40 protein-coding genes and 3 pseudogenes are annotated in these 47,611 nt (G+C 61.3%); 18 read left to right on the top strand and 25 right to left on the bottom strand.

What is annotated here, in order from left to right:
• From QZ294_RS09805 to QZ294_RS09795, 3 genes are all read left to right on the top strand, one after another.
• Positions 1-1,901, top strand: a 1,901-nt coding sequence (locus QZ294_RS09805; RefSeq protein WP_304392036.1) for a type ISP restriction/modification enzyme, incomplete at its 5' end; no start/stop codon positions are given.
• 13 nt (positions 1,902-1,914) lie between these two features.
• Complete coding sequence (locus tag QZ294_RS09800) at positions 1,915-3,951, top strand: hypothetical protein (RefSeq protein WP_297049627.1); 2,037 nt, start codon at positions 1,915-1,917, stop codon at positions 3,949-3,951.
• A gap of 115 nt (positions 3,952-4,066) precedes the next feature.
• On the top strand, positions 4,067-5,089 hold the full coding sequence (locus tag QZ294_RS09795; RefSeq protein ID WP_297049624.1) for a virulence RhuM family protein: 1,023 nt from the start codon (positions 4,067-4,069) through the stop codon (positions 5,087-5,089).
• 341 nt (positions 5,090-5,430) lie between these two features.
• Here QZ294_RS09795 and QZ294_RS11025 read toward each other — a convergent pair whose 3' ends face one another.
• The 4 genes and pseudogenes from QZ294_RS11025 to QZ294_RS09780 form a co-directional block, all read right to left on the bottom strand.
• Positions 5,431-5,601 (bottom strand): NUDIX domain-containing protein, encoded by a 171-nt coding sequence (locus QZ294_RS11025; protein ID WP_300288435.1) that lies wholly within the window; start codon positions 5,599-5,601, stop codon positions 5,431-5,433.
• Positions 5,602-5,960: 359 nt separating this feature from the next.
• The gene (locus QZ294_RS09790; RefSeq protein WP_297049621.1) at positions 5,961-6,263 is read right to left on the bottom strand and encodes an addiction module antidote protein; all 303 of its coding nucleotides are present in this window, start codon (positions 6,261-6,263) and stop codon (positions 5,961-5,963) included.
• Positions 6,256-6,549 (bottom strand): type II toxin-antitoxin system RelE/ParE family toxin, encoded by a 294-nt coding sequence (locus tag QZ294_RS09785; protein ID WP_297049618.1) that lies wholly within the window; start codon positions 6,547-6,549, stop codon positions 6,256-6,258. The genes QZ294_RS09790 and QZ294_RS09785 overlap by 8 nt, the downstream gene beginning before the upstream one ends.
• A gap of 279 nt (positions 6,550-6,828) precedes the next feature.
• Positions 6,829-6,912: pseudogene (locus QZ294_RS09780) on the bottom strand (transposase); the annotation flags it as partial.
• Between the two features lie 183 nt (positions 6,913-7,095).
• On the opposite strand from QZ294_RS09780, the gene QZ294_RS09775 reads away from it, so the two are divergent.
• Positions 7,096-8,295, top strand: coding sequence for a hypothetical protein (locus tag QZ294_RS09775; protein WP_297049614.1), 1,200 nt, complete (start codon positions 7,096-7,098; stop codon positions 8,293-8,295).
• Positions 8,296-8,491: 196 nt separating this feature from the next.
• The gene (locus QZ294_RS09770; protein ID WP_297049611.1) at positions 8,492-9,568 is read left to right on the top strand and encodes a sulfotransferase domain-containing protein; all 1,077 of its coding nucleotides are present in this window, start codon (positions 8,492-8,494) and stop codon (positions 9,566-9,568) included.
• Positions 9,569-9,576: 8 nt separating this feature from the next.
• Here QZ294_RS09770 and QZ294_RS09765 read toward each other — a convergent pair.
• Positions 9,577-9,716, bottom strand: a pseudogene (locus tag QZ294_RS09765) (IS5/IS1182 family transposase); the annotation flags it as partial.
• A 460-nt stretch (positions 9,717-10,176) separates the two neighbouring features.
• Between QZ294_RS09765 and QZ294_RS09760 the strand changes: the two are divergent.
• Positions 10,177-10,845 (top strand): amino acid ABC transporter permease, encoded by a 669-nt coding sequence (locus tag QZ294_RS09760; RefSeq protein WP_297049608.1) that lies wholly within the window; start codon positions 10,177-10,179, stop codon positions 10,843-10,845.
• A 531-nt stretch (positions 10,846-11,376) separates the two neighbouring features.
• On the opposite strand, the gene QZ294_RS09755 is transcribed toward QZ294_RS09760, so the two are convergent.
• From QZ294_RS09755 to QZ294_RS09675, 17 genes are all read right to left on the bottom strand, one after another.
• Positions 11,377-11,580, bottom strand: coding sequence for a dual CXXC motif small (seleno)protein (locus QZ294_RS09755; RefSeq protein ID WP_297049605.1), 204 nt, complete (start codon positions 11,578-11,580; stop codon positions 11,377-11,379).
• 231 nt (positions 11,581-11,811) lie between these two features.
• Complete coding sequence (ftsZ, locus tag QZ294_RS09750) at positions 11,812-13,137, bottom strand: cell division protein FtsZ (protein WP_297049602.1); 1,326 nt, start codon at positions 13,135-13,137, stop codon at positions 11,812-11,814.
• 102 nt (positions 13,138-13,239) lie between these two features.
• A complete protein-coding gene (ftsA, locus tag QZ294_RS09745; protein WP_297049599.1) occupies positions 13,240-14,478 on the bottom strand; it encodes a cell division protein FtsA in 1,239 nt (412 codons plus the stop codon).
• Positions 14,479-14,520: 42 nt separating this feature from the next.
• Positions 14,521-15,429, bottom strand: a complete 909-nt coding sequence (locus QZ294_RS09740; RefSeq protein WP_297049597.1) for an FtsQ-type POTRA domain-containing protein — start codon at positions 15,427-15,429, stop codon at positions 14,521-14,523.
• Entirely contained in the window at positions 15,414-16,316 is a 903-nt protein-coding gene (gene murB / locus QZ294_RS09735) for a UDP-N-acetylmuramate dehydrogenase (RefSeq protein WP_297049594.1), read from the bottom strand. Before murB ends, QZ294_RS09740 begins: the two co-directional genes overlap by 16 nt.
• On the bottom strand, positions 16,309-17,682 hold the full coding sequence (gene murC / locus QZ294_RS09730) for a UDP-N-acetylmuramate--L-alanine ligase (RefSeq protein ID WP_297049592.1): 1,374 nt from the start codon (positions 17,680-17,682) through the stop codon (positions 16,309-16,311). The genes murB and murC overlap by 8 nt, the downstream gene beginning before the upstream one ends.
• Positions 17,683-17,731: 49 nt before the next feature.
• Entirely contained in the window at positions 17,732-18,802 is a 1,071-nt protein-coding gene (gene murG, locus QZ294_RS09725) for an undecaprenyldiphospho-muramoylpentapeptide beta-N-acetylglucosaminyltransferase (protein WP_297049589.1), read from the bottom strand.
• A complete protein-coding gene (ftsW, locus tag QZ294_RS09720) occupies positions 18,784-19,953 on the bottom strand; it encodes a putative lipid II flippase FtsW (RefSeq protein WP_297049586.1) in 1,170 nt (389 codons plus the stop codon). The genes murG and ftsW overlap by 19 nt, the downstream gene beginning before the upstream one ends.
• On the bottom strand, positions 19,950-21,272 hold the full coding sequence (gene murD, locus QZ294_RS09715) for a UDP-N-acetylmuramoyl-L-alanine--D-glutamate ligase (RefSeq protein ID WP_297049583.1): 1,323 nt from the start codon (positions 21,270-21,272) through the stop codon (positions 19,950-19,952). The genes ftsW and murD overlap by 4 nt, the downstream gene beginning before the upstream one ends.
• 10 nt (positions 21,273-21,282) lie before the next feature.
• Positions 21,283-22,359, bottom strand: coding sequence for a phospho-N-acetylmuramoyl-pentapeptide-transferase (gene mraY, locus QZ294_RS09710; RefSeq protein WP_297049580.1), 1,077 nt, complete (start codon positions 22,357-22,359; stop codon positions 21,283-21,285).
• Complete coding sequence (gene murF, locus QZ294_RS09705) at positions 22,349-23,773, bottom strand: UDP-N-acetylmuramoyl-tripeptide--D-alanyl-D-alanine ligase (RefSeq protein WP_297049577.1); 1,425 nt, start codon at positions 23,771-23,773, stop codon at positions 22,349-22,351. Before murF ends, mraY begins: the two co-directional genes overlap by 11 nt.
• Positions 23,770-25,218 (bottom strand): UDP-N-acetylmuramoyl-L-alanyl-D-glutamate--2,6-diaminopimelate ligase, encoded by a 1,449-nt coding sequence (locus QZ294_RS09700; protein ID WP_297049574.1) that lies wholly within the window; start codon positions 25,216-25,218, stop codon positions 23,770-23,772. The genes murF and QZ294_RS09700 overlap by 4 nt, the downstream gene beginning before the upstream one ends.
• A gap of 2 nt (positions 25,219-25,220) precedes the next feature.
• Positions 25,221-27,407, bottom strand: coding sequence for a penicillin-binding protein (locus QZ294_RS09695; protein WP_297049571.1), 2,187 nt, complete (start codon positions 27,405-27,407; stop codon positions 25,221-25,223).
• 88 nt (positions 27,408-27,495) lie between these two features.
• Positions 27,496-27,804 carry a hypothetical protein gene (locus QZ294_RS09690; RefSeq protein WP_297049568.1) on the bottom strand — a complete coding sequence of 103 codons (309 nt, stop codon included), beginning with the start codon at positions 27,802-27,804 and terminating at the stop codon, positions 27,496-27,498.
• Positions 27,801-28,790 carry a 16S rRNA (cytosine(1402)-N(4))-methyltransferase RsmH gene (gene rsmH / locus QZ294_RS09685; protein WP_297049565.1) on the bottom strand — a complete coding sequence of 330 codons (990 nt, stop codon included), beginning with the start codon at positions 28,788-28,790 and terminating at the stop codon, positions 27,801-27,803. Before rsmH ends, QZ294_RS09690 begins: the two co-directional genes overlap by 4 nt.
• Positions 28,791-28,807: 17 nt before the next feature.
• Positions 28,808-29,278, bottom strand: a complete 471-nt coding sequence (locus QZ294_RS09680) for a division/cell wall cluster transcriptional repressor MraZ (protein ID WP_297049563.1) — start codon at positions 29,276-29,278, stop codon at positions 28,808-28,810.
• Positions 29,279-29,658: 380 nt separating this feature from the next.
• Positions 29,659-32,097 (bottom strand): lipopolysaccharide assembly protein LapB, encoded by a 2,439-nt coding sequence (locus tag QZ294_RS09675; protein ID WP_297049560.1) that lies wholly within the window; start codon positions 32,095-32,097, stop codon positions 29,659-29,661.
• Between the two features lie 246 nt (positions 32,098-32,343).
• On the opposite strand from QZ294_RS09675, the gene QZ294_RS09670 reads away from it, so the two are divergent.
• Together QZ294_RS09670 and QZ294_RS09665 are read left to right on the top strand one after the other, a co-directional pair.
• On the top strand, positions 32,344-32,766 hold the full coding sequence (locus tag QZ294_RS09670; protein WP_297049557.1) for a peptidylprolyl isomerase: 423 nt from the start codon (positions 32,344-32,346) through the stop codon (positions 32,764-32,766).
• Positions 32,767-33,063: 297 nt separating this feature from the next.
• Positions 33,064-35,256, top strand: coding sequence for a glutamine synthetase III (locus tag QZ294_RS09665; RefSeq protein ID WP_297049554.1), 2,193 nt, complete (start codon positions 33,064-33,066; stop codon positions 35,254-35,256).
• Between the two features lie 81 nt (positions 35,257-35,337).
• On the opposite strand, the gene QZ294_RS09660 is transcribed toward QZ294_RS09665, so the two are convergent.
• Positions 35,338-36,396, bottom strand: coding sequence for a tellurite resistance/C4-dicarboxylate transporter family protein (locus QZ294_RS09660; RefSeq protein WP_297049552.1), 1,059 nt, complete (start codon positions 36,394-36,396; stop codon positions 35,338-35,340).
• Between the two features lie 209 nt (positions 36,397-36,605).
• On the opposite strand from QZ294_RS09660, the gene QZ294_RS09655 reads away from it, so the two are divergent.
• A complete protein-coding gene (locus tag QZ294_RS09655; RefSeq protein WP_297049550.1) occupies positions 36,606-37,058 on the top strand; it encodes a YkgJ family cysteine cluster protein in 453 nt (150 codons plus the stop codon).
• Between the two features lie 33 nt (positions 37,059-37,091).
• Complete coding sequence (locus QZ294_RS09650; protein ID WP_297049547.1) at positions 37,092-38,045, top strand: J domain-containing protein; 954 nt, start codon at positions 37,092-37,094, stop codon at positions 38,043-38,045.
• A 181-nt stretch (positions 38,046-38,226) separates the two neighbouring features.
• On the opposite strand, the gene groL is transcribed toward QZ294_RS09650, so the two are convergent.
• Positions 38,227-39,873: a chaperonin GroEL gene (gene groL, locus QZ294_RS09645; RefSeq protein ID WP_297049544.1), complete on the bottom strand. Its 1,647-nt coding sequence runs from the start codon at positions 39,871-39,873 to the stop codon at positions 38,227-38,229.
• Between the two features lie 66 nt (positions 39,874-39,939).
• Entirely contained in the window at positions 39,940-40,227 is a 288-nt protein-coding gene (groES, locus tag QZ294_RS09640) for a co-chaperone GroES (protein WP_297049541.1), read from the bottom strand.
• Positions 40,228-40,688: 461 nt separating this feature from the next.
• On the opposite strand from groES, the gene glmU reads away from it, so the two are divergent.
• From glmU to QZ294_RS09605, 8 genes and pseudogenes are all read left to right on the top strand, one after another.
• Complete coding sequence (gene glmU, locus QZ294_RS09635) at positions 40,689-42,056, top strand: bifunctional UDP-N-acetylglucosamine diphosphorylase/glucosamine-1-phosphate N-acetyltransferase GlmU (RefSeq protein ID WP_297049538.1); 1,368 nt, start codon at positions 40,689-40,691, stop codon at positions 42,054-42,056.
• A gap of 135 nt (positions 42,057-42,191) precedes the next feature.
• The gene (locus tag QZ294_RS09630) at positions 42,192-43,118 is read left to right on the top strand and encodes a Tim44 domain-containing protein (RefSeq protein WP_297049533.1); all 927 of its coding nucleotides are present in this window, start codon (positions 42,192-42,194) and stop codon (positions 43,116-43,118) included.
• A gap of 90 nt (positions 43,119-43,208) precedes the next feature.
• The gene (locus QZ294_RS09625) at positions 43,209-43,631 is read left to right on the top strand and encodes a PaaI family thioesterase (RefSeq protein WP_297049529.1); all 423 of its coding nucleotides are present in this window, start codon (positions 43,209-43,211) and stop codon (positions 43,629-43,631) included.
• A 54-nt stretch (positions 43,632-43,685) separates the two neighbouring features.
• Positions 43,686-44,276, top strand: coding sequence for a hypothetical protein (locus tag QZ294_RS09620; RefSeq protein WP_297049525.1), 591 nt, complete (start codon positions 43,686-43,688; stop codon positions 44,274-44,276).
• Positions 44,277-44,643: 367 nt separating this feature from the next.
• Positions 44,644-45,297, top strand: a complete 654-nt coding sequence (locus QZ294_RS09615) for an IS1595 family transposase (protein WP_297049522.1) — start codon at positions 44,644-44,646, stop codon at positions 45,295-45,297.
• A 366-nt stretch (positions 45,298-45,663) separates the two neighbouring features.
• Positions 45,664-45,981, top strand: a pseudogene (locus tag QZ294_RS11020) (helix-turn-helix domain-containing protein); the annotation flags it as partial.
• 458 nt (positions 45,982-46,439) lie between these two features.
• Positions 46,440-46,931 (top strand): hypothetical protein, encoded by a 492-nt coding sequence (locus tag QZ294_RS09610; protein WP_297049519.1) that lies wholly within the window; start codon positions 46,440-46,442, stop codon positions 46,929-46,931.
• A gap of 147 nt (positions 46,932-47,078) precedes the next feature.
• On the top strand, positions 47,079-47,611 hold a 533-nt coding region (locus QZ294_RS09605; protein WP_297049516.1), incomplete at its 3' end, for a DotG/IcmE/VirB10 family protein.

Genomic DNA, 47,611 nt, shown 5'->3' with positions numbered 1-47,611 from the left:
CCGTTATTAACTATTATGATATTGGTGATTATCTGAGTCGAGAAGAAAAACTTTCTATTATTGCCCAAAAGCGCAGTATCCTCAATCCCACCATGCAATGGCAGCAACTCCATCCCGATGCGCATGGAGACTGGCTTAATCAGCGCAACGACATTTTCGGCACATTCATCCCGCTGGGAGACAAGGACAACAAGGACAATAAACAGACTTTTTTTGCGCCGTATTATTCGAGAGGACTAGCAACTGGTCGTGACGCATGGTGCTACAATTTTTCACAAACAAATTTGCAGCAAAATATTCAGTCTACCATTGACTATTATAATGATGCTGTAAAATCAGGCGATGAAAAGCTGTTAATTGACTCCACTAAAATAAGCTGTACACGTGCATTTCAGAATGATTTTCAGAAGAAACGAACGAAGAATTTTGACGTGTCCGCAGTTATGCAGGCACTATACCGTCCTTTCTGTAAGCAGAATGTCTATTTTTCTGCTGCATTGAATGAAATGCAGTATCAAATGCCAAAACTCTTTCCCGCGACAGAAACTAAAAATCTTATTATTTGCGTAACAGGACCAGGTGGAAAAAGAGCAGACTTTAGTCAAATTATTCTAAAAAATATCTCTGATCTTCATTTACAGAGCGATGGAAGTCAGTGTTTTCCTCTTTACTATTATGAAAAAAAATCAATCTACCATCCCACATTGTTTGATAAAGATACAAACGCACAATACACGCGCAAGGATGGCATAACAAACTTCATTCTGGAACGCTGCTGGGAAAGCTACGGGCCGAAGGTCAGTAAGGAAGACATTTTCTATTATGTCTATGGCCTGCTGCATTCGCCGAATTACCATCGGACATTTGCGGCGGACTTGAAGAAGATGCTGCCGCGCTTGCCACTAGTGGAGAAGCCGTCGGATTTTTGGAGCTTCAGCAAAGCCGGGCGTGCGCTGGCGGAACTGCATCTGAACTATGAGACACAGCCCGCCTGCCCGGATGTAGAGGTTAAAGGAGCAGAAAGCTGCAAGTTCCATGTGGAGAAGATGCGCTTCGGTAAAACAGCCGTAGGCGCGGTGGATAAAAGTATCATTGAGTATAATCCGTGGATAAGGCTCTCTAACATTCCACTGGAAGCCTATGATTATGTGGTTAATGGCCGTTCAGCCATTGAATGGATTATGGAACGCTACCAAATCAAAACCGACAAGGCCAGCGGCATTATCAACGACCCCAACGATTGGGCCGAGGAGCATGGAAAGCCAAGGTATATCTTGGATCTGCTGCTGAGTCTTGTCACGGTTAGTCTGGAAACATTGAGGATTGTGCGGGCGCTACCCGCTCTTTCGTTTGTGGAGCAAGCCGCAACGGCTACAGCGGTAGATGCTGCCGCCACCAGATCCAAATTACATCCGCAACGATTCCCCCATCCTGGCCGCGAAGCGGCAATTCGTCAGCTGCTACCCTACATTCTTCAAGCACAACCTGGAATGGCGCGCGACAAAGCCTTTCAGCGGGCTTGGCTGGCTACCTTCCCCGAAGCCTGCGCCACCTTGCTTGGGGACAAAGCTCCGGCTTTCAAGGCGGCTTTTTCCCAGTCGGGATTGGGACAATTCGTTTTCGCTCCAGATGATCCTGTTCGCGTGAACAATCTTTGGAAGTCATGGCAGAAAAACTTGGGAGTTTTTGTAAATGCCAGCGCAGAGTGTTTTTTCTCCGGTAATATTCAATATCCTATTCAGAAAATCGAAGCCGTTATCCCTTTCATTCTGGAAGCAGGAGATATTTACGATCAAGGCATTGAGCAGCTTTTGACACAGGAGCGTTTCCGGAATGTCAGGCCAAAGCTGCAAGACTGTTTTACCAGGCTTGCGGAAGCCAAAGAAGCCATAGCCGCATGATGAGGAGGCAAACTTGCAATTTGATTCTTCTTCCACGCCGAAGCTTTGGTTCAAACGAATCGTCCTTTTCAAGGCGCTGAACCCCATTGAGGTTATACGCGAAATTGGCCTGCATCGTGGTTTAAATATCATTGTGGGGAAAGCCTCCTGTGATCCGGCTCTAGGAAATAACCCAATGGCTATGGCCGGTCATTCTGTTGGCAAGACAACCTTTTGCCGCCTTTTGCGCTACTGCCTTGGGGAACAGCATTTTTCTACAGTAAGCGGAGAACAGCATCTCCGGGAAAGCCTTCCGCATTCTTGGATTGGTGCAGAACTGGAGGTCATGGGAACTCCTTGGGCCGTCCTTCGTCCTTTAGGCGCACAAAAAATTCCATCTGTGGCCGGGAAAAATGCTTCCATTGAAGAATTGGTTACTGTAAAGGAGAATGATTTCAGCTATTTTGAGTTCCGCCAGGGACTGGACAAACTGTTGCCTCCTGACATCCATCACCCGGAATTTACTTATAAATGGGAACATCTGTTGTCATGGATGACGCGGGATCAGGAGTGCCGACTCAGAAAATTTGAAGTCTGGCGGGATAGTGATAGTTGCTCCGCGGTGCCGGTTTTTCGCAAACCAAAAGAATACCCGGTATACTTGGTTCGCGGGATGCTCGACCTGCTGGTTCCAGAAGAATCCGTATGGAGTCATACTTTGTCGGATCTTGTAAAAGAGCAATCAAGGTTGAAAGAAGAACAACAGAGGGCATTACTGGATGCTGACTATTTTTATCGGGATGCAAGCAAACGTCTTGCCGAGTTTATAGGGAAATTTCCTGATACAAGATCAGATTCTGTAGTACGCCTAGATGGTCCTGTCATGCAAGCAGAAAACTATAAGTATAAACTCAACGAAGAATATAAAAATCTTGAAAAGCGATTTGAGGAAGAAGATTATAATTTTCGCTACTGGAAACGTTATGTTGATAACGCGATAGAAAGCAAAAAACAGATTGAAGCTTTAATGATGGCTACTCCACATATGCCGGTAGCACCATCGTTAAATACAAAAATCCCGACAGAGTATGAGCAAAAACAGAGAGAATTGGCGAGCATTACGCATGAAATAAAGAATGGTACGGAGTGCCTCTTTGTTAATCAAATGCTCTTGGCTCAATGTAGTTATGTTATGGAGTATATAGAAAATTTGAAAAAATTTAAACCTGTTCTCTGTTTGTCGAAGGAGCGTCAGAAACTGGCTATCGCGGATATGGAACCGGAACAAAGCGAAAAAATTCGGGCTATCATCAAACAACAGGAACGCATCCAGGCTGCTTTGGATGAAGCCGAACGACAAGCTAAAGTTTATGACAGTGAGCGAAAAAAAATTCTAAAGGAACTCTCCTCGCTTGAAAAAGAAATGGAGCTGCTGGATCGGGCGATACAGGCATTTCAACGGGCGGAAAGCCTTTGCTCGGGAAGGGTGCAGGATACTGAAATTCAGCAGTTCAAGGAACGCCTGGAAAAAATTGATTCGGATATTTATCACGCAAAGAATCAGTTGGATTTTTTTCGAGGACAGTCCGCCAAAAGAGACCAGGGGCTTCAAAAACTTTTTGATGGACTTGTGCGTAGGATTCTTAAGGCGGATTATTCCGGTTCAATTGTAACATCTGCTGAAAATTTCACGCCCCAAATACGGCAAGGCAGTGCTATTGCTGGAGCGGCTGTGGAAAGTTTGAGTTTTGTTTTAATGGATATTGCCGCCATGTTGGCAGCTTCAAAAGGAATCGGCCATCATCCAGGATTTTTGGTACATGACAGCCCACGTGAAGCTGATCTTGATATTGATCCTTATCATAGCCTCTTTATCGAACTAGCTGCACTTACAGAAGAAAATGGTGGTAAAGATGGCGCGCCATTCCAATACATCATCACTACGACGACCGAACCGCCTGTGAAATTGAAGGATTTAATACGTCTGTCACTTGCGGCGCATCCAGAAGAAATGATGCTTTTCCGCAAGCAGTTGAAAAACAAGGGACCCTTGATGAGCGAAGCTGAATAGATATTATGCTATTTTATAGGGTTGAACAGCGTATCTACATTTATGAAAATATAAATTTATTTTGGCTCGCTTGTGGTCTTAGAGAGAAGTCCGCACTCAAAAGCAGGATAAAAATGTGCAAAATTTCCCACAACAAAGCCAATTTCTGATTTATCAAACCGAAGACGGCCGAATAAAAATTGATGTCCGTTTTGAGGATGAATCCGTCTGGCTCACTCAGCAGATGATGGCGGATTTGTTCCAGACGTCTAAACAAAATATAAGCCACCATATTAAAAGTATTTTTGAGGAAAGAGAGCTTTCTTCTGAGGCAACTGTCAAAAAATTTTTGACAGTTCAGCAGGAGGGAGTTCGTCAGGTTCAGCGCCAGTTGGAATACTATAATCTGGACATGATTATCTCTGTGGGATATCGGATCAAAAGCCATATTGCCACGCGCTTCCGCATATGGGCCACGCAGCAGCTTCGGGAGTTCATCGTCAAAGGTTTCGTGCTCGATGACGAACGGCTGAAGAATCCGGATCAGCCTTTTGACTATTTTGAAGAACTGCTCCGTCGCATTCAGGACATTCGAACCTCGGAGCGCCGTTTCTATCAAAAGATTACAGACATTTACGCCACCAGTATTGATTACGATCCCACAACCGAGGAAAGCCTCACCTTTTTCAAAACAGTTCAAAACAAGCTGCACTGGGCTATAACCGGCATGACGGCGGCGGAAATTATTCATAGCCGTGCGGACAGCAGCAAGCCATATATGGGCTTGACCACATGGCGCGGCGCAAAGCTTCGCAAGCAGGATGTGGGAATTGCCAAAAACTATCTGAGCGAAAAAGAACTTCTGGCGCTCAACAATCTGGTGGAGCAATATCTGCTCTTTGCCGAAAGGCAGGCCCGCTTACGCAAGCCCATGCACATGACCGACTGGATTGCCAGACTGGACGCCTTTCTTACACTCAACGATGGAGACATCCTCACACATGCCGGAAGTATTTCTCATGAGCTGGCTGTTGCCCATGCGGAACAGGAGTATGACAAGTTTTACCGGCAGCGACAGCTTGAGGCCGGGAAAAAGGAAAGTGACTTTGATAAAGCCGTAAAGGCGTTAACTAACGAAAAAAATGAAGCAAACAGGTAATTGTCCAGCCACGTTTCAAAAAGAATTTTAAGAAACTTTAATTTTTGAGGTATTTTTGTAGGTGTCAGAGAGAGTAAATATATAAAAATATAACAAATTCAATTTATTATGCTTTAATTTTTATCCCGTTGGTGACGCCAGCTTTCCGGGTTCCGCGATTTGAGCATGTGCAAATTTATGTGCAAATCGCCTTTTTCAGAGGAGCGAAGGGTACGATCTTCGCTCCTTCCTTTTTGGTGAACGCCGCTTCTATTTTATCTGCCTGAATACCCAGGGACTTGATGTAGCGGGCCGTTGTCGTCGGTGACTGATGCCGGAGCATGGCCTACACAGTGGGAAGATCAAGACCGGCGTAGGCCAGAATCGTCGCGGCAAGATTCCCAGTCGCCGAAATACCCCGCTTCTTCCACGGCCTCGCGGGCCATGCAGTCCAGCAAGGTTTCTCCGGGTTCCAGCTTGCCGCCCATGCCGTTGAGCTTTCCGGCCTGAAATTCCGGGTGATCGCGGCGCAGGAGATAGACGTGTTCCAGATCAATCGAAAAGTTCTCCCAGAGATGAGGCGCGGAGGGACAGCATCATGCCACCTCCGCAAGCGCGGCGCGCGGCGTAGAGTTTTTCGCGCAGCGCTTCGCGCTGATCCCGCAGGTTCTGGTTTTCTTTGTCCCGACTGTCGATTGTGGAATATGCTACGTACTGCGGTTCCCGTGCCCGGAGTGCGGGTAATTCGCGGTTGCACGTGAACGCGCTTTTCGGCTGCCGGGGCCGGGCGCGGAGCCGCGCTTCCCGGTGATACGACACACGGAAAACGGAACACGGCGCGGATTTTCCGCGCCGTGCCCTTACCGCGTAGCGGTCGAAATTTTTTGAGTTTTTACGCGGCGGTCTTTTTTCTCATGACCAGAGCATAACCAAGAGCCTCCGCAACTTTCCACAGGGTATGGAAGCCAGGATTGCCCTTTTCGGAAAGGGATTGATACAGGCTTTCCCTGGGGATTCCCGTCTCTCTGGCAAGTTTTGACATGCCCTTGGCACGGGCAATGGTATTCAATGCCTGCAAAAAAGCCTGCGGATCATTCTCGCTACTGACTTCATCAAGATATTCCTGAATGTCAGCCTCATTTTTCAAATAATCCGCTGCGTCAAACCTGGAAACTGTCAAGAGTTCGCTATCCATGTATCTGCCTCCATATTTCAAGGGCAAGACGTATATCCGTCTGCTGTGAAGATTTGTCGCCACCACACAAAAGCAGGTAAACAGTTTCGCCTTTCTTTGCGTAATACAGGCGGTAGCCTGGGCCGTAGTCAATGCGCATTTCCCAAACAGGACCATCCACATTTTTATGGTCGCCGAAGTTCCCTTGTTCGGCCTGCTCGATTCTGCGCACGATTTTCATTCTGGCTTTTCCGTCGCGCAGAGATGTCAGCCATTTGTCAAAATATCCTGTCTTCAGCATTTCCATGGGAAAAATGTAAGATATATATTACGAACGGTCAAGAGAACTTTTTGCGAGGCAGGTGCTTTTATGCTATCGGCAGGCGGTGCTTTGCCGTTTCAAGTTCTGGCTGCTTTGCTGGCAGGCGGCACGTGGGGTAATGCAACGAACGGCGGTTCCCGTGCCCGGAATGCGAATAATTCGCAGTTGAACGTGAACGCGAATATCGGCTGCCAGGGCCAGGCGCGGATACGGGGGCGAAGCCACTCCGGCTGAACGGCACGGCCATGTCCCGCATACCGTGGGGCACAAGCCCACCACACGCATGCCGGCTTCGGCCTGACGCAAGATTCCGATGATTTGCTCTTCGCTGAATCGACTCCGTTTCATGGCTGTGCTCCTATGCCAGGAACACTACCTTTTCAATGGATCAGTTTTTGGGGGAGGGGTCACAGTACACTAACCTATCACTGGTGTCGTGAATGGGAGTGGAGCACATAGCCGGACAGTAATGGGGTATATCTTTCATACATTAGGAGAGGATCTTATCCCCAATATTTTATGGAGCGGAGAATGTCAAAATTACCCATATTATTAAAGAAAACAGCAAAACATATTCTTCCAAAATATGTTATTCACCTTATTCGTGCTAGCAAAAGGTATTTTTCCAATATTCCTGCTGAATCGCCCCAAATTTCCCAATCCCAAGGTGTACCTTCCCCCGATTTTTATTTGCTCTGCGGGCGTGGTAGCCGAACTAATTCTTTGATCTATTATCTCAATTTAATGGGATTTCCTACGACATCGCCGATACGCGGAGAATACAAAACTGGCAGACACATAAATTCGTTATATCCTCACCCAAAAAGTAAATATAGCTTTGGATATGGAATAACACTTGACCGGACTTTATTAAAAGATAAGCCACTCTCCTATGGCACTCGTGGTCAAAATGTCATTCAACTTATACGTGACCCAATTGATGCCTTGGTCGCTTGGATTAATTGGCACGTTGCGTGCGCGATATTCCCACATCCAAACTACGCTGTTGAACTTTCAGTCTTTAATGATGTTATGATTCCGAAATTTGTTGATGAGTGGGTAGATTGGATATGTAAATTTACATCCTTACGTGCTTCCATTGATACAAGGACAAAAGAAACATTTTTTGTAGACCATAAAGATCTTGCACCTGATTTCTGCCTTGCTACATTGGGATACATACATGCTTCTCTTTCATCTCTCCCGTTTATCCCCTCCGAAGAATTAAAACAAAGCTGCCAAATAGATTTTGACAATATTGAGAACCTTACATGGCATTATCAACCGTTTAAAGGTGTGGGCCAGAATCTAATTTTCCCTGCGATTACGCAAATATCTGTCATTCCCTTGCCATTGCATGATTTTTTTCGCAATACATGGGAAGAAGCCCATTGTCTGGATATAGTGGAGTATAATAATTTAAACTATATGATATCAGTTCCTAAAAACTATTTCTTGGACTCTTTTAATTCACGCGAGAAAAAATTATGGAACCGGAAGCACAGAGAAGCTCTCAAAGAAGTGCTTGAAATACATTTGGCCCACAGAAATCTTTCTATGGACTTATATAACGAAATTCACTATACACCTGAAAGGCTGATTAAAATTCTTAAGGCGAGACCGCATACCCATAAAAAGTTTATGGATGTTATGGATGCGGAAATTCGCTTACCATTAAAAATAGTTCCACATAAAATCGAAAGGTGGAAGAATTTCCACAAACTCTACTGAATATACAACGCTGAATGCGTTCTGGAGTTCCATAGAATTTATAAACGCGGACCTTTCATGTAATCGCCCCCCTTCACGATATCAAGGATAAGTTAGAACTCCCTGTCAGGATTGAGCGTGATGGAGCACGGGTGGTAAGGAGCTTGGCAGGAAGTGAGTCAAATCTGCTCATGCAGCATATTATGTAGAGGTATCAATGATAAAAATCAGAAAAATGTGCAAGGGCTTTTCGCCAGATTTTTATTATCTGTGTGGACATGGTACAGGGGCTGCTTCGTTAGTGTATTTTTTTAATCTTCTTGGATTCCCGGTAACTTTATGGACAGGATTTGATGACGGTAAAGCTCTGTCGGTGAAATATCCTGCAACTTTGCACGATGGATCAGGTCTCAAGGGGCTTACAGTTGACCGGGTAATAAAGGGGACGCGCTTAAGCTACGGAGATAATTCTCAAAAAGTTATTCAGTCTATTCGCGATCCTATTGATACTATCGTTTCAAGTATGAATTATTATTTTGGCGTTTCATGCTGTCAATTTAATGGATTTACTACGGATTTGAGCTGTTTTAATACGGAATTATTATTTAACCATATAAAAGAATGGCTAAATTTCTCGTGTTGTTTTACTTCTACATATAATGGGATTCAAGTTAATCATAACAAAATCTTTTATATGGAATTTAATGATATTCTTGCTGATACGTTGCACGCATCATTAGTCGATTTATGCAAGTTTCTTGAAGTATCTTCACCCACCCTAAGTACGGATGAGTTCAAGGAAAAGTGCAAGTATAAGTATAATTCCTTTATTAATAGGTTATGGCTCTATCAAAAATCCTGTTTTTGCGGAAATCCACAGAAAGGAATGATTTTGGCCGATATAGAGATAACTCCCAAATTTTTATACGAATATGGAAGAAATACATGGTTTACAAGTACTATCATTGATGAAGTTAAGCATAATGATATTGAATATGTACTATCAATCAGGAATGATTTGGGGGGATCTTCAAACGCTAAGTCCTGGAATAAGCAAAAAAGAGAATGTATAAAAAAAATTATAGACATCCGTTTAAAAAAATTTGAATTATCATTGGAGCTTTATAAAAAATACGCAATGACTTCTGAAAAATTGATTGAGCTTCTTCGTACAAGGCAAAAATTCTATGATAATCTTCGGAAAAAGTTGGAATATGAAATTAGCATGCCCCTAAAATACGTTCCGAAAAAAGTGCAACGATGGAAAAATTTTCATTCCATGTACAGTTGTTGATAGCGTCGTCATTTGATTTCAGCCCAAATGGCGATGCATCTGGTATGGACTGCCACCAGGAATGAAGCAGTATTTTTGACATATCGTGTGGCAATTCCGCACCAACGCTTCAATTCCCAAGCATATTCGCGAGATGACGGAGACGATAGGTGACCGTCCCCCCTTCACGATACCAAGGATAAGGTAGTTATCCCTGTCAGGTTTGAGGGTTGATGGGGCGCCCGGTACGTCTCAGGGCATTGCCACCCAAGAGCGCTGTGGGGGCGGTTGCAGTTATACTCCTGCCGCCGTTCCTCTGCCAGTTCCCGCAGGCGTCGGCGGAGGTCCGCATCCCGGGCCGGGAGCCAGCACCGCGCGGTTCCCGGCGTATTGTATGAAAAAAATCTCCCGTCCGGGCGGTTCGGATACTTTCATTGCCAAACCGCTCGAAAAAATACGGCTTCCCGCCATTCCGGGGCTGCCCGTGCCCCGGCCGGCGGGAAGTTCTTTTTTGTTGCGCGACGGGGAGGAATCCCCTACCGTAACAGCTTGCGCCACACACCGGAGCCAGCCTGCCGCCGCGCGGGCGCGGCCCCGTGGACTCCCTGACCGCAGGATCGCAGGCCGTCATGCTGGATACGGTTTTTTTCACCAACGAGCTTTTGCCCGCCCTCAACAAGGGGCTTCTTGTCTCGCTGGCGCTCATCATTCCGGCGGCGAGCCTCGGCTTTGCGGGCGGCGTGGCCCTGGGCTGTGCCCGCGCCTTCGGCCCGCGCTGGCTGCGCCGCCTCGGCGACGGCTATACCGCTCTTCTGCGCGGGGTGCCGCTGGCTATCCAGCTGATGATGATCTACTACGCCCTGCCCAAGCTCGGCATCTATTTCGCGCCCTATGGCGCGGCGCTCACGGCCTTCATCCTCTGCACGTCCGCCTATCAGTCGGAATATGTGCGTGGCGCGCTGCTCTCCATCCGCCGGGGGCAGATCCTGGCCGCCCAGGCCCTGGGCTTCACCCCCTGGCAGACCGTGTTCTGGATCGTGGTGCCCCAGGCCGCGCGCCGGGCGCTCCCCGGCTGCGGCAACGAGATCGTCTATCTCATCAAGTACAGTTCCCTCGCCTATCTCGTCACCTGCATGGAACTCATGGGCGAAGGCAAGGTGGTGGCCTCGGACACATTCCGCTTCACCGAGGTTTTTCTCACGGTGGGCGCCTACTACCTCATCATGGTCACGCTGGCGAGCTGGCTTTTGCACTGGCTTGAGCGGCGCGCCCACATCCCCGGCTTCGGCACGCTCTGAGGCACCGGCGGCGCGGCATTTGCGGCCACAGGGCCAGCGATGACGCGGAACCAGCAGTATTTTCCCGGAAAAACAGTTCATTGAAAGAACCGTTACAAACTCTTTTTCCCTCCACAGAAACTGCACAACGTCATCCCGTCGAGCAACGACGCCACAGCCAGGCGGTACGCGCACGGCGCGTCGCTGCTTTTCCCACAGCAAAATGCTCTGCGGACCAGTGACCGTGCCGCGCCTGCGCGGCAGATGCCCTTGCAGGCGGGCCGGTCCAGTACCTGCGCCCTTTGCCGCCAGCAAACGATATATCCGCGTCCGGTGCCGGATCTCAGCTGTCAACAGGGCAAGGACAGTCCGGATATGGATTTTTTATATCAGTTATTCCCCACACCCGTGGGGATGACCAAGCCTGGCAGAGGGGCACGGCTACGTCCAAGGCATGCCCCATCCATGAGTAGCGGCGCACGCGCGAAGTCCGCACAAGGCTCTCCCGCCGGCATGCTGCCCCCGGGGCGCTTCCGGCGGCGACCAGCGGCGCTAGATCCGGTCGCAATAGACGTTTTCGAGGAAACGCTCCATGGCGTCATCGGCGTTGCCGATGAAGTCTTTCAGGGGGAATTGCGTGCCGCACGCGGGGCAACGCATGCGGACTTCATGGCAGGAACGTTCGATATGCAGCGGCGCGCCGCAAGCGGGACAGGGCAGCGAGGTTTCAGCGTCTCTGGGTCCGAAAAAGGACATGGCAGCCTCGATCTTCTGAAAAAATACCGCACTGGGAGCCCCCCAATGGGGCTCCCGGCGGGCATTTCAGGGCCGAAGAGGCAAGCCCTGAAAAGTTATCATCCTGGAAAGCGGGCGGATTCCCGGCCGGCAGTGCGCGAAGAAACGGCCTTCTCACGCTTTTCCGCCGCAGTACGAAGCGGACGTCCGCTCCCGCGCCCGCCAGTTGGATCCTTTCCTTGCCAAACCGCTCTAATTGGGCTGGCTCCTGATGAAGGTCGGGATCTCGAAATCATCTTCATCATAGATGAAGTCATCGTGTCCCGGACGATGCGGGCGGCGCGGCTGCTGCCCCAGGGTCTCCCGCTTGAGCAGGTAGGGAGGCCGCGTGCTTTTCTCCTCGTACCAGCGTTCCACCTCGGCGCGGCGCGAGGGACGCGGCGCGCGTTCCTCGCCGTCAGCCTCGGCGGTGCGCACCAGGCTCCCCTGCTGGAGACGCCGGGGACGCGCCGGAGTCGCCATGGCGTCCGGCCCGGGCTGGCGGAAATCCGTCACCTTGGCCTGGCCTTCCGCCGCGGCTTCAGGCGCGGCCTGGGCCTGCACAGGCTCAATGCCCGTGGCAATGACCGTCAGGTGCAACTCGTCGCCGATGCTCTCGTCGAACACGACGCCAAAGATGATATTGGCTTCCTCGGGGGCGGCCTCGCCGATCAAGGTGCCGATCTCTTCGATCTCCTCGGCGGTGATGTCCATGGGCGCGGTGATGTTGTAAAGGATGGCCTTGGCGCTCTCCAGCGAGACATCATCAAGGAGCGGGCTGCTGATGGCCCGCTGCGCCGCCTCGCGGGCGCGGTTTTCACCGGAGGCCATGCCCGTGCCCATGAGGGCGGGTCCTGCTTCGCTCATGGTGGTGCGGACGTCGGCAAAATCGAGATTGATCAGGCCCTCGCTGACAATGACATCGGAAATGCCCTTGACCGCATAATACAGCACATCGTTGGCGCGCTGGAGCATTTCCGTGAACGGCACCTTGGACATCTTGGGCGCGCCGGTCCGCAGCCGGTCATTGGGGATGGTGATCAGGCAATCCACATGCTTGCGGAATTCCTCAAGCCCGGACTCTGCCGCGCGCTTGCGCTTGACGCCCTCCCAGCTGAACGGCGTGGTGACGACGCCCACGGTCAGCGCCCCCAGCTCCTTGGCGGCCTGCGCCACCACCGGCGCGGCGCCCGTGCCGGTGCCGCCGCCCATGCCGGCCGTGACAAAGACCATGTCCGCATCGCCGATGGCCTCGCGGATGGCATTGACGCTTTCCACGGCTGCCTCACGCCCGATGGCGGGATTGGCGCCGGCGCCAAGCCCCTTGGTGAGCTTTTCGCCAAGCTGCACCTTGAGCGCCCTGTCGTTCTTGTTCAACGCCTGAAGGTCGGTATTGGCGCAGACGAACTGCACACCACGCAGGCCGGAATCGATCATGTGACGCACGGCATTGCCCCCGCCGCCACCGACACCGATGACCTTGATTTTCGCGTTCCCGGACATGGTGGTGTCGATATCGTCAACAATGGACTGCGTCATCTCCCCTCTCCTTGGTTGCTGTCCCCGTTTTGCCCGCCTGTGGCGCCGTTGGCGCGGCGCCTGGTGTCCAGAGCGTTTTCGCAATGAAATTGCGGGAATGCTCTAGGAAATATCCGAAAACCATTTTTTCATGCGCGCGAGGACACCGTCGAAAATGCCCGTCTCGTTGCGCACGCTGAATTTTTTCTGGCCCGAAAGCTCCCGTTCCGCCCCGTAGCGCAAGAGGCCCACGGCCGTGGAAAACTTGGGGCTGTTGACCACGTCCTTGAGTCCCGTCACATTGCGCGGATAGCCGATGCGCGTGGGCAGCCCGAAAATCTGTTCGCCAAGTTCCTGGCAGCCGTCCATGAGGGCGGTGCCGCCGGTCAGCACGACCCCCGCGCCGATGAGCTTCTTGTAGCCGGAGCGTTCCAGCGACTGATCCACAAGGTAGAGGATCTCCTCCATGCGAGGCTCGCAGATCTCCGTCAGCAGGCGGCGCGAAAGGCGCTGCGGCTCCCGGCCGCCCACGCTGGGCACCTCGATCAGCTCGTCCCCCGGACCCAGCAGGTCAGTCAGGGCGCAGCCGTACTTGACCTTGATCTTTTCCGCCGCGGCGACCGGCGTACGCAGGCCGAACGCGATGTCATTGGAAAGATTCTGCCCGCCCAGGGCAAGCACCGCCGTGTGCTTGATGGCATCGTTGGCAAAAATGGCGATGTCCGTGGTGCCGCCGCCCAGGTCCACCAGGGCCACGCCGATCTCGCGCTCCTCCTCGGTGAGGACGGCCTTGGCCGACGCGAGCGACTCCAGGGCGATGTCGGAAACCTCAAGCTGGCTGCGGTGACAGGAACGCACGATGTTCTGCGCGGACGACACGGCGCCGGTGACGATATGCACGTCCACCTCAAGGCGCACGCCCGCCATGCCGAGCGGGTCGGCGATGCCCCGCTGGCTGTCGACGATATATTCCTGCGGCAGGATGTGGATGACCTCTCTGTCCAGAGGGATCGCCACCGCCCGCGCGGCATCCAGGGCGCGGTCCACATCACGCTGGGTCACCTCGCCGCCCTTGACGGCGATGATGCCGTGGCTGTTGATGCCCATGATATGGCTGCCGGCAATGCCCACATAGACCGAATGGATCTGGCAGCCGGCCATGAGTTCCGCGTCTTCCACCGCCTTGCGGATGGACTGGACGGTCTGCTCGATGTTGACCACCACGCCCTTTCGCAACCCCGTGGAGACGCTGGTGCCGATGCCGACCACATCCACCTGGCCCGTATCGGTCAGTTCGCCCACCACGGCGCAGATTTTCGTCGTTCCGATGTCAAGGCCGACGATGAGCGCGGATTTGTTCATCTCCCTCTCCTCAGAAGCCCGGGACGCCGCAAGGCGCCGTGTTCACTGCCGCGCGGGCTGGTTGCGGATCACCCAGACATTTCCGTCCACGGCGCGCGCTTCGCGCACCCCGCCAAGTTCGTGCCGTCGCGCCAGGTCTCCCAGGGCCATGCCCAACCGGGCAAGGTTGCCCTCCCAGTCGTCGGTGGCGATGGAAAGGCGCATTTCCCGGTCTTCGAGATACAGCTCCACGCCGCGCGCCGGACTCAGCGTCACCTGGGCAATGGCGCCCGCCTCTATGGGCAGGCCGCCCCCCTGCACATCCTTGAGCAATCGCGCGAGGTAGGGCGTCGCCTCCTCGGCTCCGGGTTCGATGCGCAGGGTCGGCAGGGAAAGAAAATTCTTGCTCTCCACCGGGGCGATGATGCCGCCGCGCTCATTGGCGTAATACAGCACGCCATCCTTGTGCACCCAGAACGAAGGCATCCGTTCCTTGAGCTTGATGACGAACCTGTCCGGCAGCAGCCGCTTGACCGAAGCCTCTTCCACCCACGGGGTATCGCGCAGGTTGCGTTCCACTTCGGCGATGCTCACCGCCAGGCTGTTGTCTCCCTCGCCGATGCCCCCGTACTGGAGCACCATTTCGCGCGAAAGCCGCACATTGCCCGCCACATCCACATGCTTTGTGGCAAAAAACTCACTCGTCAGCGCCTTGCCATAGAGCCAGAGCGAAACGGCACATATCCCCGCCAGCGTCAGCCCCGCCGCCAGCAGCACCAGGGCGCCCACGGCCAGATTCCGCACGCTGGCGGAAGCGCCGCGCCTGTCCCCCCGCGGGGCGCCTCCCCCGCGCCGGAAGCCCGGCAGCCGCAGGGAGGAAAGCACACGCCCAAGCCCCGCAAACCGCGCCTCCTTCGGCGCCGTATAGACATTGCGGGACTTGCGGCCGCTTCGCCTCAACGCCGACGGCACGGCACTATCCTGACCTCCGGCTCAAGCTCATGGCCGAAACGCCGGCGCACCGTCTCCCGCGCTTCGGAAAGGAGCGTCAGCGCCGCTTCCGCGCTGCCCCCGCCTTCATGCACCAAAAAATTCGCATGCAGGGACGAAAATGCCATGCCCCCCAACCGCCGGCCCCGAAACCCCGCAAGCTCCAGAAGCTTGCCCGCCGCCACTCCGGGCGCCGGATTCCTGAACGCGCAGCCCGCGCTCCAGGCCGTGACCGGCTGTTTAGACTTTTTCTCAAAAAAGTTGAGACGCATGCGTTTAGCAATGCCATCCTTTGTGTCCGGGGTCAAGCCAAATATGGCTTCCAGCACAAGAAAATCGCTCTTCTGCGCCTCACCGACGCCCCCAATGGCAAGAGTCCGGTACCCGGCCCGGAGCGCAGAGGCGTCGACATCCAAAATCCGCCCGTCCAGCGCGATCTTCAGCCGCTCCACGCGGCTGCATGTCTCCACGCCGAACGATCCCGCGTTCATGGCGACCGCGCCGCCAACGCTGCCCGGTATGCCGGCCAGCCCTTCAAGGCCGCTCAGGCCGTTGGCCGCGCAAAAACGCAGCAGACGCGGGAGCGGCACGCCCGCCCCGGCCCGGACGAGCGTTTTCCCCCCGCGGGAGCCGATGACCTCCGGACCCGTGAGGAACTGCGGGCGCACGAGGACCAGGGGCAGTTCCCCGTCCAGGGCCAGAAGATTGCTGCCCCGGCCGAGGAAAAGCGGTTCGCCGCCCAGCGCGGCGAGGCGTTCGCCCAGAGCCTGCACATCCTCGTACGTTTCGAGCACAAGCTCGGCGATGGCCGTGCCGCCGAGGCGCAGGGTGGTGCGCTCGGCAAGGAGCGGCGCGGGGATCTCACGCATGCGTCGTTCCTTCGAGCCAGGCCGGCCCAATGCGGGTGATGGAACCCGCGCCCAGGGTGAGGAGCACATCGCCGGGCTTCAGTTCCGCATCCAGAGCGCCGCGCAGGTCGTCCAGCGTGCGGCAATACCGCATGGGCGTGCCGCAGACCTGCTGGATGCCATCGGCAAGGCTCTGGCCCGACACGCCGGGAATGGGCTTTTCCGAGGCGGCATAGATCTCCGTGAGCAGGAGGGCATCGGCCAGTTCAAACACCTTGCAGAATTCGCCGAAATGCGCCTGGGTGCGGCTGAAGCGGTGCGGCTGGAACGCCGCCACGATGCGGCGCCCGGGAAAGACCTCGCGCGCGGTACGCAGGGTGGCCTCGATCTCGGCGGGGTGGTGCCCATAGTCGTCCACCACGGTCACGCCGTCACGCTCCCCCTTGAACTCAAAGCGGCGCCCCACGCCGCGGAACCCCTCAAGGCCGCCCGCGCACACGGAAAACGGGATATCCGCCACCAGCGCGGCGCCAATGGCGGCCAGGGCATTGAGGATATTGTGTCGCCCCGGGTGGGGCAGCGTCACCTCGCCCAGCCGGCGCTCCCCGTGCCAGACGGCGAAACGGCTGCGCGGCCCGCATTCCAGCGGTTGCGCACGCAGGTCGTTGTCCCCGGCAAAACCGTAGGTCGCCACGGGCCGCTTGACCCTGGGCAAAAGGGCGCGCACGCCGGGGTCATCGCCGCAGACGATGTTCATGCCGTAGAACGGCACCTTGTTCATGAAGCGGACAAAGGCGTCGTCAAGGGCTTCGCGGTTTCGGTAGTGGTCCATGTGGTCGTCGTCCACATTGGTGACGACGTTGACGATCGGCAACAGACACAGGAACGATCCGTCGGACTCGTCCGCCTCGGCGATGAGATAGTCGCCCCGCCCGAGATGCGCGTTGGCCCCGTACACATTGAGGCGGCCGCCGATGATGACCGTGGGGTCGAGACCGGCCGCATCGAAAATGGACGCCGTGAGCGAGGTGGTGGTCGTCTTGCCGTGCGTGCCCGCAATGGCGACGCCCTGGCGCAGGCGCATAAGCTCGGCGAGCATCTCCGCACGGGGGATGACCGCGATATTGCGCCGCCGCGCCTCCATGACCTCAGGATTGTCATCGGCAATGGCCGTGGACTTGACGAGCACCTGGACGTCACCCACGTTTTCCGCCGCATGGCCCACGGCCACCGTGGCCCCAAGTTCGCGCAGATGGCGCACCACGGAAGACTCCGCCATGTCGGAGCCGGAGATCTCGTAGCCTTCGCTGAGCAGGACCTCGGCAATGCCGCTCATGCCCGCTCCGCCGATGCCCACCATGTGGATACGCCGAATCTTGCTCTTCATCTCTCCCCCATACAAAAAAAATCGCTCCTGCGGTCCGGTCCGGCGCCCTTCAGCGCGCCACCGCCCCCACAGCGTCCGCCACCGCCGCGGCCGCGTCAGGACAGGCCAGGGCCAGGGCGGCGCGGCCCATGTCGTCCCGTCTGGCGGCATCGCGCAAAAGTCCGCCAAGCAGGGAGGCCATGTCCGCGTTCCCGAAATCGCGCTCCGGCACAAGCCGCGCGGCGCCCGCGCGCGCAAGCACGGCGGCGTTGCGCGTCTGGTGGTCATGGATGGCCGCCGGGAACGGCACGAGGACGGACGGCAGCCCGGCGGCGCACAGCTCGGCCACGGTGCTCGCGCCCGCGCGGCAGAGCGCCAGGTCCGCCCAGGCATAGGCTTCCGCCATGTCATCGATGAACGCGCTCACGCAGCCGGGCGCATAGCCGTGTTCCGCATAGGCCGCGCGGGTGGCTTCAAGATCCCGTTCCCCGCACTGGTGCCGGATCTCCACCCCATCGGCCTTCAGGCGCTCCAGCAGGCCGGGCAGAAGGAGATTGAGGCTGTGCGCCCCCTGGGAGCCTCCGAGGACAAGCAGCCTGCGCGTGCCGCGCCCGCTTTCGCGCAACTGCCCCACGCCGGCGATGGCCGCGCGGACGGGGTTGCCGGTGAGCACGCATTTTTCCGGCGGGAAGCCCCGGGTATCGGGCAGGGAAACGCAGACCTTCCGGGCCAGCCTGGCAAGCAGGCGATTGCTTGTGCCCGCCACGGCGTTCTGCTCATGCAGCACGCAGGGCACGCCCAGGAGCCGCCCCGCCAGCATGGGCGCAAACGCCGCGTAGCCGCCGAAACCCGCCACCGCGTCTGGCCGAAAATCGCGCACGAGGGCCAGCGCCCGGCCCACGGCCACGCCCATGCGGGCCGCCGCGCCGATGGCGCGTACCCCCCGGCCGAGAAACCCGCGCACCGGCAAACCCACGAAGGGAACGCCCGCCCGGGCGCACAGCCGTCCCTCGGGTCCGTACTGGGACCCCACGAAGAGCAGGCCTGCTCCCGGCCTGCGCCCGCGCAGCTCCTCGGCAACGGCCAGGGCGGGAAAAATATGGCCGCCTGTTCCGCCCGTGGTCAGGAGGATCTTGTCCATGCGCCCGCCGTGCGTGAAAAGTTGAGCAAAAGGCCCACGCAGAGCATGGTCGCCATCAGGTTGCTGCCGCCGTAGCTCATGAGCGGCATGGGTACGCCCTTGGGCGGCGCCACTCCCATGACCACGGCAAGGTTCATCACCGCGCCCATGACGAGGATGGTGGTGATGCCGAAGGCCGTGAAGCGGTCGCGCAATTCCCGCTGGCCCATGATGATGCGGTAGCAGCGCCAGAAAAGCAGGGCAAACAGGGCCATGACGATGCTCACGCCCACAAAGCCCATCTCTTCGGCGAGCACGGCCATGATGAAGTCGTTGTGCGCTTCGGGAAGGTAGAACATTTTCTGCCGGCTCGCGCCCACGCCCACGCCGAAGAAACTTCCCGAACCGATAGCCAGGAGCGACTGGACGAGCTGGTAGCCCGTGTTGTGCGCATCCTGGAACGGGTCAAGAAACGCCAGCAGGCGCCGCAGCCGGTACGGCTCGGCAATGGCAAGGGCCATGGCGCCCGCGCAGGCCAGCGCCAGCGAAAAGAAAATGTAGATGAAGCGCGTGCCGCCGGCCACGCACATGAAAAAGAGGATGCCCGCCAGAACGACGGCGCTGCCGAAATCCGGCTGGAGCAGGAGCAGGAAGCAGAAAAGCCCGGTCACGGCAAAGGGCGGGATGACACCCCGGCTGAAAGTCTTGATGAGCTGCTGCTTGGTGCTCATGAAATAGGCGAGGTAGAGCGCCAGGGCGATTTTGACGAATTCCATGGGCTGGATGGAGAGAGGGCCGAGACGGATCCAGCGCTTGGCGCCGTTGATGGAGGGCGCCAGCGGCGAAAGCGTGATGAGGATGAGCAGCAGGGCGAAAAAGAGCGCCGGATACTGAAGCCGGTAGAGCCAGTTGCGGGGCAGGAGCGCCGCGCACCAGAGCGCCACGCCGCCGAGCGCCGCAAAGAGGATCTGCCGCTTGAAGAAATAGTACTTGTCGCCATTGGCCTGTTCGGCAACGATGCCGCTGGCGGACAGCACCATGACGAGTCCCACGGCGAGGATCGCCAGGGTGATGGTGAACAGCCACCAGTCAAAGGGCGCCAGGCTGTTCTCCCGCGCCTGACGGGTGGGAGTCGCGCCCCCTCTGGACGCGTCCACAAAGACATTCTTCATGCCAGTTCCCCCACGATGCGTTTGAAATCATCGCCACGGGCCATATAGTTCTTGTAGAGGTCAAAACTGGAAGTGGCCGGGGCGAGCAGGACGGCATCGCCCGGAACGGCCGCGCCCGCCAGCTCCGCCACGGCCTCGCGCAGCGCGGGGTGCCAGCTCATGGGCGCGATGCCGGCCCAGGCGCGTTCAAATTCCTCCCGGCTGGCGCCGAAAAGGCCGATATGAACGACCTTTTCGCGCACCAGCGGCGCAAGCGCCGCAAGATCGCCGCCCTTGAACTTGCCGCCGCACAAGAGGCGCACCGGCCGGTCAAAGGCGCGCAGCGCCACCTCGAGGGCGGCCACGGTGGTGCACTTGGAATCATTGACGAAGAGCACTCCGCCGCGCTCCGCCACACGCTCAAGGCGGTGCGGCAGCGGCCGGAAGTCCGCCACCGCCCGGGCGGCATTGGACTCGCTCACGCCGAAAAGACGGCAGGCCTGCCATGCGGCTTCGGCGTTGAAGGCGTTATGAGCGCCCATGAGTCCGCTGCGCGGAAAGCGCGAAGGCCCCCCGGCCACCCAGACCTTCCTGCCCCGCAGGGGCCACGCGGCCGCCAGATCGCGCACCCCCTCGCCCAGGACGGCGAGGTCCCCGTCGTCCTGACAGCGGAACAGGCGGAACTTGGCCTCCACATATTCGGCCATGTCCTTGTGATAATCCAGGTGATTGGGCGAAATGTTCAGCAGGATGCCCGCGCGGGGGCAGAATGTGGTGCAGCCCTGAAGCTGGAAGCTCGAAATCTCGAGCACCAGGACATCGGCCTTGCGCCCGGCAAGCACATATTCCGAAAGCGGCGTGCCGATATTGCCGCCAAGAAAGACCGCATAGCCCTGGGCCTGAAGCATGGCCGCGGCCAGCGAGGCCGTTGTGGTCTTGCCGCTGGTGCCGGTGACGGCCAGCACAGGCTCCTCGTCCAGGCAGCGCCAGGCCAGTTCCATCTCGGCCAGGATCTCCGGCGCCTTCCGGCCGCCGCCCCCGCCGCCGGCGGCGACAAGGGGCGCCAGGGCGGCCACGGGCAGGCCGGGGCTGGGGATCACATAGGCCGCATCCGCGAACTGCTCCGGCGTGTGCCCGCCCAGCCGGACATCCACGCCGGCCGCCCGCAGCTCCGCCTGCTGGGGTCCGGTCAGCGCGTCCGTTTTCCTGTCGAGCAGGCGGACGCGCGCGCCAAGCCGGCGCAAAAGCCGCGTGGCGGCAAGGCCCGAACGTCCCGCGCCGACCACCACGGCGGATTCGCCCGGTTGTGGCCGTGGGCCACGGACATGTTCCAGTGCCATTTTCGTTTCCTCAGCGCAGTTTCAGAACGGACAGGGCCACCAGCCCCAGCAGGATGGAAAGGATCCAGAACCTGATGATGATCTTGGACTCCGGCACGCCCTTGAGTTCAAAATGGTGATGCAGCGGCGCCATGCGGAAGATGCGCTTGCCGCCTGTCCAGCGGAAGTAGCCCACCTGCAGGATGACGGAGAGCGTCTCGGCCACGAAGATGGCGCCCACAACGGCAAGGATCAGCTCCTGCTTGCAGAGCAGGGCCAGATAGCCGAGCACGCCGCCGATGGAAAGAGAACCCACATCGCCCATGAACACCTGGGCCGGATAGGCGTTGAACCAGAGAAAGCCCAGCCCGGCGCCCGCCAGCGCCGCGCAGAAGACCGTCACCTCGCCCATGCCGGGAATGTAGGGCACGAGAAGATAGGCGGAAAAGCGCGCGTTGCCCGTGATGTACAGAAAGATGGCGAAGACGAGGGCCGCGATGATGGACGGCCCGATAGCCAGCCCGTCCAGGCCGTCCGTCAGGTTGACGGCATTGGAAGCCGCCACCATGAGAAAAATGCCGAACGGCAGGTAGAACCAGCCGAGATCCAGCGTCCAGCTTTTGAAAAAGGGCACGGTGAGCCGGCTGTCAAAGGCCGGATTTTCCCAGAGCAGCCAGATGGCGCAAAACGCCACGAGGATCTGCGCCCCGAACTTGGCCCTGGCGGAGATGCCCTTGTTCTGGTGGTGGCGCAGTTTCGAGAGGTCGTCCCACAGGCCCACGGACCCGAATCCCACAAAGACGAAGAAGGTCTGCCAGATATAGCGGTTGGCGAGGTCCGCCCAGAAGAGCAGGCTCACGGAGAGGCTGAAGAGGATGAGCAGGCCGCCCATGGTGGGCGTTCCCGCCTTGGCGGCATGCGCCGCCACATCCTCGTGGATATACTGGCCGCACTTGAGCCGCCGCAGCCACGCGATGAAACGCGGACCCACGAGGATCGAGATGACGAGCGCCGTGATGAGCGCCGCCATGGAGCGGAAGGAGATGTAACGGAAGACGTTGAACGCCGTCCATTCCACGCCCAGAGGGGCGAACAGGTTATAAAACACGCGCTTCCTCCCCCTCATGGGCCGCGGGACGGGCCGTTTCCAGTGCCGCGAGCAGCGTTTCCAACCGATTGGCGCGCGACCCCTTGAACAGCAGGACGCCCCCGCCGGGACGCTCGCCGCGCTCCGCCCACGCGCGCAGGAAATCCCCGGGATCGTTCACGGGCATCCAGCGGTCGGCTGCCGGGTCCGCGAGCGATTCCAGCCCGGCCTTCACATCGTCGCCGTGCCCGCCCTTCCAGAACACGACGGCGACATCCAGCCTGGCGAGCAGACGGCCAAGCTCTTCATGGTGATGGGCGGATTCCGCTCCCAGTTCGCCCATCTCGCCAAGCACCGCCACCAGCGGCAGGCCGGCGCGCGCGGCCTCCGCCGCCGCGGCCTCCAGCATGCGCCGCATGGAAAGAGGATTGGCATTATAGGTGTCGTCAATGACGCGCCACGGCCCAAGACGCTTGTGGACACAGCGCTGGGGCGGAAGGGTGACGGAGGCGAAGCCCCGGCGGATCTCCGCCGCATCCAGGCCGAGCAGGTGCGCGGCGGCGGCGGCGGCCACGGCGTTTTCCGCGCCAAAGGCGCCGCGAAACGGCGTTTCGACCTCAAAACTTTCGCCGGCAAGCCCGAGGCGGCACCGTCCGCTCTCTCCGTCAGGCATGGCGCCGGTATAGGGCGCCTCCGCGCCCGCCGCGCTGAAAAAGAGCGGCTGCGCGCCCGTGGCCCGCGCCTCGGCCACAAGGTCGGCGTAGTCCGCGCTCACCAGCGCGACGCCGCCGGGCGCAAGATGCGCGAGCAGACGGGCCTTGTGCCAGGCGACCCCCCGGCCGCCCAGCCCCTCGGTATGGCCCGGTCCCACATTGAGGACAAGCGCCAGGTCCGGCCGCAGGATGGAAGCAAGCTCATCCATGTCGCCCTCGTGGCTGATGCCCGCCTCCATGACCCAGAACGCTTCGTCGCCGTCCGTATCCAGCACGGCGCAGGGCATGCCGATCTGGTTGTTGTGATTGAGCGGCGTGCGCGCGGTCTTGCCATGAACGGCCAGGACAGCGGCCAGCGTTTCCTTGAGCGTGGTCTTGCCGGCCGTGCCGGTGACGCAGACGACCCTGGCGGAAGTCCTGTCACGCCAATGGGCGGCAAGCCGCCCCAGGGCCTTGACAGTGTTCGGGACCACCAGGACCGGCACCCCCCGGGCGCTGATCTCCGGCAGCGGACGACAGGCCAGGACCCCGCCAGCCCCGTTCTCCACCGCGGAGTCCGCAAAATCATGCCCGTCCGCGCGGGCGCCCGGCACGCAGACGAAAAGCGCGCCGGGCCGCGCTTCGCGGCTGTCCGTGACGGCGCAGGTGAGCGCGCGGTCCGCGCGACCGGCGAACCCCTTCGCATCCAGCCCGAGGGCGTCCGCCATTTCACTGATGGTCATTCGCACCGAAGCAGCTCCCGCACCACTTCCTGATCGCTGTAGTGATGCCGTACGCCCTGAATGATCTGGTAATCCTCGTGCCCCTTGCCCGCGATGAGCAGGGCATCCTCCCCGCCGAGCATGGCAAGTGCCCTGGCCGTTGCCGCGCGGCGGTCAGGCTCGACCACCACCTCGCGCGCCGAGGCAAGGCCGGGCAGCACATCCGCAAGGATGGCCGCGGGGTCTTCATTGCGCGGATTGTCGGAAGTGAGCACGGCGACATCCGCATGACGCGCCACAGCCTCTCCCATGAGCGGCCGCTTGGTCCTGTCCCGGTCGCCGCCGCAGCCGAAGACCGCGATGATGCGTCCGAAACCCGCCCCGCGCAGCGCCGTGAGCACATTGACGAGCGCATCGGGCGTGTGGGCGTAGTCCACAAAGACATGAAGCCCCTGCGGATTGGGCACCCGCTCCAGCCGGCCGCACACGCCGGTGAACGTTTCCAGCGCGGCCATGGCCGCCGGCCTGAGGCCAAGCTCCACCGCCATGGCCTGCGCGGTGAGCAGGTTGGCGGCGTTGAACGCGCCCACCAGCGGCGAGCGCAGTTCCCACTCCTCGCCGGCAAGGCGCATATGCAGATGGGTGCCCGCCGTGCCCGACGAGAGCACCTCGCCCCAGAGATGCCGCCTGCCCGGAGCGCCGCGCCCGAGGCCGAAGGAAAGCGCGCCGGGGCAGAGTTCCAGCAGGCGCCGCCCCCAGGGATCATCGGCATTGACCGCCATGACCTTGTCCGCGCGAGGAAGTTCGAGGAACAGCCGCGCCTTGGCCCTGAAGTAGCTTTCCATGTCCTGATGGAAATCCAGGTGATCCTGCGTGAGGTTGGTAAAGGCGGCCCCGGCGAACGGCACCCCGGAAACGCGCTGTTGCGCCAGCGCATGGGAAGAAACTTCCATGACCGCCAGATCGACCCCGGCTTCGGCCATGCGCGCGAGCATGGCGTGAAGGGAGAGGGGGTCCGGCGTGGTCAGCGGCGCGGCCTCGCTGTGGCCGGGCCAGCGGTAGGTCACGGTCCCGAGCACGCCCACCCGGTGCCCGGCCGCCGTGAACAGATGCTCCAGCAGCGCCGCCGTGGTGGTCTTGCCATTGGTGCCGGTGACGCCGATCACCCGCAGCGGCAGGTCGCCGGTATGCCAGCGCGCGGCGGCAAGCCGCCACAGGGCCTCGCGCGGGTCAGGATGCGCGATGAAACGGCAGGATCCTCCCCCCGCGGAGGCGGCCGCCCCCGCCCGGCAGACGACGACGGAGGCCCCGGCCGCAACGGCCTGCGGAATGAAGCGCGTCCCATCCTCGCTGGACCCGGGCACGGCCACAAAAACATCCCCCGGCTTCACCCGGCGCGAATCGGAACGCACCTCACAGTGGCCGGCGCCACAGGCGGCCAGCAGTTCCCCGAAATCCCGTTCCATGGTCAACGCTCCGAAAGCCAGAGGATATAGTTGGCCTGTCCGCCTTCCTCGGGCCATGCCGTACCCGCGGGCGGACTCTGGCGCACCACGCGGCTGCCCGTTCCCTTGAGTTCGGGCACCACACCGGCGCGGGCAAACAGTTCCACGGCGTTACGCACCGACTTGCCCATGACATCCGGCACATGGCTCGCGGCGCGCGCCCGATGGCCCGGCAGGCGCATGCTCTCCGGTTGGCGGCGCGACGCGGTCGCAACACCGGCCGGCGCCGCGGCCGCGGCCTCCCGTCCGGCCCCGGCATCGGCCCGGACGGTCTTGCCTTCCAGCCAGGGCGCCTCGATGCCCACGAGCTTCAGGCCCCGGCGCCGGGTATTGCCCTTGCGGGCGGCTTCGGCCACCTGGACTTCCGTGAGCGCCCCGGTATAGGTGAGCACGCGGCTCGCGATCTCCCTGAACGCGGGCGCGGCCACCACGCCGCCGTACTGGTTGCGGGTAGGCTCGTCCACGAAGATGACGACCAGATAGCGGGGGGCCTTTGCCGGCAGAAAGCCCACAAAGGAAGCCACGCGCTTGACGCCATAGGTGCCCGCGCGGGCGTCGGCCTTCTGCGCCGTGCCGGTCTTGCCCGCCACCTCAACGCCGGGGACGCGCGCGCGTTTGCCGGTGCCGTCGCTTTCTTCCACCACGTCGCGCATCATGTCCATGACTTCGCGCACGGTCTTTTCGGTGAAGACGCGCTCGCGCGCCTCCTCCACCATGCCTTCCTCGCGGACCAGGCGCAGGGGCTTGTACACGCCGTGGTTGAGCAGCGTGAGATACCCCTGGGCCATCTGAAGCGCCGTGACGGACACGCTCTGCCCAAAGGCCGCGGACATGACGTCCGCTTCGCCCCAGTCACGCGGGCGGCGCAGGATGCCCCGGCTCTCGGCCACGGGCACGCTCGTGCGCTCGCCGAAGCCCAGGGCATGCAGATATTTCCACGATTGGGCCGCCCCCAGCTGGAGTCCGATCTTTGCCATGCCGATATTGGAGGAATAGCGGAGCACCTTGCTGGCCGGCAGGATGCCCTGGTTCGATGTGTCGCGGATGGAGATGTTCTTGCGCTCCCACTTGCCGCCCTCGCAGTCAATGAGCGTATTGGGCGTGACCTTGCGCTCCTGAAGGGCGGCGGCCATGACAAAGGGCTTGAAGGTGGAGCCTGGCTCCAGCGCATCGGCCGCCAGGCGGTTGCGGTAGATCTGCGGCGAGGATTCCCGATAGGTGTTGGGATTGAAGAAGGGATACTGCGCCCAGGCGAGGATGTCGCCGCTCTCCACCTCCACCACCAGGGCGCCGCTCCAGCGGGCGTCGAACTCGCGCGCGGCGCGGGCCACGGCCTCTTCCGCAATGAACTGGATCTGCATGTCCAGGGTCAGGGTCACATCCTGGCCGCGCGGCTCGCTCTGCCCTTCCTCGTTGAGGTAGAAGCGCCTGCCCATGGCGTCGCGCTGGACGATCTGGCGCACGGGGATGCAGCCGAGACGCGCCTCCAGCGAGCGCTCGATGCCCTCCAGACCCTTGTCATCCAGGCCCACAAAGCCGAGCAGCTGGCCCGCCATGTGCTTGAAGGGATAAACGCGGTCATATTCCTTGCTCAGGCCGATGCCCGCAAGGTTTGCCCTGCGTACCGCGGCAGCAGTGGAATCGTCCACCTTGCGCCTGAGCCAGACGAAGCGTCGGCGCGTGCGCGAGAGGTCATCATGCAGTTTCTGGGCGTCCAGCCCGAGCAGCGGCGCAAGAGTTGCCGCCGTCTGGACGAAATCCTCGATCTCCTGCGGCTTGGCATAGACCGAGCGCGCCTCCACGCTGCGGGCGAGCACCTGGCCGTTGCGGTCATAGATCAGGCCGCGCTTTCCCGAAACCAGCTCGGAAGCCATGTGCTGGCGCCGGGCCTTGTCCGCAAGCCGGGGACCCTCGATCATCTGGAGATGCCAGGCGCGCCCCCAGAGGGCCACCCAGATGAGGCAAAAGAGGACCGCCACCGCATTGATCCTCCAGCGGCTCCAGTCCACCCGGGCGGCCCACTCCGCCCAGCGCGAGGAGGGCGCGCGCCCGGGCGCGGAGCTTCCCCGCGCCCATCTCGCGGGCTTGCGCGCATCCCGGCGGGGGGCATAGGTGGCGCGATTGCGCTTGCGTGACGAAAATCCGAACATGCCATCCTCCACCGTGCCCCTTTCCGGCACGGCCCTCGCAGCATCGACCCGGCCGCCGCCGGCCATCCCAGCCCGAGGCGTGGAAAACCTAGGGCCTGTCCATGCGCCGCACCTGGCCGGGGCCTGGCTCGCGCATGTCGAATTCCTGAGCGCGGCGGCGCAATTCATAGGGTGAAAGCAGCCGTTCCCGCTCGACCTCCAGCTTGGCGCGCAGGGACTGGCGCTCCCGCACCTCATTCTGGGCGATATTGATGAAATACGTCGTGTCCGTGCGCTCGATGCCGCTCCAGACGAGCACCAGGCCCATCACCGGCAGGCCGAGCAGTTCCAGCGCGAGAACGGCGAGCCAGCCCCGGCCGCCCTGCGACCTGCGTACCGGATTTCTGCGGGTATTCACGCCTGCTCCCCCATGCCCCCGTCTCCCGGCGGCACGGCGATCTTTTCCACGGCGCGCAATTTGGCCGAACTGGCGCGCGGATTGAGCGCGAGTTCCTCATCGGAAGCGCTGAGCGGCTTTTTCGCAAGCAGGCGCACCTCCGGCACATGCCCGCACCGGCAGACCGCCACATGCCGGGGGCAGCGGCAGCCTTCGGCCCAGTGCCGCATGGCGCGCTTGACCATCCTGTCCTCCAGCGAATGGAAGGTGATCACCACAAGGCGTCCCCCAAGCGGGAGCCACTCCAGGATCCGGTCCAGAAACCGGCGCAGCTCGCCCAGCTCGTCGTTGACCGCCATCCGCAGGGCCTGGAAGGTGCGCGTGGCCGGATGCCGCCGCGCCCTGGCCCGCCAGGCCGCGGGATAGGCCCGCTCCACCAGGGCCGCCAGCTCGGCGGTGGTTTCGATGGGGGCCTTTTGCCGCGCTTCCACAATGGCGCGGGCAATGCGCCCGGCCTGCGGCTCCTCGCCGAAGGTGGCGATGCACTCCTTGAGGCGCCCGAAATTTTCCCTGTTGACCCAGTGCCAGGCCGAACGCTCGCCCGATGAAGGGTCCATTCGCATATCCAGCGGTCCGTCGCCGGAAAAACTGAAGCCCCGTTCCGCCTCGTCCAGCTGGAGGGAAGAGACCCCGATATCCAGCAGCGCCCCGTTGACCGACTCCCAGCCGAGTTCCCGAAGCGCCGCGGCAAATTCGCTGTACCGGCTGTGAAACAGGCGGACGCGCTCCCCGAACCGGGCAAGCCGTCCGCGCGCCAGGGCAAGCGCCTCCCCATCCCGGTCAAGGCCGCACAACTCGCTTCCGGGGGCGGCGTCGAGCAGGGCCTCCGCATGGCCGCCAAGCCCGACGGTGCCGTCCAGATAACGGCCGCCGCGCACCGGCGAGAGCGCCTCCAGCGTTTCTTCGAGCAGGACCGGCACATGCCGGGGCGTGCCGTCAGGCGCCATGGCGCCCCCCGAGGGGATCAGAGATCGAGGTCCACATTTCTGGCCGCCAGTTCTTCGCTCACGTCTTCATCCGGGAGATCGTCAAAGCGTTCCTGCGCCCAGATCTCGAACTTGTCGAGCATGCCCACGAGCACGGCATCCCGCCCAAGACCGGCGGCGCGCAGCAAGGGCTGCGGGATACGCACCCTGCCCTGCCCGTCGGGGACCAGCTCGTGCGCCAGACCAATGACCTTGGTCTTGAAATGCGCGAGCGCAGGCGACGGCATGCGGATACTGCTCAACTGCTCCACAATGGCGTCCCACTGGTCCGGCAGATAGGCCGTCAGATGGCCGTAATACGCGGTCAGCCAGAATGCGCCGGCGGCCGGGTCGCCGGACTCGCCCCCGTGGCCGGGCGCGCCCAGCGCATCGAGAAACTTCGGCGGCAGCACCAGACGCCCCTTGGCGTCCATGCTGCGGAAATAGCTGCCGGTAAACCGCGTTGCCATAATCTACCACTTTTTAACCGGGAATCACCACTTTTTCCCACTTATGCCCCATGCCCCGAGGGCTGTCAAGGCGCGGGTGGCGCCCACATCCAAACACCCGGGAATACGACGATTTATATAGGGATTTTCGATGGTTGCAAAACCACCCGATACCAGAGGTCCGCGAAGAGGGGAGAAACGGACGCAAAAGACCGCGGCCCGAATACGCGGACGGGAGGGCATTTGCCGTTCAAATGCTCTCCCGTCCGCGCGCCGGCGCGTCTTTTCAGGCTCTGTCAGGCAATTTTGGCGGAAAAGCGCGGTGTTCCGCCGTAGTGCGGCGCGAGAATCCGCTCCCGCCCGCGGCAGAACGGCCTGGATACTTTCCGTACCAAACCGCTCTACACCGACGCCCTCGCTTCGGCGCGGCGCGCATCGGCCTCACGGTCCAGCGCCCGCAGGGCGCGCGCCAGGGTCAGCCATGCCTCGGGCCGGTCATACAGACGGACGCTGCGGCGGGCGAGCATTTCCGCCATGGAGGGATCTTCACCGCCGTCCAGATAGAGTTCCGCCAGCTGGAGCAGGGCCTGGGCATCATCGGGGTTCCGCAGCAGGGCATCGTGGAGCAGTTCCCGCGCCTCGGCCCCCCGGCGCTGACGCGCGGCCAGCCGCGCCAGCTGACGCCGGGCCGTGCCGGACGTGCCGGGGCGGGCGTCCTCCAGGGCGGCCGCGCGCTCGTAACAGCGCCGGGCTTCGCCACGACGGCCGCGCTGCTCATGCAGGCGACCGAGCCTGAGCCAGACATAGCGGTATTCCGGCGCCATGGCGGCACTGCGCCGGTAGTGGCGGGCCGCGGCCCGGAAATCGCCGAGATTCTGGCAGACGGCCCCGAGATTATAGGAGATCTTGGCGGCAAGCGCCGGTTCGGCGGCATGGCGGAGCGCCGTCTGGAACTGGCGCCGCGCTTCCGCGCCCCGGCCCATGGCCGCGAGACAGACCCCGAGGGAATTGCGCGCCATGGCATTGCGGCCATCGGCCAGCAGGGCCATCTGATATTCCTCCATGGCGCCAAAGGCGTCTCCGAGGCTGTAGCGCCTGTCCGCACTGATGTTCAGGGCCACGGAATCGCACAGCCCCACGCGGGGGGCCGATTCCGGCAGCAACAGGGCGAACTCCAGGGCCTTGAGCGCGCAGGACTCGCTTTCGTCCTTGCGGAACTCCAGAAAGGGATATGCCGCAAGCCCGGCGGCGGCGGAAAGCCCGGCCTCGCGCGCCGCCGCGCACAGGGCCGCATAGAGCGGGCGGCAGGCCTCCCCCGCGGCATGGGGATGAAAAACAATGAGGCTGTTGCTGCCATAGCGGCCAATCAATTCCGGAAACGGCGCCTGGAGACGCGCTGCCGTTTCCTTCAGGAGCCGGGGAGCTTCCTTCAGCCAGGCATCCATCCCGGCATCCCCGACGGACGCGCCATCCCGAGGCGAAAACCGGGCGATGACCAGCGTAAACTTCCGGCAGGCCTCGCGCGCGCTGCCGAAGCGGCGCAGAAACTCCCCGTGGCTGGCGGCTCTGTCTCCAGAACCGGGCATCTCTGTCCCGGCGCGGGCTGCCGGCGCGGGAGCTTTCCCGTTGGCGCGTCCGCCTGCCGGTTCCCGGAGGACGTCCTGTTCAGGCGCCGGAAGTTCCGGATCCGCCGCCAGCAGCAGGCGGTCGCCCACCTCCGGCGGCGCGGTGGGGTCCTCCAGGTGGAGGACCTCGGCCAGAGCCTCGTCACGGTCCACCCGAAGCAGGACGATATCGCCCTTGAACGCGCCCGCTCCCCCCTGCGGCGAGCGCCCCCGCAGATGGAAACGCTGCCCTTCGCAGGCGTTGGACTCCTTCCCCAGACTGACCCTGAGCCTGTCCAGGGCCGGACATTCCAGCACCACGCCCCCTTCCCGGAGGATCCGCGCAAAGGGCATGACGGCCTCCGCGGCACCGCCCGCAAGCGCCCGCTCGGCGGCATCGGCGGCAAGCCGCGCCCTGTCCCTGAGTTTGCGCGCCTGGTCGAACATGGAAAGGGAAAGTTCCGGACCGGCCATATCCTGCGGATACAGGGCGTGCCCGGCGCACAGCCGGGGCCTGGACGCAAGGCCCGTCACCGGGTCCCGCACACGCGCGCCCTCCATGCGCGCGAGCGCCTCCCTGGCGAGCCGCTGGCAGGCGCCGCGCCCGGTTGCGGGAAAAAGCAGCCCTATCTCGCAAGGCCCGAGACGTCCGGCGCGCGTGTCCGACGGAAGCCCCGCCATGCAGGCCCCGGCCAGCGCGCGCATCGTCTCCTCACAAAAGCCATGGCCCAGGGCGCGGGCCATGGCCTCGCCATCGCGCCAGCGCAGGACGGCCATTCCCAGACAAAACCGGTGCAGGGGCGCGGGACGGTTGGCGGAACGGCCCGGGTCACGCATGACGGCGCGCAGCAGTTCCACCTCCGCCTCCATGCGCGCCAGCAGGGCGGACTCCGTGATCAGGTCCGTGCCGGGGTCGCGCTCCATGGCTCTGGCCCGCGCCAGATTTTCCAGGCACAACGCCGTTATGGCCGGAAGATGCGGCAGAAGACGCCGCGTTTCGCGACAGCGCACCCCGTGCAGCATGAGCATGCCAAGCCCCTCCCCCCGCCAGACAAGGGGCAGGAGCAGGCGCCGCTCGTCCCCCAGAAGTTCCGGCTCCCGGGGCGCGTCCCGGGTGGGGAAATAGAGGGCATGGCCGGTGAAGGAAAGAAAGGCGCCCAGACCGGCACAGAGCAGCCCCTCCATTTCCATGAGGTCGCCCCGGGTCAGGACGAGAGAAGCCTGGATGTCTTGCATCCGCAGAGTCTAGACGGACGACGGCAACTTGTCTAGAAAATATCTTGAAAACGGGACCATTCCGGCGCGCATGCCGCCTTTCCGACGGACGGCGCGCCGCATTGACAAGGGCCGGTCGGCATGTTTTTCTCATGCCGGGCCGGAAGAACGGACCCTGAAGGCTGAACGATCCCGCCTTGCGGGGAATGCCGCGCGGCAGCGTGCCGCGCGCTTGGCGCAGGAAGCGCCACCTTTCAAGGAGCTGACATGCCCATCAAGAACGGCGACACCATTCGCGTCCACTATACAGGCACCCTGTCCGACGGCACGGTGTTCGACTCTTCCAAGGACCGGGAACCGCTGGAATTCACACTCGGCACAGGCGCGCTCATCCCCGGTTTCGAGGCGGCGGTGGCCGGCCACGAACCGGGAGAGACCGTCACCGTGACCATTCCCCCGGCCGAGGCCTATGGCGAGGCCGACCCCGAGCTGGTCTTTACCGTGAGCCGCGCCCAGGTGCCGCCGCACATTCCGCTGGAAGTGGGCACCCCCCTCCAGCTCTCCAACGAGCAGGGGCAGATGGACGTGACCATCACCGAAGTGGGTCCGGACGAGATCACCCTTGACGCCAACCACCCCCTGGCGGGCAAGGAACTCACCTTCGAGATCGAGATCCTCGACAAGAAATAAGCGCGGATACGGAAGAGTATATTATACAATGCGATTGATGGATATTCCAGATTCCGTCTGGAGCGGAGCGACAGACGGATGCTGGTGCCGGAAGAATCCTAAAAAATAAGATCCTTCGGGGCTGGCAAGGAAGAGAAAAATTTTCGCGGGGAGTGTACTCAGGTACTCGACCAAGAAAATTTTTCTCTGACGCAGCCAGCGCCGGAGGAGCTGTTTTTGACGGAGAATTTCGGCAGTACCCACACAGCACAGGCATACCACCAACTCAAAAGAATAACAAAGCCATACGGAAAGCCCATGAGCAGCAATACCGGACGCCACAGCGCCATCCAGGCCATCACCACCTACAAGCCGGACGTGGCGCCCCTGAACTTTGCGGACACGCGGCCCACGGACATTTTCGGCTGCAATGTGTTCAATGACCGGGTCATGCGCGAACGCCTGCCCAAGGAAGTCTACCGTTCGCTCCACAAGACCATCGCCTTCGGCGAACGCATGGACCCCTCCATCGCGGACACGGTGGCCGCGGTCATGAAGGACTGGGCCATTGAAAAAGGGGCCACGCACTTCACCCACATCTTCTACCCCCTGACGGGCCAGACCGCCGAAAAGCACGACAGCTTCCTCATGCCGGACGGCTCCGGCGGCGTCATCGCCGAATTTTCCGGCTCCATGCTCATCAGGGGCGAACCGGACGCCTCCTCCTTCCCCTCCGGGGGGCTGCGCTCCACCTTCGAGGCGCGCGGCTATACGGCCTGGGACGTGACAAGCCCGGCCTATATCATGGAAAACCCCAACGGCACCTTCCTGTGCATCCCCACCATGTTCCTTTCCTGGACAGGTGTCGCGCTGGACAAGAAGACGCCGCTGCTGCGCTCCAACCAGGCCGTCAACCGCGAGGCGCAGCGCCTGCTCGCCCTCTTCGGCGTGCACACGGACCTGCCCGTGCTCTCCTATGCCGGGCTGGAGCAGGAATATTTCCTGATCGACCACAACTTCAACTTCGCCCGGCCGGACATCCAGATCGCCGGACGGTCCCTGTTCGGCGCGCGGCCCGCCAAGGGACAGGAATTCAGCGACCAGTATTTCGGCGTCATCCCCCAGCGCGTCCTTTCCTGCATGATGGAGGTGGAGCGGGAGCTGTACAAGCTTGGCGTGCCCGTGCGGACGCGCCACAACGAGGCGGCCCCCAGTCAGTACGAGATCGCGCCGCTGTACGAGCCGAGCAATCTTGCCGTGGACCACAACCACATCATCATGTCCACGCTGCGCAACGTTGCCAAGCGCTACGGACTCAAGTGCCTGCTCCACGAAAAACCCTTCAGCGGGGTCAACGGCTCGGGCAAGCACGTCAACTATTCCCTCGGCAACAGCGAGCTGGGCAGCCTGTTCGACCCGGGCGAAACGCCGCACGCCAATGCCAAATTTCTGGTGTTCTGCGCGGCCATGATCCGCGCCGTGCACAAGTTCGGCGGCCTTTTGCGGGCCACGGTCGCCAGCGCCAGCAACGATCACCGCCTGGGCGCGCACGAGGCGCCGCCGGCCATCATGTCCATCTTCCTGGGGGACCAGCTCACCGAGGTTTTCGAGGCGTTCCGCGCGGGCCGGGCCGAGGACGCGGCCAATGGCCGCAAGGGCCGCATCATGAATGTGGGCGTGGATACCCTGCCGCCCCTGCCCACGGACCCAGGCGACCGCAACCGCACCAGCCCTGTGGCCTTCACCGGCAACCGCTTTGAGTTCCGGGCCGTTGGCTCCGGGCAGTCGGCCGCCGGCTCCATCACGGCGCTCAACGTCATGATGGCCGATTCCCTCGGCTTCGCCGCCGACTGGCTGGAACGGGAGACGGCCGCCGGGGCGGACTTCAATGTCGCCGTGGAATCCTTCATCACCCATGTGATGGAGGAGCACAGCGCCGTCATCTTCAACGGCGACGGCTATTCCGAAGTCTGGCATCAGGAAGCGCGCCGGCGCGGCCTGCCCGACCTGCGTACCACGCCGGACGCCATCCCCGAGATCACCAGCCCGCAGGTGGTGGAGATCTACGAACGGGCAGGCGTGCTCACGCGCGACGAACTCCGCGCCCGGCAGGAGATCTATCTCGAGCAGTATTGCAAGACCGTACGCACCGAGGCCAATCTGGTCATCCGCATGGCAAGGACCATCATCTTTCCCGCGGCCATGCGCTATCAGGGGGAGCTGGCGGCCACGGCGGCCCATATGCGCGACATCGGACTCGAGATCCGCACGACCACCCTTGAAGAGGTGACCTCCGGCCTGCGGCGGCTCCAGGACGCCACGGCCCGGCTGGAAACCAGCCTTGCCGCCTGCGGCGAAACGGGCGAGGGGCTGGAGGCGGCGCGCCGGTACTGCGATGAGGTGCTGCCGCTCATGCTCGAGGTGCGCGGCCACGCGGACACGCTGGAGACCCTCGTGGCCGATGACCTTTGGGCGCTCCCCAATTATCAGGAGATCCTGTTCGGCAAGTAGAACGGTTTGGTACAGCCTTCTTTCCGGCCCCGCCGCCCCGCATGAGCAACGGGCGGCGGGGTTTTCCGCATCCGGCCCGGTTCAGCCCCGCGCCGTTCCCGCCAGCAACGCCCGCCCGCGCGAGAGGAGCATGCCCGTCAGCGTTATCCCCCAGGCCGCCAGCGCCGGCACGATGAACACCCGGGACACAGACATGAGGGGCGCGAGGTCATAGGCCAGGGAAAGCGCCGCCGTGCAGGCGGTGTACATGCCCAGGGGAAAGACCATGCCCCAGTAGGCGGGCGTATAGATGAAGGGGTATTTTTTCACGCCATGCCGCCAGATGCCCAGCAGGATGAGCATGGGGACCCACCAGGATGCCGTGGCCCAGGCAAGCAGGGTCACGCCCGTGATGTAGGGCAGCAGGCGCCCGAGCAGGGGCGAGGACCCGGCCTTGAGCATGAGCGTGGCCCCGGCAAGGGTGGTGATGGCGGCCGCGCTCGCGTTGATCCAGTAGGCCGGGTCCAGCTCTCCGGCCTCCATGTCCGCAAAGCAGAAGCGGTGAAAAATGCCCGTGATGACAAAAATATAGAGCACGATCCCCAGCATGAAGAGGGCACAGAGGCAGAACCAGGAGAGTTCCGCATCCCAGCCCAGCGGCGCGGCGAGGGTCGCGCCGAGAATGACCAGCGACTGGGTGCTCACCGTGGCGACCAGCCAGGCGCCGTTGATGCCGCCCGCCAGGGAAGGCTTGTTGCTGCCCGTGAAAATGGCGAGAAAGACGCCCCAGAGGATGAAGGCCCAGCACGCCGCGCCAAACCAGAACAGCCACGCCGCCGCCGCGAAGTTTTCCACCAGGACGGCCGATTGCGTGCCGAGGATGCAGGTTCCCGCCACGATGGTGAGAAAGCCCGGTCCCCGCGCATGGCTGGTGAAGTCCCTGACCACGCGGCCCGGAGAGCGGACGAGCCTGAGCAGGAGCAGGACCCAGAGGAGCGCATACATGCCCAGATTCACGCCGTAGAGCAGGACGGACCCCCACCGGCAGCCAAGGATACGCAAGGCCACGGAAATGATGCCCGTGGACATGACCATGGCGAAGTTGGCGGGCGCCATCTCCTCCACAAGCGCGAAAAAGCGGGCGCCGAAGCCCCTGTTCATGCCGCCTCCGCCTGGAGCAGGTTCATGGCGAAGCCCATTTCGGGCACTGCGCCGCTCCGGGTCTGCCATGGTACAGATGAGGAGCGCAACGGTCAATTTCGCCCAATGCCGGCGCGCGGGCTTGTATGTTTTGCAAGACATGGCTAGACTCGCCCGAGTCGCGGGCCTCCGGCCGTTCCGGCCCTGCCCGCTCCCCAGAGAGGTGCGCCATGCCGGGACCTGACGCGGAATCGCTTTTCCACTGCCGCAAATGCGGCCACTGCTGTGAAGGGCGCGGCGGCATCGTCGTCAGCCCGTCGGATCTGGAGCGGCTGGCGGCCTTTCTGAAGCTCGCGCCGGAAACCGTGGCCGAACGCTACGGAGAAATGGCGCGCGGCAAACTCAAGATCCGCAGCGGAGAGGACGGGCGTTGCATCTTTTTCCGTGAGGGCGCAGGCTGTGCCGTCCATGAAGGCAAACCCTCCATCTGCCGCGCCTGGCCGTTTTTTCGCGGCAATATCGAAGACCCTGTGAGCCTCGCTCTCGCCAAGGACTTCTGCCCGGGCATCGCCCCTGAGGCGACGCATGCCGACTTCGCGCGCGCCGGGCGGGCCTATCTGGAGGAACACGGACTCAGGGCGAGCGACCCGCGCCACGAGGCCAACGCCCTTGTGCTCCCCTGACAGTTTCCGGCACCACGCAAACCGCTGACCGCCATGCGCCGTCCATCCCGACAGATCTCGCTCAAGGAATGCTACGAAGTCCTGCGCCTGGAAAAAGGCGCGGACCTCCAGGCTGTCAAACGCGCCTACCGGCGGCGCGCCTTTGAACTGCACCCGGACCTCAATCCCGGCAACCCCGAGGCCGGGCGTCAGTTCCAGATCCTCAACGAAGCCTATGTGGCGCTTACGGCCCTGCTCAAGCCCGCCGAGGACGCAAAACGCGCGGCCGCTGCCGAAGCGGAAAAAACGACGACGGCGGACACGGCGGATGCAGGCGCCGCATCAGGCGCGCATGCCACGGAAACGGCCGACAGCCGGGAGACGCCGGGAGACGCCGGACAGACCCGGCGGCCGGACGGCGCGGCAACCGGCGCGCAACAGGCGCAGAGCGGCCAGACCACCCGTGAAGAGGAACGGGCGCAAAAAGCCTATGCCGAGCAGGACGTCCTGCGCGACCTGCTCAATGACCCCTTCGCGCGCCGCGTTTTTGAGGACATTTACAGCGAACTCAACCGCCAGCAGGCCGGCCCGCGCCCTTCGCCGGAGGAGGAACGCCCCCGCCCCGCCGGGCCAAGGCCCCGCAAGGAGCCGCCGCCGCGCAAGGAAACGCCCCCCACCAGGAAGAACACCAGACTCCACCAGGGCAACATCGCCTGGGGCACGTCCAACTGGAACCTCGACCTGAGCAAGGGCGTCAAGGGCGTCGTCAAGGACTGGCTCAGGCGCCAGATCGATGAGGAACAGAGCCTGCGCCTGCCCGCCGCCCACCTGGCGCCCGGCAGACGCATCCGCCTCCAGATACGGCGCGGCCTTTCCGACGAACTGCATACGGTGGAAGTGACCCTGCCGCCGGATTTTGCGGTGGGCAAGCCGGTGCGGCTCCGGGGACTCGGCAAGCGCGTCGGTCCCTGGCAGGGCGATCTGTATCTCACCATCTACAACGAATAGAGCGGCCTGGTACTGAAAGTAGCCAAACCGCTCTGGCGGCAACGCTGCCGCGCCCCCACTCGGGAGAGCGCGGCCCCGCGCGCCGCGTAGGGCCTTTCCGGCATCAACGCAAAGGCTCCCCGGCATTGCCGGGGAGCCTTTTTCATCCTTCTTCACGCTCCGCGAGGGGCGGACGCGCGGTCTAGTACATACCGTCCATGCCGCCCATGCCACCCATGCCGCCGGGCATGCCGGGGGCGTCCTTCTTGGGTTCGGGCTTCTCGACGATGGCGCATTCCGTGGTGAGGAGGAGGGAAGCCACGGAAGCGGCGTTCTGAAGGGCCGTGCGCGTCACCTTCTTCGGGTCGATGACGCCGGCCTTGATGAGATCCTCATATTCGCCGGTGGCGGCGTTGAAGCCGAAGCCGTCCTTGCCGGCGCGCACCTTCTCGACCACGATGGAGCCTTCAAAGCCGGCGTTGTGGGCAATCTGGCGCAGCGGCTCCTCGATGGCGCGGCGCACGATGTTCACGCCGGCGAGTTCGTCGTCATCGGCGGGCTTGATGTCGTTGAGCACCTTGGAAACGCGGATCAGGGCCGTGCCGCCGCCAGGAACGATGCCTTCCTCCACAGCGGCGCGGGTGGCGTTGAGGGCGTCCTCGACGCGGTCCTTCTTTTCCTTCATTTCCACTTCGGTGGCCGCGCCCACATGGACCACGGCGACGCCGCCCACGAGCTTGGCGAGACGCTCCTGGAGCTTCTCGCGGTCATAATCGGAAGTGGTCTCCTCGATCTGGGCGCGGATCTGCTTGACGCGGGCCTTGATGGCGTCGCTCTTGCCGGCGCCGTCCACAATGGTGGTATTGTCCTTGTCCACCACGATGCGCTTGGCGGTGCCCAGCTCGGAAAGGGTCAGGTTCTCAAGCTTGGTGCCCGTGTCGTCGGAGGCGACGGTGCCGCCGGTGAGCACGGCGATGTCCTGAAGCATGGCCTTGCGGCGGTCGCCGAAGCCCGGCGCCTTGACAGCCACGACCTGGAGGGCGCCACGCAGCTTGTTGACCACGAGGGTGGCGAGGGCTTCGCCTTCCACATCCTCGGCGATGATGAGCAGCGGACGGTTGACCTTGGCGACCTGCTCAAGCACGGGGAGCATGTCCTTCATGCTGGAGATCTTCTTCTCCGTGAGCAGGATGTAGGGATTGTCCATCTCGCAGATCATCTTTTCCGCGTTGGTCACGAAATAGGGCGAGAGGTAACCGCGGTCGAAGCGCATGCCTTCCACCACATCCATGGTGGTCTCGAGTCCTTTGGCCTCTTCCACGGTGATGACGCCTTCCTTGCCCACCTTGGACATGGCCTCGGCGATGATGTTGCCGATGGTGGCGTCACTGTTGGCGGAAATGGTGCCGATCTGGGCGATCTCCTTCTGGTCGCGGGTGGGCTTCGCCAGGTTGGCAAGCTCGGTGATGAGCGCTTCCACGCCCTTGTCGATGCCGCGCTTGACGGCCATGGGGTTACGGCCGGCGGCCACGAGCTTGATGCCCTCGTGATAGATGGACTGGGCGAGGATGGTGGCGGTGGTGGTGCCGTCGCCGGCGGCGTCGGAAGTCTTGGAGGCCACTTCCTTGACGAGCTGGGCGCCCATGTTCTCGAACTTGTCGTCAAGCTCGATTTCCTTGGCGACGGTCACGCCGTCCTTGGTGATGACCGGCGCGCCGAAGGACTTCTCCAGCACCACGTTGCGGCCCTTGGGGCCAAGGGTCACCTTGACGGCGTTGGCGAGCTTGTCCACGCCGCGGGCAAGTTTTTCACGGGCTTTGACATCAAAAAGGATTTCTTTGGCAGACATATGGATGCTCCTCCTGAGCTGTTGTTCGGCAGAATGCGGACAGATTTCGTGAACCGGCGCGCCCGGCTAGTCGATGATGGCGAGAATGTCTTCCTCGCGCATCACGAGATGATCCACGCCGTCCAGCTTGACTTCCGTGCCCGCGTACTTGTTGAAGAGCACTTCGTCGCCGTTCTTGACGGCCAGGGGGATACGCTTGCCGTTGTCGTCCATCTTGCCGGGACCCACGGCCACGACCTGCCCCTTGGAGGGCTTTTCCTTGGCGGTGTCGGGGATGTACAGACCGCCCGCGGTCTTTTCCTCGGATTCGAGACGCTTGACCAGAACGCGGTCATTGAGGGGTTTGAGCTTCATTGCTGTTCCTCCAGGAAAGGGGGTTATGGCCCATGGGGGCGAACGGCGGCCGTATCCACGGACGCGCCGTCTGATTGCGCGTTGCGGGCCGCAACGGAGCCGCTCCGCGGTTCCGCACGGGCATAGAGATAAGTCATGCTTCGCGCTTGAAAAGGGGGGCGCGCGAAAATTTTTTATTTTTCTTTTCCGGCCTGCCCGGGCTGCCCCCTTCCCGGCTTTCCGGCGCGTTCCCGCACGCATGGGTCAACGCGTTTTCCGGGTCCCGTCCGGAGCGGAGCGACAGACAGACGGATGCCGGCGCCGGAAGGAGCCGGAAGGAGCCGGAAAAACACGAAGCGTCCGGCCCCGGCAGAGAAGAGAAAAATCTTCGCGGGGACGCCCCGCGGCACCGGCGCCACATCTTGCCGTTTCCCGCCCATGGCGCTATGGATGGCGGCGACATCGACCGCAAAGGAGGCTCCATGGCAACGTCCGCCGCCCTCATTCTCGCCGCAGGAAAAGGCACCCGCATGCGCTCGGAGCGCCCCAAGGTCCTGCAATCGCTCCTGGCCGAACCCATGCTGGCCTATGTGCTCGAAGCCCTGCGTCCCCTCTTCGCCGCCGATGACGGCAGCGACGCCATCTGGGCGGTGGTGGGGCACCGCTCCGACCTTGTGGAGGCAGCGTTTCCCCGGCTGCGTACCATCCGGCAGGAGCGGCAGCTCGGCACCGGACACGCCCTGGCCGAAGCCTTGCCCACGCTCAGGGAAAGCGGGTGCACCCATGTCCTCGTGGTCAATGGCGATGTGCCCCTGCTCTCCACGGAGACCGTGCGCCGCTTCCTGGCAGAGGCCCGGGGCGCGGCCATTGCCTTCGCCTCCCTTTCGCTGGACGACGCCGGAGCCTACGGGCGCGTCGTGCGCGCTGACGGCGAGGTCGCGGCCATCGTGGAAGCCAGGGACTTTGATCCCGCGCGCCACGGCCCGGACACGGGCGAAGTCAACGCCGGGCTGTATTTTCTGGAGGTGGAGGCGGTCTCGCGCCTGCTCCCCCGCCTTGGCAACGACAACAACAGCGGCGAGTATTACATCACCGACCTCGTGGCCCTCGGCCTTGCGGACGGCCTGACGGTGCGCGGCATCAACTGCGGCGCGGATGAAAGCCTGCTGGGCGTCAACTCCCCGGTGGAGCTGGCGCGCATGGAAGAACTGCTGCGCGCGCGCACGGCGGCGCGGCTTCTGGAAAACGGCGTCATCCTCCATGCGCCGGAACTCGTGCGCGTGGGTCCCTTTGCCGTGGTGGAGCCGGGGGCGGAACTGACCGGACCCTGCGAGATCTATGGCCGCTCGCGCGTGGAAAGCGCCGCCGTCATCGCCTCCCACTGCATCCTCATGGACAGCGTGGTGCATGGGCACGCGCAGATCCGTCCGTTTTCGCACCTGGAGCGGGCCGAGGTGGGCCGGGGCGCCCTGGTTGGTCCGTTTGCCCGGCTCAGACCCGGCGCCGTCCTGGAGCCGGAAGCGCATGTGGGCAATTTCGTGGAGCTGAAAAACGCCCGGCTCGGCCAGGGGGCCAAGGCCAATCACCTGAGCTATCTGGGCGATGCGGAGATCGGACCCGCCGCCAATATCGGCGCGGGCACCATCACCTGCAATTACGACGGCGTCCGCAAGCACCGCACAGGCATCGGCGCGCGCGCCTTCATCGGCAGCAACACGGCGCTCGTCGCGCCCGTGGAGGTGGGCGACGGCGCCCTGGTGGGCGCCGGCTCGGTCATTACCAGAAATGTTCCGGCGGGCGAGATGGGCATCGCCCGGGGGCGCCAGAAAAACCTGCCCCGCAGGGGCTGACCGCGTAGCGGCGCATGGCGGGAGTCCGCGCCCCGCCCGCGCGGACGCGTCTTGCCTTTTTCTCCAGAATCCCTATAACAGAGGATGTGACGCAGAACATTTCCGCGTCGAGTGAACGTCATAACCGGAGTTGCCATGAAGATCAGCGCTCTTTTCGCAGCCCTCGTCATCCTCTTTTCCGCGTGCGCGCTTGCCCTGCCCGATTCCGCCGAAGCCGCCCGCATGGGCGGCGGCCGTTCCTTCGGCAGCAAGCCGTTCATGAGCAGGTCCGCGCCCAGGCCCGCCATGCGGCAGCAGGCGCCCGCCGCCACCGCGGGCAAATCCCAGGCCATGGCGCAGCGCCCCGGCCTGTTCGGCGGGATGGGCGGCCTCTTCGGCGGCCTGCTCGCAGGCACCCTGCTCGGCTCCCTGCTCGCCGGAAACGGCTTTTCCGGCGGCGGTTTTCTGGACATCATCCTCATCGGCCTGCTCATTTTCCTCGGACTCAAGCTCTTTGCGCGCTTCCGCAACCGCCAGTCGCCGGAGCCTGCCGCGGCGGGCGCGGGCGCCTTTGGGGCGGCGCGCCCGGATCTGACCGCCGACAGCGCGAGCCGGCCCTACGCCCGCGAGGATGCCCAGGCCTCCGGCTGGGACGCCCTGCGCGGCCAGGGGGGGCAGGCGGCGACCTTCTCCGCGGAGCCGGCCGTGGACGTGCCCGCCGGATTCGATACCGAGGAATTCCTGCGCGGCGCCAAGATGGCCTACAGCCGCATGCAGAAATCCTGGGACAAGCGCGACCTGGACGACATCGCCCAGTTCGCCACTCCGGCGGTCATGGAGGCGCTCAGGGAACAGATGAGCACGGACGGCACCCCCGGCACCACGGAGATTCTGCTGGTCAATGCCCAGTTGCTCGGGGCCGAAAATGACGGCGAAGACCAGCGCGCCCAGGTCTTCTTTGACGTGCTCCTGCGCGAGCACCCGGGGCAGGACGCCCCCAGCTCCGCGCGCGAGGTCTGGCACTTCCTGCGCGAGGGTGCCAACGGCACCTGGAAGCTCGACGGCATCCAGCAGGTGGACTGACCGCCGGGTCTCCGGATCTTTCCCCGAAGGCCGGAGGCGGCGGCTTCCGGCCTTCCGTTTCGGCGCAACGATGTTCAGGAGCATGCGGGCATGGAACATGCCGCTACAGCGCGGGACATGAAGGAGTATGTGGCACGCCACGACAGGCTCGTCCGCCATCTGCAGATGCGGGTGGAGACCGCCACGCCGGAATTTTCCAGAATCACCATGCCCCTCACGGAAAATCACAAGAACGGCATGGGCTTCGCGCACGGGGGCGCCATCTTCGCCCTTGCGGACGTGGCCTTCGGCGCCGCCGCCAACGCGGGGCGGGAGACGGGGGTCGTCAGCCTGACCTCCAGCATCGAGTTCCTCCGCCCGGGCAAGGTGGGTCCGCTTGCGGCGGAAGCGCGCGTGGTGCGCGAGGGGAACCATATCCTGAGCTACGATGTGTGCGTTTTCGATGGCGAGGGCACCCTCATCGCGCGCGCCATGTCCACCGGATTCATCACGGATGCGCCCCTGCCCGCCTGATGGGGCGCCCGTGGAACAACCACCAGCATTCCAACGAGAAACGGCGAGCAGAGCATGAACATCCGCAAGATCCGCGAAGACCTGGGCCGGGCCAGGACCTGCGTGCAGCGGCGCGACTATCCCCGCGCCGTCTTTCTTCTCACGTCCGCGCTCCGGGAATTGGGGGGCCAGACATCCCCCATGGACCTGCGGGGAGATTTCCGCACCGCGCTGGCCGACATCTGCGCGGACCCCCTCTACAAGAAGGAATATTCCCAGCCCGTTGCCTACCAGCCCGGCAAGGAGCGCGAGCTGCTGGCCTTCTTCAACAAGTTCTACAAGCAGATCATGGGCCAGGAGGAGCAGGAGGACTACGAGGCCACGCTCCAGCGCAAGCTCAATCTCGACCGCTGCATCAGCGACGGCAAGCGCTTCCTCAGCGAGGGCAAGGTCTCGGAGGCGGACACCTGCTTCACCGAGGCGTTCAAATACTACAAGAACGAGTTCGCCGCCTTCGGCATGGTCGCCAAGGCCCTGCTCGAGTCCGGGGAATATGTCCGCGCGCTCGGCCATGTCCGCAAGGGCCTTGCGGAACGCCCCGAAGATGCGGATCTGCGCCGCATCGCCGAGGAGTGCCTGCGCCTGCGGGCGCAGGCCGGCCGCTGAGAGTAGCCAAGAACACCCTGTTTCTGTAATTTTTTTCATGGGACTATAGAATGACTTCATCTACTTTGAGAGAGAGAGAGAGAGAGAGAGAGAGAGAGAGAGAGAGAGAGATTCCCTCACATATAAATCCCTAGAGTGCCCTAGAGATACTTTTTCTTTAATTTCTTATAGATATGTAAAAATTCCCGAACCTGACCCTGACGTTTTTACCCCTGCCGATCCCCCGGCACATTATCCGTTTTTTTATCCATTTTTTTCCTGCCGTTCAGATTTTCACATAAATTACTGATAGTTATCAAGATTCAAAAAAATTCCGAAAAAATTTCATGGGGCTGTCCTAGCTAAGGAAAAATGGTTAGGATGGCTCATGTACGAACGACGGAGCAGGCTTACCACACGGCAGCAATCTGAGCTGATTCGTTTTTTTGTTGCGGGAGCAACGGCTCGCGCGGCAGGAGAAATTGTAGGTGTACACCGCAATACGGCAGCCTCGTATTTCATGCGCCTGCGACGCCTGATCGCCACGCATTTGCCGAGTTATCGTTTGTCAGGAGAGGTTGAAGCCGACGAAAGCTATTTCGGCGGGGTACGAAAAGGAAAACGCGGGCGTGGAGCCGCCGGGAAAATAGCGGTTTTCGGTTTACTGAAGCGTAATGGCAAGGTTTACACGGCCATAATTCCCAACGCATGCACCGCAACGTTGATGCCGATTATCGAGGAACGAGTTGAGCCGGACAGTATCGTGTACACTGATACTTTCAGGGCATATAATGCCCTGGACATCAGCGGGTTCCATCACCACCGAATCAACCATTCAAGGAAGTTTGCGGAACAAGCTAACCATATCAATGGGATAGAGAATTTTGGGAATCAAGCGAAAAGACACTTGCGGCGTTTCAACGGCATTACACCCGAACACTTTTATTGGTTCCTGAAGGAGTGTGAATGGCGGTTCAATGGAGGCAATCATCGGGAGCTTTTATCCCAGCTAATTCAGTGGGTTAATGGAGCTAAACATTAATCTTAGCTAGGACAGCCCCAATTTCATTTTTTTGGGATTTGCTTGCTCTTTTTATCCGTACTGAACTCCCCCCGGCCATGATTCCTCCTGCATGGTCGGCGGGAGTTTTTTTCATATACGGCCCTTTCCTTCCTTCTCCCCTTCCAGGCGAACAGCCACGCATCCGCGCACCTCCTCCGGGAGCTTCGTCCTTCGGGCAGACGCCGGAAGCCTCCCTCCGGCGCTGCCCTGCGGTGATGCGTGATGCCCACGTCTGAATGATCCGTCAACTCGCCTCAAGAGGACTTTCCATTGAGGAAATAGCGCCAAGCCCAGAAAAACAAAAAAGCCGTCGAGCGGCAACTCAACGGCTTCATTGCAGAACTGATGTTCTTACGCATGCAACGTGAGAACAACGGTAGCCGGAAGGCTCCTCGTTGTCAACAACGAATCTGCTGTTTTTGTCTTTTTTCGGGCCGGGAGAAAGAAAAAATGGAGACGTTTGCCCCAAGGGGAAATATTCACGGCCCGATTCTGCCACAGTTTGTTTTGGAAAAGTCCATAACGTTCGGAGCAAAAACCATGTACGCGATTTTATGTGATTATGCCGCTGATAAAGACCATTGCTGGCCTTCGCAGACGACGCTTTCCAAAAGGCTTTCGTGCAGCATCAGTAGCGTCAAGAACTACCTTGCGGAACTTGTCAGGGAAAAGCTCATTTTCATCAGGCGTGAACAATACCGTTCTTCCGTGTATTACCTCTTGTGCCCTGAAGCATGTTCAGAACAACAAGAGACAAATACTGTGCATCAGCAGTCAGAATATGGCTGTGATGTGGCAACATCTAGCCCCTTAACCACTCTTAACAAACAACGAAAAGAAGAAAATCCCCCCTTTCCCCCCATGCGCCCGGTGAAACAGCGCCTGTTCCTGTTCGTCGCACATGCAAAGCGCCTGCGGCGGGGGGCGTGTCTTTTCTTCCTGATTTTGAAAGCGTCTGGACGCTGTACCCCAAAAAGGAAGCCAAGGGCTTCGCCCGCATGGCCTGGCTCAAACTCTCACGGAGCGGCCAGCTTCCATCGCTCCCGGAACTCCATGCCGCGATCCGGCGCTTCGCGGCTTCGGAAGGCTGGCAGCGCGAACAGGGCCGCTTTGTGCCGCAAATGGGCAACTGGCTGCGTGGTCAACGCTGGCTCGATCCGCTTCCTCGCGCGGAGCAGGCGGAAGCCGCACAAAAGCAATCCGCGCTCCATGCTCGCCACGTTCGTGAGGAACAGGAACAGCGCCTTCAGGCACAGAAAGACGCGGAAAGAGCGCGACTGCGGCCCCTGTTCGATGCCTTTGCGGCGAAATTCCCGCCCATAGCCAATGACGCCATGCCCTTCGGCATCTGGCAGTACCTGCACTCCCAAAACCGCGCGCCTTCCGCCGATGACGTTCCGCCGGAAAACAGCCTGGGCATCATCGAGTTTCTGAACGAGTTCAAACGCCGCCGCCAGACAGCGGATTTCCTCACGAAACGTCAACCGCTGAACGCCCGGCGCGAAGTCGGAACTCCCTGCCGGTCGGTGGGGGAGATTTTGAGGAGCCTGCCTGTCTCGCGCTTTTTCCCCGGCGGGGAACAACCTGAACGCGCCGCGTTCGCTTACGCATAAAGGATTTGTCGTGAAAAAAATACTGTGTCTTCTGGTGCTGGCGGCTCTCTCCGGGCAACTGGCTCTGGCGAATGAGCATACGCCGCCCGCAGCGAATCAGCGAACCGTGGTTCTCGGACAGCCGGAAACTCGGATGTGCCGTCCGCCGTGCTGGCGACAGTCACCTCCGGCGCACACCGCAACGCGCGGCTGATGGGCGGTTTCCAGCGGCATGACGAACGCCTTGTTCTGGCGTTCAATCGCGCGGTTCTGCCCTCCGGCGAAACCATCCAGCTTGAAGCCTACGCCGTTGACCCGTCCACTTCGGAAGCCTCGGTCGCCAGTTCCGTGAACACCCATTTCTTCAGCCGTTGGGGTGGCCTTATCGCGTCCGCCTTTCTTGAGGGGCTGGGAAGCGCCAAACGCTACAGCGGCGCGCAAAGCACCATTTACGGTTCAGGCGCCGACACCACGGATCAAATGGTGTGGAACACCTACAGCGTGGAAGACCAGGCATGGATACCCGGACTTCAAGACGCAGCTCTGGCCGCGCGAGGGAAACATGGTGTCGCGGAACGCCATCAGGATCGGCGAGCGCATCTACGGGCCGCTGATCATGACGCTCATGCCTCAGACGCCCCGGCCCTTTCAGGACTTCTTTCGCGTTCTGGCGCGGCGGGACGAGCGGTTGCCGTACCGCA

This window comes from uncultured Desulfovibrio sp., assembly GCF_910584445.1.
GTDB lineage: Bacteria > Desulfobacterota > Desulfovibrionia > Desulfovibrionales > Desulfovibrionaceae > Desulfovibrio.
This window is presented reverse-complemented; position numbering and strand designations above follow the sequence as displayed.

Coding starts and splice junctions, on each gene's coding strand:
- murB (WP_297049594.1), bottom strand. CDS start 16,316: ATGCGTGAGATCCCCGCGCCGCTCCTTGCCGAGCGCACCACCCTGCGC.
- QZ294_RS09695 (WP_297049571.1), bottom strand. CDS start 27,407: ATGTTCGGATTTTCGTCACGCAAGCGCAATCGCGCCACCTATGCCCCC.
- QZ294_RS09610 (WP_297049519.1), top strand. CDS start 46,440: ATGGGCAACTGGCTGCGTGGTCAACGCTGGCTCGATCCGCTTCCTCGC.
- QZ294_RS09770 (WP_297049611.1), top strand. CDS start 8,492: ATGATAAAAATCAGAAAAATGTGCAAGGGCTTTTCGCCAGATTTTTAT.
- ftsW (WP_297049586.1), bottom strand. CDS start 19,953: ATGAAGAATGTCTTTGTGGACGCGTCCAGAGGGGGCGCGACTCCCACC.
- QZ294_RS09665 (WP_297049554.1), top strand. CDS start 33,064: ATGAGCAGCAATACCGGACGCCACAGCGCCATCCAGGCCATCACCACC.
- QZ294_RS09670 (WP_297049557.1), top strand. CDS start 32,344: ATGCCCATCAAGAACGGCGACACCATTCGCGTCCACTATACAGGCACC.
- QZ294_RS09655 (WP_297049550.1), top strand. CDS start 36,606: ATGCCGGGACCTGACGCGGAATCGCTTTTCCACTGCCGCAAATGCGGC.
- QZ294_RS09675 (WP_297049560.1), bottom strand. CDS start 32,097: ATGCAAGACATCCAGGCTTCTCTCGTCCTGACCCGGGGCGACCTCATG.
- QZ294_RS09625 (WP_297049529.1), top strand. CDS start 43,209: ATGGAACATGCCGCTACAGCGCGGGACATGAAGGAGTATGTGGCACGC.
- QZ294_RS09620 (WP_297049525.1), top strand. CDS start 43,686: ATGAACATCCGCAAGATCCGCGAAGACCTGGGCCGGGCCAGGACCTGC.
- QZ294_RS09755 (WP_297049605.1), bottom strand. CDS start 11,580: ATGTCCTTTTTCGGACCCAGAGACGCTGAAACCTCGCTGCCCTGTCCC.
- QZ294_RS09785 (WP_297049618.1), bottom strand. CDS start 6,549: ATGGAAATGCTGAAGACAGGATATTTTGACAAATGGCTGACATCTCTG.
- QZ294_RS09660 (WP_297049552.1), bottom strand. CDS start 36,396: ATGAACAGGGGCTTCGGCGCCCGCTTTTTCGCGCTTGTGGAGGAGATG.
- QZ294_RS09760 (WP_297049608.1), top strand. CDS start 10,177: ATGCTGGATACGGTTTTTTTCACCAACGAGCTTTTGCCCGCCCTCAAC.
- groES (WP_297049541.1), bottom strand. CDS start 40,227: ATGAAGCTCAAACCCCTCAATGACCGCGTTCTGGTCAAGCGTCTCGAA.
- QZ294_RS09680 (WP_297049563.1), bottom strand. CDS start 29,278: ATGGCAACGCGGTTTACCGGCAGCTATTTCCGCAGCATGGACGCCAAG.
- QZ294_RS09700 (WP_297049574.1), bottom strand. CDS start 25,218: ATGGAACGGGATTTCGGGGAACTGCTGGCCGCCTGTGGCGCCGGCCAC.
- rsmH (WP_297049565.1), bottom strand. CDS start 28,790: ATGGCGCCTGACGGCACGCCCCGGCATGTGCCGGTCCTGCTCGAAGAA.
- QZ294_RS09630 (WP_297049533.1), top strand. CDS start 42,192: ATGAAGATCAGCGCTCTTTTCGCAGCCCTCGTCATCCTCTTTTCCGCG.
- QZ294_RS09790 (WP_297049621.1), bottom strand. CDS start 6,263: ATGGATAGCGAACTCTTGACAGTTTCCAGGTTTGACGCAGCGGATTAT.
- QZ294_RS09615 (WP_297049522.1), top strand. CDS start 44,644: ATGTACGAACGACGGAGCAGGCTTACCACACGGCAGCAATCTGAGCTG.
- ftsZ (WP_297049602.1), bottom strand. CDS start 13,137: ATGACGCAGTCCATTGTTGACGATATCGACACCACCATGTCCGGGAAC.
- murF (WP_297049577.1), bottom strand. CDS start 23,773: ATGACCATCAGTGAAATGGCGGACGCCCTCGGGCTGGATGCGAAGGGG.
- murG (WP_297049589.1), bottom strand. CDS start 18,802: ATGGACAAGATCCTCCTGACCACGGGCGGAACAGGCGGCCATATTTTT.
- glmU (WP_297049538.1), top strand. CDS start 40,689: ATGGCAACGTCCGCCGCCCTCATTCTCGCCGCAGGAAAAGGCACCCGC.
- QZ294_RS09650 (WP_297049547.1), top strand. CDS start 37,092: ATGCGCCGTCCATCCCGACAGATCTCGCTCAAGGAATGCTACGAAGTC.
- groL (WP_297049544.1), bottom strand. CDS start 39,873: ATGTCTGCCAAAGAAATCCTTTTTGATGTCAAAGCCCGTGAAAAACTT.
- murD (WP_297049583.1), bottom strand. CDS start 21,272: ATGGCACTGGAACATGTCCGTGGCCCACGGCCACAACCGGGCGAATCC.
- QZ294_RS09775 (WP_297049614.1), top strand. CDS start 7,096: ATGTCAAAATTACCCATATTATTAAAGAAAACAGCAAAACATATTCTT.
- murC (WP_297049592.1), bottom strand. CDS start 17,682: ATGAAGAGCAAGATTCGGCGTATCCACATGGTGGGCATCGGCGGAGCG.
- ftsA (WP_297049599.1), bottom strand. CDS start 14,478: ATGAACAAATCCGCGCTCATCGTCGGCCTTGACATCGGAACGACGAAA.